The sequence below is a fragment of the uncultured Paraglaciecola sp. genome, assembly GCF_963977085.1.
Classification (GTDB): domain Bacteria; phylum Pseudomonadota; class Gammaproteobacteria; order Enterobacterales; family Alteromonadaceae; genus Paraglaciecola.
Genome location: NZ_CAXBNC010000014.1, coordinates 57,672 through 115,342 on the forward strand (window position 1 = coordinate 57,672; position 57,671 = coordinate 115,342).

Consider the following 57,671-nt stretch of genomic DNA (forward strand, 5'->3'; position numbering starts at 1 on the left):
ATAGCTTGCGTAGGGCTCTGAAAATTCCATTAATTGAGTTTGTTGTGCCTGAACAACAGAAAACGCAAGCCAACTAAATAAAATCAAACATCTTAGCAAAAAAAACGCCCTCAAATTGTAAAAGTCCAAGCCAGTTATAAGTGTTTAAGGCAACTCAATAATACTACCACTAAACGCCGATAATGGGTTGAAAAATCAACCTATTCAGACACCTATAAAAAATCAGTATTAAAACGACTTTGACTATTTGAAGCAATTCCTTTTACAAACTTAAAATCAGTGTAAAAAACAGTCAATTATGACTTTGTTGGTCAAAAGTGGCGAGATAGATTGTAACTGTAATAAATATGTCATTTACGGGCTTCATACTTCGCGCGGTTCGCGCCATAACAGTCTTAGGAGTTAGAGTTTGAAAATAATACGCCATAACATAAGAAACAAGCTGTTGCTGTTGCTTTGTTCATCATTGTTGCTGTTGGTTGTTGCATTTTATATTGGATTTTATTCGTTACGAGCGGTAATCGAAGATTATAGTTATACCATCAATCAAGATGTGCACTATATGACTGAAGTGGGTGAGCTCAATGTGTTGTTTAAGACCCAAGTGCAAGAATGGAAAAACACTCTGATTAGAGGAAAAAAGCCTAAACAATTGACTAAATATTGGGGCAGTTTCAACAAACATGCAGAGTTGATTCAAGAAAAATATCACTATCTACTTACCACTATGCCTAAGCAACAACCCGGCTATCAACAAATTCAACTTTTTGCGGATAGTTATCCTCCTATGTTGGCTGCTTATCGTAAAGGTTATGAAGCCTTTGTTGCTGCAGGAATGGATATTGAACTCGCAGATGCCAGCGTAAAGGGCATAGACCGAGCGCCCACCAATAATTTGAATCAAGCTGTTATGGCCATAAATACTCAGATAGACACAAAAAAGGTGGTTATGAATGAGCGTGGTTCGGCGGCGTTTACAATTACTATTATTGTGGTTTTTTTGGCCATCTTATTCACTATGGCACTGATTACTTGGTTTTTAGATACGCGAGTTTTGACACCTCTGAACCGTGTTAATCGTGTTTCTAAAAAAATAGCGCAAGGGGATTTTACTGGAGCGATACAGAGTACCACTTACGACCAAATTGGACAGGTTTCCAGTAACTTCAGCTCAATACAGGATGGCTTGAGTAATGCGCTAAGTGGTATCAGTGGAGACGTGAAAACGCTGGGAACAACAATAGAAGATTTGATGCTTGCCTTTGGAAAGGTAACACATGGATTAGCTTTACAAATTGACGAAACTAAAAAACTTAGTACCACTATGCATGAAATGACACAATCGAATGATTCGGTGAATGATGCAATTCACCAAGCCAATATCTTTGTTTCTGAGTCAAATGATCTGGCTGACAAAGGTCAGCTTATGTTCGATGATAATGTTAAAACCAGTCAAGGTATGCTTGAGGCGACTCACTATGCTTCAGATATTATTGCTGATTTAAAAAATGACTCAGATAATATTGGCAATGTCGTAAATGTGATCAACGGCATTGCTGAACAGACTAATTTGTTGGCGTTAAATGCTGCGATTGAGGCTGCTAGGGCGGGAGAAACAGGGCGAGGTTTTGCTGTAGTAGCTGATGAAGTTCGTACCTTAGCAACCAAAACACAATTGTCGACTCAGCAAATTTCGCAAAATATTGCCAAGTTGCAAAGTGAAGCAGACAAGGCTGTAACGGCCATGAGTCAAGGTAAAGAACAAGCTGAAATTAGTTTAAATCAAGCAAAAAAATCCCAGGAATTTGTGGATAAATTACATGCTGCGTTTAATCAAATCAGCAACCTTAATTTGATGATAGAAAAAGAAATGCAGGTACAAAAGCAGCAGACTGAGCAGATTAACTTATTTTTGGAAGAGCTTGACATACAAAGCGCTAAATCTCAGCTGGAAACACAAGTCATGCAGCAAGCGTCTAATGTATTAACCAACATCTACGGCAGCATTGCATCATCAATCAAGGGTTTTAAACTGAAACACATTTAGGTCTATTTTGTAGGTGTTATAACTTGAGAATGAACAGTCGTGATAGGGCATTACTGTTTGATTGGGTTAACGTGATCCGCTAACCCAATCAAAATTGCTAGGGAGTACGGCCCTACAAGACAGGCGAAAAATCAGTGGTTTGCATAAACACCACATCAATACTGTCTACCAAGGCGCCGTCTTTTATGGACGCTTGGTAGGCTTTTACCCAGGTTGGATCAGTGATAAAGGTTTGCCACTTCTGTTTTGCGTCCTCTTCACTGTCATGCTCGAGAATATAGATTAGGGTATTACTAGACTCGGGGGAGGTGGTAGGTATCCAATAGGCCACTACTTTCATATTGAGACGTTCAAATATGCTGTGAGTATGCTCACGAAATCGTTTTTGTAATGCAGGCAGTTTGCCTAGGTTAGTATGGTAAGTACGTAGCTCATATACTTTCTGAGGGCTGGCAGCTTGGGTAGTGGTAGCCAACAAAAATGAGCAAAGTAAAATGCACTTCATAGAAACGCTAACCCGATAGTGTTTTGACATAGAAAGTATGACCTTTTTTTTAAGGGAGCTTAAGTTGTTCAGCACTTTGTCGCAAGGCAAAGCAAAATACAAGTGTTAGCGAATTAGTTGTGTCACCAGTATTGTGTTTTATAATAGCGGCGACTATGGCAATTCTTGCCTTTATCTTTTAGCAACTGCCTTTTCAATTTGAAAGTTTGTTGGCTGCAATAAGGGTAAAATTCTCCTTGGCAATTTAGGTAATCTCTAATGCAACTTCTCAAAACAGCTTTTCACCCTGATGTCTCTGCTGTGGATATTTCTCCTACTAGTGAGCTAAAACGAATTGAGCGTCGCGCTTCGCGGGCTATTGTGGTGAAGGGGGAGGATATTTTATTGCTGTATACCCAGCGTTATCACGATTACAGTCTCCCAGGAGGAGGAATTGATGACAATGAGGACGCAATTGCTGGCTTAATTCGAGAGCTCCAAGAAGAAACCGGAGCACAAGGGGTACGTAATATTCAAGCCTTTGCTCGTTATGATGAATATCGTCCTTGGTATAAAGATGATGCAGATATTATTCATATGATTTCTTATTGTTATCTGTGTGAAATTGACGATGAGTTGGGCGACACAGCCTTTGAATCACATGAAGTGAATAATGGTATGAAACCATTGTGGGTAAATATTCATGAGGCTATCGTTCACAATGAAGACGTAATGGTGAATAGCGATAAAAAAGGTCTCTCGATTGAACGAGAAACCTATTTATTAAAATATATTGTTGAAAGGTTGATTGGAGTAGGGGAATTAACAGAATAGTCATTACATTAAGTTCGTTTAATGGCCCTGTAATAAATTAATTTCGCCTAGTTTGTTGTTGAATGAATAATCGAGTGTCTTTAAGTAAATCTACCCTTGCTGTTTCGTTTACATACATCGCATGACCTCCTTGATAGTAGTGGTATTGGATTTGCTCTGCCTTAATGCCATGACGATTTAAGGTATATTCTGCGTCAAAAAAAGGTGTCACTAAATCATAATAACCTGAGGCAACCATCACTTTAAGTGCTGGGTTAATACGTAACGCTTTTGATAAATCATGGGCGGTATTGACATATGTTGGTTCCCAAGCTGAATTGGGTGGGGCAGTCCGCCAACTCCATTGATCAGATAATTCATCATCTGCCGGTGCTAAATAGGTGCGATCCCAAGTGACGCCTAAGTCACTGCGAATATAGCTCATTAGTGCGGCATTAAATGCCGGTGCAATAGCCCCCCCAGCGTCATGGTCGGGAGTGGAATTTAAATCGTCAACTTCATCCACTGTGTATCGTGCATCTAACAATCCAATGGTCAACCCTTTGTCCCGTAAAAGTTCTTTTGCAAAATGAAATCCTTGAATACGTAATTGAGCTCTATCTATGTAACTAGGTGTCAGCCCCGTAAAATAGGCTAATCTATCTCGGATATGGGTTTTTGTTCTTGCATCAAGGGTATTGCCTTTGAATAATGCAGGCATTAATTCATCAGTGGCAAATAGTCGTGCTTGGGAAAGAAAACTTTCTAAATTTTCAGGTTTTGGCTTGATTTTGTCATGATAAACCGCTGCTGCAGCCATGGTCGGTAAATAGGTGATATGGGAAATGATATTATCTTTTACATAGGGGGTTGAACCCTGATAATCCAAGGCCTGAGAAACAAAAATAATGCCATTTAAGCTAATTGATAAGTCTTTTTCCAAAATTTTGGCCACTGCTGCAGCGCGAGTTGTTCCGTAACTTTCGCCGAGTAAGAAGCGTGGTGAATTCCAACGACCATTGGCTGTTATCCAAGTTCTGATAAATTCAGCCATTGACGCCGCATCTTGTTGTAACCCCCAGAATTCTTTACCTTTATGTTCACCCAAGGCCCTAGAAAACCCGGTGCCTACCGGGTCAATGAATACCAGATCAGATACATCGAGTATCGACTCAGGTGTGTCTAATATAGGGTAAGGTGGCGTGCCTGGAAACTGTGCATCGCTTGGTACTTTGACCCTTTTAGGTCCAAAAGCCCCCATATGTAACCATGTTGACGCTGAACCGGGACCACCATTCCAAATAAAAGTAACAGGGCGATTCTGTTGTTTTTTTTCATTTTTGGTGTAAGCGAAGGTAAAAATACTGGCTGTTTCTTTGCCATTTTTATCTTTTAGGTAGGTTTCCCCTGCTGTCGCTGTATAGCTAATATTCTGGTCATTGAAGCGGCCTTTATGCTCGGTAATAAATTGACGGGCTTTGGGTATTGGGGTTACTTCAGGTTTTGTAGCTGCTTTGTCTACAGAATAAGCAACACCACTAAACAAAATATAAATACTAAGAAATACGTTTATGAAAGAACCTTTAAACTTCATGAAAATTAACCCAAGGTAGTTGCTGAAGTTTTATACTACAACACTATTATTTGGAAGAAAATTAGTAATATAGCCACCCCAATGGTCACTGTTGTAAAGAGTGGCTCGTATCAAAAATTCATCGAGAAGGGGGCGCGAAATGTACTTTCAATGAACTTTTAAGAGTACCTTTCGCGGTTTAATAAGTGAATTATTCTTGTTCTTTGTAGCGACGTTCAACCCTATCTAATAAAGCAGGGTTTTCAATTTCTAACACCACAACTTGGCGTAGAATAATTTTGCCTTTTACATCAGATGATGCATCTATTGTTAGGGTAGGTGGATTATGTTCACGGGCTTTTTCACTCCACCAACCTCCGTTATCCTGAGATTCAAACTCTATATCGCCTCCTACCACTGAGCCATCAGTTAGGGTGATACTGCCATTTTTGGTTTTGATGTCATCGCTTACGAAAGTTTGGGTTAGGTAAATGTCACCATTAACAGTGGCTACATCTTTACCCACCATAGAATCAGCGCCAAGGGAAATATTGCCATTAACAGTAGTTACATCACGTTTAACAGATAAATAGGTTTGCGCTTTGATATCGCCATTAACCGTTGATAACTCATGTACCTGCACGTTATTACCTATTTCAATATTGCCATTTACTGCATCAACGTCTCGAGCACTAGCGTTATCTTCAATGGTGATATTGCCATTAACGGATGAAAGGTCACTGACACTTTGGTTTTCGCCAATATCTACGCCGCCAAATACACTGCTGTATTCAACATCATCTCTGTCATTTTTATCGTGTCCGCCTACATGGATGATGCAGCCCGATGTGCTTAGGGTTAACGCGGTAAGTAATGCTGCGGTGGTTAATTTAGAGAGTGTCATAGTTGCCCTTAGTATGTAATGTGTGAATTGTTGTTTTTGAACATGGTTATGTTTGGCTTATTTAGTCGTGTAAGCAGAACATGTGCCATTTATGTAAGTGTCTGATAACTATGCTTATGTTTGTTTTTTGCTAATAGTTAGTCGCAAGTAAACTGCAAAAAGTTAGTTAAATTAGCAAATAATTGGTTAATTACATGGTTTCAACTACAGGCAACCTATTACAAGTTTACCCTAATAGCGGTTTATTGTTCACTGAGTTCTGTGGATTAAGGATATGTGGCTTAAGAACAAAGTTACTTGAATTTATTTGTTACTTAGGACATCTTGCTTAGCTTGTTATATTTTACCTCTTAGTAGTTCGAGACCTTTAATGCTTACAACAGAACAAAAAAAATCTTACCAAAAAAACGGCTATTTGGTTCTAGACCAGTGCTTTTCTGCCGAGCAGATGAGTGTGTTAAAAAACTCAGCGAATAAAATAGTCGCAGACTTTGACCCTAACTCTACCCGCTCTGTTTTTTCTACCGAAGATCATAGCAAAACACGAGATGATTACTTTTTATCCTCTGGCGATAAAGTACGGTGTTTTTTTGAAGAAGATGCCTTTGATGATAAAGGTGAGCTAAAACAAGAAAAGTCTTTGAGTATCAATAAAATCGGTCATGCCCTGCATCGTCTAGTACCGGAATTTATAGCGTTTAGTCATAGCCAAAAAATCAAAGATATTGCATTAGATTTAGGACTTGTTAAACCACAGATTCACCAATCTATGTACATATTTAAACAGCCTAAAATTGGCGGTGTAATACGTTGGCATCAAGATGCGAGCTACTTTTTATCAACACCACTTTCTGTTGTGACGTTTTGGCTTGCAGTGGAAGATGCCACCATAAAAAATGGGTGTTTACAGGTGCAATCGGGTGGGGAGCCTATTCCATTAAAAGAGCAATTTTTACGTTTTCCAGACGACAGTACCGAATTAAAAGTCCTTCATGATATGCCTTGGCCTGATGATGACAGTGCTAAATCTTTAGAGGTGAAAAAGGGCACGTTAGTTGTCTTTAATGGACTGTTACCACACTTTAGTGCGCCTAACCTATCTGATAAATCGCGTCATGCGTTTACCTTGCATATCACATGTGCCAATACTCAATACGCAAAAGAAAATTGGCTGCAAGCAGAGCCAAGCCAACTTTAGTTTTTGTTAAAGCAATACACGTTTACCACTGGCCGCTGATTCAAAGGCGGCCTGCACTACATGAATATCTCGCAGGCCTTCTTCTCCTGGCACCAGTATGGGTCCTTTATTTAAAATGGCCAGTGCATCGTCATCCATTTGGATCGCTTGTTGTAGACCTTTAATGGGGGGGAAATGTCTTCCGTCACTTGTTAAACCAGTTACCCCACTATATTCCGACATCGGGCTTAATTGATACCAACCTTTTTCACAATCTAGTTTAATTTGGTTAAAGCCCTTCACCATACTGGTGGCACACTCAGCCATTAATCCTTCAGGAAACTCAAGGGTAAAATAGGTGGTTTCGTCTACTTCTTTAAATATCTGTGGATGAGATTTATCATGCCTTGCTGAAATTGCTATTGGCTCAAGACCAGTTAAAAATCTAGCGCCATTAAGTGGGTATACACCCATATCATACATGGCGCCTCCACCCATTGCCTTTTTCATTCGCCAATTTTCGGCTGCCATGCCATTACCTGCATAGCCTGCTTGGCTGAGAATACTTTGTATTTTTCCATAGGGGGGTGAATGCTTAAACTCCATCAATGTGCGAGTGTTAGGTTCATGTTGCATGCGATAACCCACAGTAAGCTGCACTTTGTTTTTATTGCATACATCGATAATTTGTTGGCACTGTTGGGTGGTCATTGCCATGGGTTTTTCACACCAAACATGTTTACCCGCATTAGCTGCTATCTCACAATATTTAAGGTGTAATGCTGTAGGTACAACAATATAAATGGCGTCTATATCTGGGTTGTTGGCGATTTCGTGCATGTTGTCGTAGGAGTACACGTTTTTGTCTGGGATTGAATAACGTTGCTGCCATTGGGGAATTTTGCTTGGAGAGCCGGTGACAATGCCGCGCAATTCACAATGTTGAGTGAGCTCTAATGCTGGAGCCAACAATTCTTTGCTGTAATAACCTAAGCCAACAAGTGCAACTCCTAGCTTCTTTTTGGGTTGACTATGGGCATTAAAGGCCAAGCTAGTCGATAAACTCGTGGCTATCCCCGAAGCTGCAATTTGCAGAAAGTGTCTACGTGATAATTTAGACATGGCCCTACCTTTATTTGTTGAGGTTAACTTTAGAGCATATGAAATATCCTTATGCCCTATGTTTTGTTTCAGTTATCAGTGTTATTTAATGTAGTATTTGGGTCAAATTATATAACCCTGCTATTTTATGAACCCGAGTAAAAGACCAGTGTATCAATTAGAAAATTTCAGTTTAAAAGATCAGGTGTCACCGCAAGAGTGGCAAGCTCGAGTGGATTTAGCGGCCTGTTATCGGCTGGTGGCCGCTCATGGTTGGGGAGATTTAATCTATACCCATTTATCGGCAAGAGTGCCGCACACAGACCATTATTTAGTGAATGCCTTTGGTTTAACCTTTGATGAAGTGACCGCTTCTAATTTAGTCAAAGTGGATCTGTCAGGCAAGGTATTAGATGGTTCGCCTTATCAGATTAACCCTGCAGGTTTTACAATCCACAGTGCCATCCACGAAGTACGTCATGACGCCCAATGTGTGATTCATTTACATACTAAAGCCACTATTACTGTGGCGACGGTGCAAGGTGGGTTAAAGCCTTGGAGTCAATATGCAATGTTTTCGTTGTCGTCATTAAGTTATCACGGTTACGAAGGATTGGCGGTGGATGAGGATGAAAAGGCGCGTTTGCAAGCTGATCTTGGCCAAAGCAATCACATGTTGCTGCATAATCACGGTGGTCTCACTTTAGGTCCCACAGTAGGAGATGCGTTTATGCGTTTTTATGATTTACAACGAGCCTGCGAAATTCAAATGGAATTGATGCAAAGTGGTCAAGGTGTAATTGAAATCCCCCAAGAGATTGTTGACGGTATCTATGCTCAAGCAAATATTGTGCATAGCGGTGAAACCGGTGGTCAAAAAGCTTGGCCTGCTATGTTAAGAAAGGCTTACAAATTGGATCCCTCATTTTGTGAATAGGGTGTTCAGTGGAATTGCTAGTTAAAGATTATTAAAAATAGGAAAAAACATGAAAATTAACCGTGTTGAAATTTTCGACATTCATTGCCCCAAACGTCCGCCTTGGAATCCTGTGTTTATTCGTATTCATACTGATGAAGGCGTTTCTGGCGTAGGTGAAGCAGGCCTCGCTTATGATTTAGGTCATAGCGCGGCAGCCCATATGATTAAAGAAATTGCCGAAGCTATGTTAATTGGTTTTAACCCCATGAATACCGAATTGTTATGGTCGCGTATGCTACGTGAAAGCTTCTGGGGATTGGGCGGTGGTCCAGTGTTGTATGCTGCTATGAGTGCCATCGATACTGCGCTGTGGGACATTAAAGGTAAAGTATTTGGTGTGCCCGTTTATCAGCTTTTAGGCGGTAAAACCAACGGAAAATTGCGAACCTACGCTAGCCAATTACAGTTCGATTGGGATAAAGAATGCACTAAGTTGACTCAACCTGAGCAATACGCAGAAGCAGCATTAAAGGCAGTGGCCGAAGGATATGATGCGGTAAAAGTCGATCCCATAGTCTATGACAGCGATGGTAATTCATCTTTTGATCGAACCAAATTGTTCACTAAACCTCAAATGCGATTATTCGGAGACCGTTTACGTGCTATCCGCAGTGCAGTGGGTTCAGATGTAGACATTATCTTTGAGTCACACTCATTAATGGGCGCGGCTTCAGCGATTCAAATGGGAGAATTGGTAGAAGAAGTAGGCTGCATGATGTACGAAGAGCCAGTGAACTACTTGAATTCAGCGGTGCATAAAAAAGTCGCTGAAAACGTACGCGTACCTATTGCTGGTGGCGAACGACTTTATCACCGCTGGGATGTGCGCCCTTACTTTGAAGATCAAAGCATTGATGTATTGCAACCCGATGTAGGCTTATGCGGCGGATTTACCGAAACCAAAAAAGTCTGTGATTACGCCGATGTCTACGACATTCGTATTCAAGCCCATGTGTGCGGCGGGCCTGTCGCCACTGCAGCCAGTTTGCATTTAGAAACCGCTATCCCTAATTTTTTAATTCATGAGCATCATACTTATGCCATTAAAGACTGGAATCGCGAACTATGTATTCAAGATCCACAACCCGTTAACGGTTTTTTTGAAGTATCAGAAGCGCCGGGAATAGGCATTGAATTGAACGACGAAGTGGTTTATCGCTCACCGCATATGGAAGTGAAATAGGGTGAGGTTTGAAGCTTAGGAAGAGTAGGGGGCATTTAGTGATAATGGCGTTCACTATGGGTACTGGTGTCACTCGCGACAGCCGCATTTCCGGCTAGAATTTTTTTAATCGCACTTTTTTATTGCTGGTTTGAAAACCTAATCATTGGGTGTTAGATTGCCAAGCTAACTATCCAATGAAAACAATAAGATAAGTGTTATGAAAAAAGCATGTACGTTGACTAGTGTAATGCTGATAGCTGGCTTACAAACGACAGTGGCAAAAGAGGGCATGTTCACCCCCGAACAACTCCCCCTAATTAAAAATGATTTACAGACAACGGGTCTAAAAATTTCTCCCGAATCACTATCTAGTTTGACCGGTTTTCCTATGGGAGCGGTTGTATCACTAGGTGGTTGCTCAGCGTCCTTTGTTTCACCTAAAGGATTAGCAGTGACAAACCATCATTGTGCCCGAGGTTCGGTGCAATTTAATAGCACTGCGGAAAATAATTATTTAGAAAATGGTTTTTTGGCTAAAAAATTCAGTGATGAACTACCAGCTGCACCTGGATCTCGTATCTATGTAACAGAGGCGTTTAGTGATGTCACTGAAAAAGTCATAGGCAACATAGCAGATACATTGCAGGGTAAAGCGCGATATGACGAAATTACTAAGCGACGTAAAGCTCTGATCGCCGAATGTGAGCAAGATGAAGACTACCGTTGTTCTGTCAGCTCTTTTTATTCAGGCAAAGAATATAAACTTATTAAGCAACTTGAAATTAAAGATGTGCGCATTGCCTATTCACCTGCAGACGCAGTAGGTAAATATGGTGGTGATATTGATAATTGGATGTGGCCACGCCATACCGGTGACTTTGCTTTTTACCGTGCCTATGTTGATAAAAATGGCAAGCCAACAGAGTACAGTGAAGACAACGTCCCTTACGAACCCAAACATTTCTTAAAAGTGTCGGCTAAAGGCCTTGATGATGGCGACTTTGTGATGGTGGCTGGTTATCCTGGTTCCACTAATCGTTATGCTTTGTTGTCAAATGTTCAGCATGTGTTTTCTTGGTTATATCCTACTTACATAGGCATAGTCAGTGAATGGGTTGAGACAATTGAGAAAAGTGCACCAATGGGCAGTGACGCCCGGGTTAAGTATGAATCATCATTAGCCGGCCTAAATAACTTTATGAAAAATACCAAAGGCCAGTTAGAAGGTGCTCAGAGAGTGGGTTTAGTAGATCGAAGAGCAGAACGCGAAGCGCAGCTGGAACAGTGGTTGAATAAAGATAGCAGTCGTCTAGATGTGGCTAAATCAATTGCAAAACTTAACGAAATAGCCAAGCAAAAAGCCGTTACTGACAAACAAGATTTTTGGTATGGCTTTGCAACTCGCCCGGCGCTTTTGGGTGTAGCACAAAACCTATATAGGTTATCTATTGAAAGGCAAAAACCTGATACAGAACGCGAGCAAGGATATCAAGACAGAGACTTAGAGCGTATTGAAGAACGTATGAAGCGGCTTGATCGCCGCTTTGATGCCAGCGTTGATATGGCACTTTGGCAAATGTACTTGGCAAATTATTTAGCAGAGCCTAAAGAGCATCGTGTACTGGCTCTAGACAAAGCTCTTGGTCTAGATGAAGCAGGTGATTTGAGTGCAAAGTTGGGCACCTATTATAAAAATACTCGCCTCAACCAAGTTGAAGAGCGCCTAGCTCTGATGACAGCGACCCAAACTGAGTTAGAAGCGAGCAGTGACCCATTCATGCAGCTGGCCGTTGCTTTGTACGATGAAGAAATGAAACGTGAGAACGAATCTAAAGAACGTGCTGGGAAACTGGCCGCGCTGCAGCCAACTTATATGAAAGCCATTATCGAATGGCAACAAAGCAAAGGCCAGGTTCTGTATCCTGATGCTAATAGCACGTTAAGAGTGACCTATGGTAATGTGATGGGCGGCTCTCCTAAAGATGGCCTGATTTATGAGCCTTTTACTCGCTTAGAAGGCATAGTCGAAAAGGACACGGGGGTTGAACCCTTTAATTCACCCAAGGCTCAGTTAGGCCTAATTGAAAACAAACGATACGGCGATTACACCCTTGATAAGATTGGCAGTGTGCCGGTGAACTTTTTGAGTGACCTAGACACCACAGGCGGTAACTCAGGCTCTGCAACCTTAAATGCTAATGCTGAATTAGTAGGCTTGCTGTTTGATGGTACCTTTGAAAGTGTCAACTCAGATTGGGATTTTGATCCACGTACTACACGTAGTATCCATGTTGATTCACGTTACATGCTATGGGTAATGGAATATTTAGATAATGCTGAAAATCTAATTGAAGAAATGACAATCGTTAAATAGAAAAATAAGCTGTAGTTACAGAAATTGTTTAGTGAGAAGTAAGTCAATCAGCTGAACCTGTAAACATTAAAAAGCCCAGTGTGAAACAGGTCACACTGGGCTTTTCTTTTAGCTTTTATTTTTGATTAAGCGGCGTTAGCTTGTACGCTTTCTTTTTCGTTCACTAACTCTAGATTTTCATCTAACAAATCCATATCAAAAGTAAACTCGTCTACACGGATAGCCAACTTACGTTTGTCGTTGTATTCGATGACTAACGCGACTTCTTGGGCGGTTAATTCACCGGCTTCTTGTAATTTACTTACCGCATTTTCAAAAGAAACATAAGGTATCACTGGCACTTTACGCAGTGCTTTCTGAATTTTCTTCAGCTGTGGCATCACAGCATGTTTGGCTTTGAACGCTTGCTCATTGATATGGTTACCATCTCCAGGGATGACTTTCACCAAATGAGTTAACTGGGCTTTGATACTTGTGTCTTGCATCGAGGCCTCAGACAGTTTGCGTTTTAAGTCGTCGGAAATGCCTTTAACAGCAGTGGTGTAAGTATTGGTTAATACACGCATTAAACCGCGTACCGCTGTGTTAGGGAAATTCACGATAAATTCATTTAGCGCGGTTTCGCCTTTATTTAAACACCACTGAATAGCGTATTCGAAGTAAGGTAAAGCTTCACTGCGGTTTTCAACGCGTTGCTCATAGAAACGCACCACAGCCATGGCGGCATACATGTAACTCATAACGTCACCAAGACGTGCTGATAACATTTCAGCTTTTTTCAAATCACCACCTAATACCAATAATGACAAGTCAGCCATTGGCGCTAATTTAGCAGCGAGGGCATTCATACGTTTTTCATATTGACGCACTTCTGGCAAGGCTGATTCTGCACCACGAGTGAAAGGTAGGTAACTTTTCGATAAGCTTCGGAATGCATTTTTGACGCTAAAAGCAACCGTTTTACCTAAGACTTTATTGAATCGCGCATCTGCACCTTTTTCAGTGCTGTGGATCAAATCCACCATTTCTTTCAAATGTGGATGACAACGCATTGTGCCTTGCCCAAAAATCATCAGACTACGGGTTAGGATATTGGCACCTTCCACAGTAATGGCGATAGGTAGAGAAACATAAGCACTGGCTAAGGTGTTTTGTGGACCACGTTGGATGGCTTTACCAGCTTGGATATCCATAGCTGTATTGACTACATCTCGACCTAGCTCCGTCATATGGTATTTGGCCATAGCCGTGACCACACCTGGTTTAAGACCAAGATTAAGACCTTCTGTGGTTAATACTCGCATGGCTTCAAGAATGAAGGTTTTACCTGCAATGTCAGCCATCTCTTCTTGAATACCTTCAAAGCGGCCAATGGGCACACCAAATTGTTCACGTACAAATGAATATTCAGCCGTTGACTTAAATGCGGTCTGAGCAGAAGCCACGCCCATCGCTGGTAGTGAAATTCCGCGGCCAGCGCCTAAACAGGCGACTAACATCTGCCAACCACGGCCTATGTTATCTTGTCCACCGATAACAAAATCCATTGGGATAAACACATCTTGTCCACGAGTGGTGCCGTTATAAAACTTCACGCCCAAGGGATCATGACGATTACCTAACTCAACACCTGGGTGTGATTTAGGGATAAGGGCACACGTAATACCAAGCTCAACTTGATCACCTAATAAGCCATCGACATCAAATACCTTGAAGGCTAAACCTAATACAGTGGCAATAGGTGCAAGGGTAATGTAGCGCTTGTCCCAAGAAACCTTAAGGCCAATGACTTCTTTACCATCCCACATGCCTTTAGTGACTATGCCTGCGTCTGGGATCGCACCGGCATCAGAACCCGCTTCTGGGCTGGTTAAGGCAAAACAAGGGATATCCTGACCCACTGCTAGGCGTGGTAAGTAGTGATTTTGTTGTTCAGCCGTGCCGTAATGCATCAATAACTCGCCAGGACCTAATGAATTAGGCACCATAACTGTGACTGCTAATGCACCACTTTTGGCGGCCAATGTCGCCACTATGGTGGAGTTGGCGTAAGGGGTAAACTCTAAACCACCAAATTTCTTAGGAATGATTAACGCGAAAAATTTGTTAACAGACAGAAAATCTAAGATATTTTGAGGAAGATGCTTAGCTGTTTGTAAGTCGAAGTCATCTACCATTGCCAGTACTTCTGCTACTGGGCCATCTAAAAACGCCTGTTCGTCGGCACTCAACTTGGCACTAGGTACAGCGCGCAATGCATGCATGTCAGGTTTACCCTGATAAATAGAAGATTCTAACCACACATCACCGGCTTCTAACGCTTCTTGCTCAGTAATTGAAATAGGGGGTAATACTTTTTTAAGACTTGTTCTAATACTCATTTTTAGCTCATCCGCTCATCTGACCAGTTGGTGTTTATAATACTAGTTTTCACAAAAAGATCAAAATTCTTTGGTATGTTAGTGAATCGGTTGTTACCTAAATGTATTCGTTTGACAGACAAAAACGAGATTTATCAATGGTATAGTTAGAAATATCGATGATTAAATTAAATACAATTATTTTTGAAGATAGTGACACTCAGAGTCAAATTAGGTGATTGAAAAGTAGTCGTTATTTATCGAGTATCAGTATTTAGGCATGGAGTTTATGGCTAACATGCTATTCTGGATGTGTTGATTTGTTCAGCAATGCCGATGAATATTGAAGATGGACACATTGAATGAATGGGGTGGGATGATTACGTGAACAACACTTGGCTAGACTTTTCAGTTAACCGTCCTAAAACGGTGCTTATTATTGGATTTTTGCTCATTTTTGCGACGGCTTTTGGTGCCAAAAATTTGTATTTTCGTGGTGATTATAAGGTGTTTTTCGAAGAGACCAATCCGCAAAGAATGGCATTTGAGCAGATGCAAAATACCTTTAGTAAAAATGATGGTGCGAGCATCATCATAGCGCCCAAGTCAGGCAACGTTTTTAATTTACAGACATTGTCTTTGATACACGAAATGACTAAAGAGGCGCAACAAACGCCTTTATCTATTCGTGTAGATTCTTTGACTAACTTCCAGCATACCTGGGCTGAAGATGATGACATGATTGTTGAAGACCTAGTCTACAAATTGGCTGATCTTAACCCTCAAAGATTTGACTATATTCGCAATGTGGCATTAAACGAGCCTAATTTGGTAAACCGACTGGTTTCGCCAAAGGGGGATGTCGCTGTTATTAACATTTCTGTCAATTTACCAGATGGAGACCAAACAGCAGAAGTGATTGAGGTAACGGATTCGGTAAAATCACTATCTGACAAATATAAAGCTAAATACCCAGAACATGATTTTTATCATACAGGTGTCGTTTTAATGAATTACTCATTTGCTTCATTTGCTCAACGAGACTTCAGTACTATCGTACCCCTGATGTTTTTGACCGTTATCGTAATAATGTGGTTATTGTTAAAAACCGCTGTAGGTACCTTTTCCACTGTAGTTATTATTGCTTCTAGTATTGCCGCAACTATGGGGGTGGCAGGTTGGTTTGGTATGTTTATGAGTACAGCAACTGTGAATGTGCCCACTATGGTGATGACGCTCGCCGTTGCTGATTGTATTCATGTTATATCAACTATGTTATACGGTATGCACTTAGGGAAAGACAAAAAGGAAGCCTTGAGATATAGCCTTACTCTGAACAAAATGCCTATCTTTATTACCAGTGCCACTACAGGTGTTGGTTTCTTAACCCTTAACTTTTCAGCCGTGCCTATTTTAGCCGATTTAGGTAATTTAACGGCACTAGGTGTCATCTTTGCCTGTGTGTTTTCCCTGACCCTTTTGCCGGCGCTGATTATGGTTTTGCCTATTAAACAGTTGCCTAAACACTCATCTAACACTCACTTGAGTTATACGGAAAAGTTTGGAGAATGGGTTATCAACCACCATAAGAGGATTTTACCTTTTACTTTGTTGGCCACTGTTATTGCAATTAGTTTCTCCTTCAAAAATCATTTAAATGACGTTCCAACTGCTTATTTTGATAAAAGTACTGAATTTCGGCAGTCTACGGATTTTCAACAACAACATCTAAGTGGCATGACAAACTTAGATTTCACGGTTTTCAGCAACGAAGATTCAGGTATTAATCAACCACAAACGCTGCAACAGATTGAAGCGTTCAGTCAATGGCTTAGAGGGCAGCCAGAAATTGACCATGTGTCGACTATCACAGATACCTTCAAACGCTTAAACAAAAATATGCACGGTGATGATCCTAATTATTACCAGATTCCAGACGATAGAGAGTTAGCCGCTCAGTATTTACTGTTATATGAAATGTCACTGCCTTATGGGTTGGACTTAACAAATCAACTCGATATGAACAAGTCGGCCACGCGCGTTATGACTATGGTCAAGAATGTTGGTAGTAAAGAGCTCACAGCCCTTGAGAGTAAAGCACAGCAATGGTTTGCAGCAAATGCTCCAAATTTAATATTGACTGTGGCGAGTCCCGGCTTGATGTTTGCTCACATAGGCGAGGCAAATATGGCGAGTATGTTAGAAGGGACTTTAGTTGCGCTGGTACTTATTTCAGGTCTTCTGATCTTTGCACTTAAATCCTTCAAAATGGGGCTGATAAGCCTGTTGCCGAATTTGTTACCTGCTGGCATAGGCTTTGGTGTTTGGGGTATTTATTCCGGCGAAGTGAACTTGGGTCTTTCCGTAGTGCTTAGTATGACTTTAGGCATAATTGTTGATGATACTGTGCATTTTTTAAGTAAGTACCGCCATGCTAGGGTGAGCGGTAATGACGCTGAACAAAGTGTGCGATATGCATTTGCCAGTGTAGGCAGAGCGTTATGGATTACTACTTTAGTCTTAGCAACTGGATTTTCGATACTGATGCTGTCACCATTCGCTTTGAATTCAGAAATGGGCATGTTAACCAGCATTATCATTGTGGTTGCTTTGGCGGTTGATTTCTTGTTTTTACCGCCATTTTTAATGGCCTTTGACAGAAAAAATATTAAGCAGGAGTTTACCCATGAATAGATATCTACTTTCTTACGCGACAATAATTGCGTTGGTGTTAACTATTATGACCTATTCTTTTAGTAGTCATGCAGAATCGGCCCAAGAGAAGGGGCTCGCTATTGCAAAAGAGCGCAAGCTAAGAGACAAGGGGTGGGGAGATAGCAGCGGCAACATGAGTATGATTTTACGCAATGCCCAAGGCGAGGAAGTGGAGCGTAAAATGCGTTTGAAGTCATTGGAACTGTTTGATGACGGAGATAAAGGGTTAACTATTTTTGATCAGCCACTAGATGTAAAAGGTACCGTATTCTTAAACTTCACTCATGCCAAAGAGCCCGACGACCAATGGATGTATTTGCCTAAATTGAGTAAAGTAAAACGTATTCGTTCGCGAAATAAATCAGGCCCATTTATGGGTAGTGAGTTTGCATTTGAAGATATGAGTTCATTTGAAATCGAAAAATATGAATTCAAATATCTACGGGACGAAACTTATGAGGGACAAGCTAGTTTTGTAATCGAACAGGTTCCCACAGACGAAAATTCAGGTTATTCAAAACAAATAGTTTGGGTCGATAAAAAGCATTATAGAGTATTAAAAATTGAGTTTTATGATCGTAAAGGTAGCTTACTTAAAGAACTGGTTAACTACGACTTTGCCTTGTATCTAGACAAGTATTGGCGCCCTTTGCGAGTTGAGATGTTTAATGAACAAAATGGTAAAAGCACTGAACTCATTACCCATGAATTAAATTTTAATACAGGGTTAACGGAAAATGATTTCAACAAGGGAACTTTGAAGAATGTTCGATAATTTTCACTATATTTTTAAAAATGTTTAAAGGATCCACATTGAAGAAACTGCTCCCAATTATTGCATTTTTGCCGACTTTTGTATTCGCTGACTTTGAATACACCGGTAGCGCAGCTGTTGAACAGCGTTATTTTTTCCAAGATGCACTTTATCCTCAGCAGGAAAGAGCAAATTTATCAGTCTATTTTGCTCCGCAAGCCTATACCTCATTTAACGGTGGTAATGACAGCATAGTGTTCAAAGGTTTTTATCGTTTTGATCAGCAAGATGAAGAAAGGACTCATGGCGATATTCGTGAATTTAAATGGACACACAGTGGTGATGAGTGGGAAGTACAAACAGGGATTGGTAAAGTATTTTGGGGGCAAACTGAATCATTGCATCTAGTTGATATTATTAATCAAACTGACGCAATTGAAGCCATTGACGGAGAAGATAAATTAGGGCAACCCATGGTCACGTTTTCTCTGTTTAAAGATTGGGGAAATACCACGGCTTTTGTTTTGCCTTATTTCAGAGAGCGAACATTTTCAGGTAGCGATGGGCGATTCAGGGCTGCTATACCAGTAGACACCGACAATCCGATTTTTGAATCAGAAGACGAAGAAAAAAATCTTGATTGGGCTCTTAGATGGCAACATACCTTAGGCGATTGGGAAGTTGGCTTATCGTATTTTGATGGCACCTCTAGAGAGCCTGATTTTGTGGTTGGCGAAAATGAATTATTAGAGCCAAGTTTGCGCCCGTTTTATCCACAATTACAGCAAGCAGGTATAGACGTGTTGGCGCTGTTGGGTGGCTGGATAGTTAAGTTCGAAGGTGTGCAACGTAAGGTCATGGAACAAAGTTACACTGCCTTTGTAGGTGGTTTTGAATATTCCTTTATAGGCTTGTTTGATAGTGTCTATGATATTAATTGGTTAATGGAATACCAGTATGACGGTCGTGAAGATCTGACCACTGTGATTTCTCAAAATGACTTAATGTTAGGTACAAGGCTTGTATTTAACGATATTGATGGCACGCAAATTTTAGCGGGTGTGGTGCAAGATCTCGATTATTCAAACGTAAGATCCGGCTTTATCGAAGCGTCTAGTCGCATCAATGATCACTGGAAGTGGCGAGTTGATGCCTGGCTGTTTTCCAGTGACGAGTCTGTTGAACCTAGTTATATGTTACGTCGTGATGATTATGTACAACTTAGCTTAGAATATTACTTCTGAGTCGATTAACGCTAAAAACTTATTAACCACAAAGAACACAGAGGAAAAGAATAAGAAGAGTAATCATTCATATATTCTTCTCTGTGCAGCGGAGCGTTCTGTGGTTCAAATGTTTTTATATTTAGCTATAAAAAAAACGGTCTCAAATGAGGCCGTTTTTTTAGGCTAGATTAATTGATTAAAATAATAGCATGTTGAATTTTTAGTTTGTTCAAGAACCATGCTTAGCAAATATCGATAACTATAAATATTTGGCGTGAAATCTCAGATGTTCTTCAATAAAACTCGCAATAAAAAAGTAACTATGGTCATACCCTGGGTGATAGCGAAACTCGGCTTTATAACCTATTTCTAACGCCACATTTTCTAAGGGTTTAGTGAGTTTTTGGGTGTGATAAAAATTATCATCTAAGCCTTGATCAACTAACATAGGAATATGCAGGAACTTCCCCTGTTGGCGCATTAACATGCAGCTATCGTAGGCCTCCCAGTCTTTTGGGTCGTCACCTAAATAATGGTTAAATGCTTTTTGGCCCCATTGGCAATCAGAAGGATTAACAATAGGCGCGAAGGCTGATACCGAGCAAAATTGCTTCATGTTCGATAATGCGATTGTCAACGCGCCATGACCACCCATGGAATGTCCTGCGATTGCCGCTTTGTCTTTTACTCTAAACTCTTTTTTAATGAGAGCGGGCAACTCTTCAACAATGTAGTCATACATTTGATAATGCTCTTGCCACGGCTCTTGGGTGGCATTGAGATAAAATCCGGCACCTAAGCCTAAATCGTATGCCGCGTCAGCTGCGTCTGGAATATGCTCACCCCTAGGGCTGGTATCAGGCATTATTAGCATAATACCTAATTCCGCAGCTATTCTTTGTGCCCCAGATTTTGTAGCAAAGTTTTCATCTGTACAAGTAAGCCCGCTAAGCCAATACATCGCGGGAAGCTTTTCGTTTGGATCACTCATTGGGGGAATAAATACACTAAACTGCATTTCACATTTTAGTACGTTTGATTTATGGCTATAACGCTTTTGCCAACCACCAAAACATTTATTCGCGCTGAGTTCTGCTAGTCCAGTTGTTTCTGCGGCAGCCCTCGTCATCAGAAATGCACCACTGTACGAATAGATTTGCCCTCATGCATTAAATCAAAAGCAGAATTAATGTCTTCTAATGGCATAGTGTGCGTTATAAAGGTGTCTAATTCGAACTCGCCATCCATATAACGTTGCACGTAATCGGGTAGTTGGCTACGGCCTTTTACACCACCAAAAGCGGTACCGCGCCAGACTCTGCCTGTAACTAGTTGGAATGGACGGGTGGAAATCTCTTGTCCAGAGCCTGCCACACCAATAATAATGGATTCACCCCAACCTTTATGACAACACTCTAATGCCGAGCGCATCACGTTGACATTGCCGATGCATTCAAAGGAATAATCCACGCCACCCTCTGTCATATCAACTATGACTTCTTGAATAGGTTTGTCGAAGTTTTTAGGATTAACAACATCAGTTGCTCCTAATTGTTTGGCGATATCGAATTTGTCTTCATTGATATCGATGGCAATAATCCTTCCGGCTTTTGCCATTTTTGCGCCAATCAACACAGAAAGGCCAATTCCGCCCAAACCAAATACTGCGACAGTGTCACCGGGTTGTACTTTTGCGGCATTAGTTACTGCGCCCATGCCAGTTGTCACGCCACAACCTAATAAGCATACCTTTTCTAGTGGTGCATCTTTAGGGATTTTGGCTAAGGCAATTTCAGGTACCACGGTATGTTCGGCGAAAGTAGAAGTGCCCATATAATGATAAATGGGTTGGCCGTTTATAGAAAAACGACTGGTACCATCTGGCATCACACCTTTACCTTGAGTGTTACGTATTGCTTGGCATAAATTGGTTTTACCAGATAGGCAAAAATTACATTTGCCACATTCCGGGGTGTAGAGTGGAATGACATGGTCACCTACTTCAACCAGTGTGACACCTTCGCCCACCGCCTCAACAATACCTGCTCCTTCGTGGCCCAAAATGGCTGGAAATAAACCTTCTGGATCTTCACCAGACAAGGTAAAGGCATCCGTATGACAAACGCCTGTGGCCACTATTCTCACCAATACTTCGCCTTTTTGTGGCGGCGCTAAATCCACTTCTTCAATTTTTAGTGGCTCACCTGCAGCCCATGCAACGGCTGCGCGAGTTTTGATACTTTTCATTGGTTGTCCTTTTAATATTCTGTCTATTGTACAAGTTTGCTTAAAAACAATGTCCGAGTAAACGGATACTGTCGGCCTTCCAGATCACATTGCTGATCTCATAACCTTTTGCGCAAAGCTGCTCTTTGGATAATCTTTTCTTTAACGCCTCTGCAGCCTGATCTTCCAAATCTAGTTTGGTTTGATTGTTGGCCTGCATGGCTATTCTAGTTGGCGATTCTTGTGAAAAACTTTGGCCCTTTCGTGGACGTTCAATTTCGGTGCGGCCATCACGAAATAAAGACGCTTCAGAGGTGTTTTGCCAGGAAATGCCGTAGACAAATTCAGTGACACCTTCTGTGGTGACTCGTGAGTCAAACTTTTCATCTGTCATGATGGCTGGTGTACCACTAGCACAACCGCCAAGCAGTAGGCCTATGAATAAGGTTTTTAAAAAACAATGGTTGAACAAATCACACTCCAGTTTTGTGTTCACTGATGGTAGGGATTGATGGGTTTTTGTTAATTATCAATATCTGAAAGTTTACTCACCTCATATACTAAACAGGGTCTAAGCGGATCGCAATTTGTGATCGGCGATTATAGATGAATTCTGTTAATTTTTTTCACAGTTGTTTATTCGAACTTAGGCTTATTTATACAAGCGTATCAATATATAAGTTCACTCGCTCTTGCAGCGAGGCATGAATGTAGTATTGTATCCTGCATAGTATGTAATGTGGAAGTTTAGCGTGTTAAAAAAGCAGTTCTGTTTACTGGTATTAAGTTGCTTGGTTAGCTTACAAACTATGGCTGCAGATAATCTTTATTCTGTATTTTCAATCGGTTATTCAGATGTGGAGTTCATCCAAGACTCTAATAAAGGTGTCGGTTATAAGATGGCATTTGGTTATCAGTTTGACCCTCAGTGGTATGTTGAAGCGGGTTATCAACAATTAATTCACGACAGTTTGTATATCACAGATCTACCTACTTCAAGTGCTGTAACTGAGGCTAAACATCTGCAACAAGGCGACGCGTTATTTTTAGCTTTTTTAGGCAAGGCCTCCGGCCCAACTGGCGAATTATTTTACCGTTTGGGTGTGCTTAAAACTGACCTGCGTGGTCAATACCTGTTAGCTGGCAATAGCGAATGTGAGTTTGGGCAAGCTAATGTCTTGGCTATTGAGAATTTTGGGACCGCCACTTTGTGTGATTATGATGAAAGTGGTGTCGCGGGAGTCATTGGGTTAGGTTTCGATTATTTTATAGGCGCGAGAACCATGATCCGCACAGAACTTGAATATATCAAGGGGCAAGATAACTTAACAGTGGCAACCGCTACTGTCGGTCTACGCTACAATTTTTGAGTCAGGCTACGAATGTGCTAGCTATCAATTAAAACTTAAAACGGATTTCCTCAAACTAGTGAGTGTTTGCTAACTAGCAGTCATCACTAAATGTCCAAAAACGCAGCCAAATGAGTCGTGACTTTTCATAAATCAACTTGCGGCTGTTATCCCATTTCATCATTAATGGACATCTACTCAAAGCTTAATGAGCCTCAAAGTTGTGTCATTGCTCCCATACTAAAATGTATCTCCTTTACTCCTACCTAATCCTTTATCCATTTTTAAACATCCGTGAGACTACTATTTGAAGTATAGAAAAATCAATATTTGCGCACTTGAGCTAGTGGCCCTAGAAAAAGTAAAATCGGTCGTTTTAGGTTATTTGAAATTAATGATTGTTAAATAAATATTAACATTTTATTGAATTATGATGGTATCTGCGTAATTTACAGGGCAAACAATACAAATAAACAAACACCCAAAGTTAAAATAACGATGAATTGGAATGATTGAAATGAATGACAAAAATATCCCTGGATTAAATTTCGCTGATTTACAAATGAAAAGTACTTTCGACCGCAGGCACTTTATGAAACTTAGCAGTGCCTTTGTTGGGGCGAGTTTGCTGCCTGGTTCACTCGCTTTTGCCGATCAAAAGCCAAGTTCGATTGGTGTACAGTTATACACCTTACGGGACATGATGGCAGTCAGTGTAGAGGCTACTTTAAAGTTAGTCTCGGCTGTGGGTTTTAAAGAAGTGGAGACTGCTGGGTATTTTCGGCATTCACCTAAAGAGTTTCGCAAAATGTTGGACGGTGAAGGGCTCAGCGCGCCTTCTGCACATATTGGATTAGATTTATTTGAAAACAGCCTGAATGAGGTTATCGACACAGCCAAAGAAATTGGTCATCACTATGTGGTGGTGCCCTATTTAACAGTAGAGCAGCGTGGTACTGGCATTGATGTTTATAAAAAACTCGCTGAAAAATGCAATATTTGGGGTGAAGCCTGTCAAAAATCGGGTTTGAAGTTGGCTTACCATAATCACGATTTTGAATTTGAAATCCGTGATGGCTTGTTACCCTATGATGTATTACTGCAAAACGTTGACGCAGATTTAATGGCTATGGAAATGGATTTGTATTGGATGGCTAAGGCAAAACAAGATCCCTTAGCGTATTTTAAACGTCATCCTGGGCGCTTTAAATTGTGGCATGTTAAAGATATGGATAAAGAAGGGGCATTTGCAGATGTGGGTACGGGCGTAATTGACTTTGCGACTATTTTTGCCCATGCCAAACAAGCAGGTCTTGAACACAAAGTGGTTGAACGAGACAGAACAGACAATGTAGTAAGAACGTTGCAGCAAGGGTATAAAGCGGTTTCGGCGCTAGCGAATTCTTAATCGTTGTTGATCACCCATAGTCGTTAATGTTTGTGAATTATGTTCAAGGTTTACGACGACACCTATTAGGATTATCGTGATTTAAGATAGGTATGTTTGAACTAGAATAGTGGCCGTCCTCAAGGGGTATGTCCCATACCCACTAAGCCCCTTGGGCAGAGCTTACATAGTTAGCCCTGTTCAGATCAGAAAGCCATGTATTATCAAAAAATACAGTAATAACATAATTGCTGAGCCAGAGTAGCGAATGACTCAGTTTGCTGTATTTAAAGTGAGTTTGTCACAAGCAGGCTACTTTTTTTGCTGCATTCTCTCTTTTAAATCTGCAAAGGGGTTGTAGGTACTGGTTTTGATTTCAGTATCTTCAGTACTGCCGTAGCGCACAAAATTCTCAAATTTAGTATGCTCTTCATCATGACAATATAAACATAATAATTCCCAATTACTGCCATCGCTGGGATTATTGCCATGGTTATGATCCACATGATGTACGGTTAATTCAGAAAGGTTTCTGTGGGTAAACTCACGGCGGCATCGACCACAAATCCAAGGATATATCTTAAGTGCTTGTTCTCGATAACCCGATGCTCGTTTGGCTATGTATTCTTGCTGCTGGGCAAATACTTGTTCGTAACTGCCAGACCCAGTTTTTTGATTTGACATGAATTTTTCACTTAAGCTAACTGAAGCTCTATTAGAACATTTTTAGTCACAGCAAAGTAGAGAATCCATCCACTGTCCCTGGGGTTTACTTCGTCATTTTGTCATGCAGTTCTTAGCTATCATCCTGCTCTTAAATTTTATTTAAAATGAGAGGTTTCGAGATTAATAAGATTTTTTCAGAATTTTTAATGGTTTCAGTGCAGTTAACTCGTGGATCTTCATTATCTAGCGTATCCTAGCGATGATTTAATTTAGGATTGTTCGCTATTATCAATGTAAACATTAATGTAAAAAATATTCCCTCTACAGAAGTGACATGTGCAAATTGTCAGGCATGTTGTTGTAGCTTAGAAGTGATGCTGATTTCCGATACGGGAGTGCCTAGAAAGCATATTTCTGTTGATAGCAGTGGCAGCGAAACTATGTTGCGCTTAGATGATGGTTGGTGTTCCGCTTTAGACCGCGACACATTAATGTGCTCAATATATGAAAATCGCCCTTGGATTTGTCAAGAATTTGAGATGGGATCTTATGAATGTGTCAACGAACGTTTAGAGAAAATGTAGGCTTTAGGTCAAGGTAAGTGGTACCACTCTTTTGCATTATTGCAGGTGATTTTTTTTAGAGTGTTGGGAGTTATTTCAGGTAACGTCATGTAAGTGTTCCACAATTCAGAATAAGACATTGAAAATTCACAGAGTGGAAAGTTACTGGCTAACATGACGCGTTTATCCCCCAAAGTTGTAAGGCAGTGGTGAAGCACATATTCAAGTTGTTTGACTTGCCAAGCCCTGTTCAACATTTCCCAGCCCGATAATTTAATTGCGATATTTTCACATTCGGCGAGTTTTTGTAGACTAACTAACCAATTTTTTTGCCCATTATTGTCTTTGTTGGCAGGTGGCCACCCAGCGTGGTTGATGATGATCGGCACGGTTTGATGGTTATTTGCTAAGGCAATCAATAGTTCTACGGCCCTTGTGTCTGCCAGTGAAAGCTGAGCATCAAAACTAAACGCCATGTCTGCCAAGAGTGAAAAATGTGGCTGTATTAATGTGGCACTCAGTATTTCTGTCGCTTGTTCATCTAGGATATGGCGAATACCCACTACTGATTTTCGTTGTTTTAACTGTTTAATATGTTCCCTGAATGTCATAGCAGTTATGTCAGCAAAGGCCACACTCTTAAAGGGTAGGGTACAATGTTGTTGTAACCAGTCTATTTCTCGCCAAGGCTGCTGATTATCGAACCCCGCTTCAACATGTACAAAACCTGCCAGTTGCTGACGGGGTGATAACACCAGATCTCCCTCGACAAAATTTTTGTTTATTAAATGTTTGTCTGGCCAATAAGGTGGGTTTTGTTGCTTTAGCCACCCATAATCGCCGTGTTGCAAATTGAATAAGTGCAAATGTGGGTCGATGATTTTATGTAAGTCATGGGACATACTGTTGAGCCTTTACTGAGTTGTATAACCGCCGTCTATGACTTGTAAACTGCCAGTGATAAATTTAGCTTCTTCTGAGGCTAAAAAGTAGCTAAAAGCAGCGACTTCACTTGCTTGGCCAAGACGTCCAAGAGGTTGCAACGCGGCTTCTTCTGCATGAACTTGGTTGCAATCGGCACCTGATTTGGCGACATAATTATTGATGGCCTTGTGATATAACGGCGTTTCTATGGTGCCAGGACAGATTGCGTTGGCTCTAATTTGGTATTTGGCATAATCCAAGGCGGTGGTTTTTGCCATAGATGCCAATGCGGCCTTGCTCATGTTGTAGGCAAAGGAGTTATGTTTTGCAATCAGAGCTTGATCAGAGGCCATATATAAAATCACCCCGTTGTTTTGGGATTTCATTTGTGGCAATACGGCTTTAGTGGCCGCAATAGCGCCTTTTACATTGAGGTCAAATACTCGATCAAAATCCTCTTCACTGGTATCTTCTATAGTTGCAGAAAAATGTATACCAGCGTTTGAAACTAAGCAGTCAACTCTGGCATATTGTTCGATAATAGTTTGGATGCAAATTTTCACTTCAGTAGAGATAGACATATCACATTTACGCCATTCTATTGCTTTTGATTGCGCCGGATTGGCTTGTATATCTAGGTTTATCACTCTGTAATTTTGTGAGCTAAATTTCTCACACACGGCATCACCTATGCCATAGCTGCCGCCTGTGACGATACAAACTGGTTTATCAAATTTAAGTGGTGTTAATGAGTTGGGCATGTGAACTTATTTTTATTTAAATCATCCTACAAGAGTAATGCAACAGGACTGAGCAACCAAGTGTAAATACATATTTTGTGCAATACACTTGTACTCGCCTATTGTAGAATAGCGCCTAATTATTTTGAGGTGTTGGGCTGTTGTTTTTTCACATATCGGCTCAGGTTAAAAGCGAGATGTTTTGTCACTTAATATTTCTTTGTCAAAGTCACTGTTTCTGCCCGTCTTTTTATTCTTTGTTCTGTTCAAAGTGCATGCAGCAGAGATCAATATTAAAGGGATAGAAGATGCGCGCGTCTTAAAAAACGTCAGAGCCCATGTCGAGAGTTTAGATATTCCAAGTGCCAGTTATCAATATTCACAATATCAAGAAAGTGTGCAGTTAAAAGTAACAGCTGCGACACAAGTCTTTGGTTATTACCATGCCACCGCAGTGGTGACTCCCCCTAGTGCAGTGACGAATAATTTAGTAACCAAAAATAAAAATTGGAGCATTTGGGTTGAGTTAGGGCCTGTAACACTAGTAAGAACAGTCTCTATTAATATTGAAGGGCAGGGGGCAGAAGATAAAGAACTCCAAGCTCTACTTAGCTCAATTAATCTTAAAAAGGGTAAACCTCTAGAACACTCCATTTACGAAAAAGCCAAAAACGACTTACAAAGTTTAGCGCTTTCTCGGGGGTACTTTGATTTTGAGTTTGAACAAAGCAATATTAAAGTCTTTGAGTCGTTAAATTCTGCCGATATTATTTTGCAAATTAACAGTGGCGAGCGCTACAAATTTGCAGACTTGCGTTTTGGTCAAGACGCTCGCTCACAACAATTAATTAAGAGTTTAACTCCCTTTAAAACCGGAGACTTTTATCAAGCCAGTCAATTAGGGTTACTTAATCAAAGGCTTAAACAAACCCAATATTTTCGACATGTTGTGGTTAGGCCATTGGTGGCAGAAGCGAACGATGGGGCAGTGCCGATCCAAGTCATCTTGACCCATAAGCCCAGAGACAATTTTGATCTGGGTGTAGGTGTGTCATCTGATGTGGGTCCTCGTTTTACCGGTAAATGGACACGTCCTTGGGTAAACGAAAGTGGTCATTCAATCGGGGCTGAAGTGTTTGTTTCATCTCCCGAGCAATATGTGTCTATGAATTATAAAGTGCCCTTGGAAGACGCCATCCAAAACTATTTGAGTTATCAGGCGGGTTATCAAGCACAAAATGAAAATGATACCAGTAGTCATAAGTGGTCTATATCAGCCACTCGTCATTGGACAGTCGAGCATTCAGACTGGCAACGCTCAGCTTTTATTCGGCTCGAGCAAGAAACTTATACCCAAGGATTAGAGGCGGAACAAACTACGCGTTTGTTAACACCGGGATTAACCCTAAGCAGACTTCGCAGTAAGGGTGGCTTAGACATTAATTGGGGAGATAAACAAACACTCACAACTGAGTTTGCTTCAGAATCACTGTTATCAGATATTAATATGGTTAGAATTACTGCTGCATCTAAATGGGTCAGAAGTGTCGAACAACACCGGTTTTCTTGGCGGGCTGAAATTGGAGGGATAGTCACTAACGATTTTGATCAAGTCCCCTCAAGTTTGCGTTTTTTTACTGGGGGAGACCAAAGTGTACGTGGCTTTGATTATAAGACGTTATCACCTTTCGAATTAGACTCAGATGAAGAGCGTGAACTAACAGGTGGGCAATACCTGGCTGTTGCGAGTATTGAATACTCTTATCCTGTTGCTGAAAATTGGCGCGCAGCGACCTTTATAGATGCAGGTAATGCAACTGAAGAATTATTTAAGGACCCCGCTATTGGTTTTGGATTTGGGGCCATTTGGAATTCTCCGATTGGCCCAGTGCGTTTGTACTTGGCAAAAGGTAAGAGTGATTTTGGTAGCTCTCGGTATTTCCATATATCCATGGGACCGTCTTTATGACCCTTGGCACTGATGAGCAACCTGCTGTCAAAAAGCATAATATCCCTTCTAGCCTTATTCGCACGTTGACCCGAGGTTTAGTCAAGTTAGCCATAGTCTGCATCATTGTATCAAGTCTGTTGATTGGATTTTTAATGACGCCTTGGGGCACTAAGGCGGCTATTGATACGGCAAATAATGTAGTTGCAGAATTGACTATCGATTACAGTAGCGGCGGTATCGGGTCAGAGCTGAAACTGTCTTCAGTGAAGTGGAAGCAAGCGGCGAGTCAAGTTGAGATTGAAAATCTGCAATTATCCATACAGCTATCTTGTGTATGGAGGTTGGCACTGTGTATAGATTCTGTCAGTAGTGACAAAATGGATGTGCAAATTCAAGCCGCTGAGTCATCGCCTGATGCAGAATCTACTGCTGCAGCCTTTACTCTGCCATTTCCTGTTTCCGCCGACAGTATTGAACTCAATAAATTCTCCCTCAAGGTACAAGGTTCTGCCGACATTTCATGGCAAAAGTTAACGGGGAAATTGGATTTTTATCGGCGTCTTCGAATAGACATGATGCAGTTAGATGGATTTAGTTTGGTAACTTATGCATTAGACGCGCCTCCAGTAACCACTCAGACAAAACCTTTTGATTGGACTGCATGGCAGTATCAAGCCATTACGCCACTGCCTTTTGTGTTACCTATACATTTTGATATCTTGGCGTTTAGGATGACAAACGCTAGTGTGAAACTGGCAGGACAAGAAAACTTTACAGTCAAAAAGGCAAGTCTAAAAGCGAAAGGAAGTTCGAAAAAAATTCAATTGTATGAGTTGCTGATACAGCATGAGCAAGGGCAATTATTAGCTAAAGGGCATGTGCAATTAGACGGTAATTTTGAGCACGTGTTGTCTGTAGACGCCAATGCTGAGTTAGTTGAGCTCAATCCCTTAACGTTAGCCTTACGTTCTTCAGGCAATATTAATGGGCTCACTACACAAATTGAATTAATAGAGTCAACTCAGTCAGCTAAAGCGCCCAAAGACAATTCTCAAAACGCCCCTTTAAAGTTAGAAATGGATTTTACTGCGCAACCTTCTAAAGCAAACCTACCGGTTAAGTTACGGCTTAATTGGAAGCATTTGGTTTGGCCCATAACAGCAGTACCTCAGTTCAAATCCGCTGCGGGTGTTATGGATGTAAAAGGTGATTTAAATGCCCTTAAACTGGATTTAGTGACCAGTTTATCTGGACAAAACATACCGGATACCAAAATTAAATTCAACGGGATTGCCGCATCCACTCTTGGGGACAAACGGTTTGAGATAAATGAACTTTTGTTAGAAACCTTAGGTGGTCAGATACTCAGTCAGGGTAATTTAAGCTTTTCGGACTATATCAAGTGGCAAGGACATTCTAACATTAGTCATATTGACCCTAGTGTTTTCTGGCCTGAATTGGTGGCGGATATCAATGGCGAACTGTCTACACAAGCCAGTAATAACCAAGGTATTTGGAAAGCTAAGTTAAATAAGTTTGATATTCAAGGACAGTGGCAAGGTTATCCCCTAACTATGTCAGGAAATGTGGATTTTCATGAAAATGATGGTTTGCAGTTAAGTGCACTGTCATTAAAAAATGCTGACAACACCTTACTATTAGATGGCAAGGTATCTAAGCAACAGGCTGTTGATATTCAATTTTCATTGGATGCCGCAGAGCTAGCGAATTCAATTCCACAACTGAGTGGTAGCCTCAATTTATCTGGCAATTTAAGCGGGGATATTGCCCAGCCAGAAGTCAGTTATGAGCTTTCTGGTAGCCAATTATTGTTTTCTGAGGTGCTTGTCGAACAAGCAGAGGGTAAGGGAACAATTAAGTGGAACCAGCAAAAACCGGTAGACTTAAAGTTAGATCTAAGGGGCATTCAAGGCATTAATAACCAGATAGATAGCGCTCAGTTTGTTCTTAATGGTGATGCCAGTCATCACCAATTGGATTTAACCACTAGTGGACAAAGCAGCGTAAACTTGAGTATTCAAGGTCAGCTTAATCAGTCTTCTTGGGAAGGTAATTGGTTAACCGGTGACATAGAATCTTCCTATGCCAATTTAACTTTGCCGAAACCTTTTAAAATGGCTGCAGATTGGAGTAATCAGCAGTACTTTATTGCGCCCCATTGCTGGGTACACACAAATAATGAGTTATGTATTAAGCTGGCGCAGTTTAAGGAGAATATTTTATCTTGGGATGTGTCACTTAAAGAGTTCGATGTGCTCTCAGTGGTGCGTCGCTTGATGCCAGAAATCCCTCAGATTCAAACAAAGAGCCGTTTAAATTTAGAGATGTCAGGGGACTGGGATATTGAAAGCTTACCTAATGTCACTTTAAGTGCCAGTTTGAGTTCAGGTGAGTGGCTGTTTGGTGAGCAGAATAATCTTAGCCTGACGTTAGACGAAACCTTAGTGAAGGCACAGATCAATCAAAAAAACATATTAGCCAATATTAATTTATCGGGTAGTAAACTAGGTGCTTTGAGTGTCAGTCTTGAGGGGAAATCTGGTGTGTATGCTGAGCCCTTGACCCGACCTATTCAAGGTGAGTTACTTATCGAACGTTTTGATCTCGCCGCTTTTAAAGCGCTTGTTCCACAATTAGATGTGTTGCAAGGTGAAATTAATGGCCAAGCTAAAATTGACGGCACGCTTGGTAGCCCATTACTGACGGGCGAATTAAGCTTAGCTAATGGCGCGTTAAAGGATGAATCTTTGCCTGTGGCGCTTAGTGCCATTGAGCAAAGTATTAAACTAAGAGGCCAAAGTGCTGATTTTGCGGGCACCTATAAGCTTGGTAAAGGACTGGGGAAAATGGATGGAGACATTACTTGGACACCAAGCCTTAAAGGTAATTTAAATATATCTGGGGAAGAATTGGAATTTGATTACCAGAGTATGATCAAAGCAAGAGTCAGCCCTGCTATTAGTCTTATGTTTGAGCCTAATAATTTAGAAATAAAGGGTGAAGTGACAATCCCCTATGCGCGAGTAAAAGTACGAGACTTACCCAAAGACACTATTTCTCCTTCAAAAGATGTCATTTTAGTGGAGAAACAAGCTGAGTTAAATGCGTCCCAACAACGACTGGCACTTAACGTATTGTTAAAAGTTGATCCTCAGAATACTAACAACGTTAAACTGGATGCATTTGGCTTAACCACAGATTTACGCGGCGAGCTCCGCTTACAAAACAACAAAACTGACATATTTGGCAGTGGTGAAGTGCAATTGGTTAATGGTCGGTATCGAGCTTATGGTCAAAATTTGGTTATAAGAGAGGGGGATATTTTATTCACTAGCTCCTTAGATAGGCCATTTTTGAATATAGAAGCGGTACGAGATCCTGACTTAACGTCCGACAGTGTTATTGCAGGCCTACGGGTCGAAGGTGTGGCGCAAAATCCGAGCATTAGTGTGTTCTCTGAGCCAGTCATGGAGCAGCAACAGATCCTGTCGTATATGTTAACGGGACGAGGAATGGGGGAGTCTAGTGGCGACAGCCAAGATACTATTTTGGCCAATGCTTTATTGTCTTTGGGATTAGGGCAAAGTGAAAACCTTATTAGTAAAGTAGGTAATAAATTGGGTTTTGAGGACGTGATTTTGGATACCTCTGGGCAAGGTGAAGCGACTCAGTTATCGCTAACCGGTACCATAGCTCCAGGCGTTCAATTACGTTACGGCGTAGGGGTATTTGACTCTATTTCTGAAGTGGCGATTCGATATGAGTTAATCCCCCAATTATATATAGAGGCAGTAAGTGGGGTCAGTAACGCGATTGATATTTATTATCAATTTAGTATTGAGGGGAGCCAAAATAAACAAGTGAAAGATGATTAAGTCAATTTTATATCATAACCAAAGGAATAAATTCGATGTTTGAGTCATTGGCGTATGCCTTAGACGTTACATTGCCCATTAGTTTAATAATAGCTTTGGGTATACTGTTAAAACGCATTGGCTGGATCACCGATGAGTTTGCTAAATCAGGCTCCGAGTTAGTGTTTAACCTGACTTTACCCTGCTTATTGTTTGTCAACATTGCAACTACCAACTTGACTGATCATTTTCCAACCTTTTTGATGGTTTTTGCAGGCATAGTCATGACAGGGGCCTTTTTCTTTTTCCATTTAATGGCTTACAGAATCACTAATAAATTAGCTAGAGGAGCCTTTGTTCAGGGAGCATGCAGAGGCAATATGGCGATAATTGGTTTAGCCTTGTCAGTGAATGCCTTTGGTGAGTCAGCTTTGTCTATTGCTTCAATGTACTTGGCAGTGCTGGTAGTACCCTTAAATATCTTTTCGATTTTAACTTTGTATTATCACCAAGAAAAAACACCCAGTGCCAAAGAAGTGGCCCGCAGTGTGTTTACTAATCCTTTAGCTATTGCTATTTCCTTGGCGATAGTGGTGGCATTGTTGCCCATCCAAGTGCCAAAATTAATCTTAGATACGGGCAACTATCTAGCAAAAATGACACTTCCTTTGGCTTTATTGTGTGTGGGAGCGACCATACGTTGGCAAGAATTTCGATCCTCCAACTTATTGTATTGGGCAATAAGCAGTAAAATTGTGTTTATTCCCCTTATAGCCACGGTATTGGGTTTTTATTTTGGACTTAAAGGCGAAGAACTTGGCGTACTCTTTATGATGACTGCTGCACCTACAGCGGCTGCTGCTTATCCAATGGTCCGAAGTATTGGTGGCGATTACCATCTTACTGCGGCCATTATTGCTGGAAGTACCCTAATGTCGATTGTTAGCTCAACGCTAGGTTTGTTTGTCATGCGTGAAATGCAATGGGTTTAAGGTTTTCGAGATAAGGTTAATCGTCGAATATTTTTTCTTTACCCATTTGCAAGGTTCTTGTGGCAAGTTGTACTTCTTTTAAAAAAGTCAGTAAGGCAAAAATCAGTAAAAATAACGCAATAACAAAAAGAGAGACGATCACTTGACTCAAATCAAACATCAATAGATCTCCCAAAAATAGAAGTACTACTACAGCACATACAAACAAAGCCGACGCAGTACACAAGCCAATGGAGCTGTTTATCAATTTGATCCGGCGCCATAAGTTTTTTAATTCATTTTCTGAATGTTCTAAAAACTCAGGGTTTTTAATGGTAAAAACCCGTCGCTCCATAATACGTGCTCTGTCCACGATCCGCCCTAAGCGACCTGACATCACATTTAAAAAACCTGCAATACCGGTCAACATAAAGACAGGCGCCACCACGATTTGGATCACTTGGGCTAGATCGGTAACAGATGAAGACATGGCTATTTCCCCCTACAATTATTCTGCAGTTTCGATTTCAGCGTCGTCATCTACTTTTACAGCCCATAAATCGTATTCGTTACTATGAATAATTTGTGCCCATATAATATCCCCCGGCTCTACATCAAACTCATCGGTTAAATGCACATTACCGTCTATTTCAGGAGCATCGGCATAACAACGGCCAACCGCGCCTTCTGGGGTGACTTCATCAATTATTACTTGGTATTCTAAGCCAATTTTTTCTTTTAACTTAGCAGTACTAATTTGTGATTGTTTTTGCATAAAACGGTCGTAACGCTCTTGCTTGATGTCTTCACTCACCGGATCGGGCAAGTCATTGGCTTTTGCACCTTCTACATCTGAATATTTAAAGCAGCCTACGCGATCAAGCTGAGCTTCATCTAAAAAGTCCAACAACATCTGAAAGTCTTCTTCGGTTTCACCAGGGAAACCCACAATAAAGGTTGATCGGATCACAATATTTGGGCATACCTCACGCCAAGCATTGATACGCGCCATAGTGCGTTCAGCTGCTGCAGGGCGTTTCATTAGTTTAAGAATACGCGGGCTGGCATGTTGAAAAGGAATATCCAAATAAGGCAACACTTTACCTTCAGCCATTAATGGCATGATTTTGTCTACTGAAGGGTAGGGATATACATAATGTAATCTTACCCAAATCCCCATTTCTCCGAGCTTTTCACACAAGGTTTTCATGTCGGTTTTCACCGGCATGCCATCCCAAAAATCAGTTTTGTTTTTGACGTCTACGCCATATGCACTGGTGTCTTGAGAAATCACCAATAACTCTTTTACCCCCGCATTTTTTAGACGTTTTGCTTCGTCTAAAATGCTACCAATAGGGCGACTCACTAAGTCACCACGCATTGATGGGATGATACAAAAAGTACACCTGTGATTACAGCCTTCGGATATTTTTAAATAAGCATAATGGCGAGGAGTAAGCTTAACCCCAATATCGGGCACTAAGTTCAAATAGGGATTATGTTCAGGCTGAGGTAAATGTTCGTGTACTTGATTAACCACTTCTTCATAGGCATGAGGGCCAGTAATTGCAAGGACATTGGGATGAACCTCACGTATTTCATCTTCTTTAATACCCAAACAACCCGTGACAATCACTTTGCCGTTTTCGGCCAGTGCTTCACCAATGGTATCTAATGATTCTTGAACAGCAGAATCGATAAATCCACAAGTGTTTACAATCACTAAATCTGAATCATTATAGGTAGGTACTACGTCGTACCCCTCAGTGCGCAGCTGCGTTAAAATACGTTCTGAGTCCACTAAATTCTTAGGGCAGCCAAGGCTTACAAATCCAATGCGAGTGCCATTGGCTTTGTGTACAGGCGAGTCTTCCAGTATTTTGACTGGCGTTTCTAGTGTGGTGGTTTTATTGGGAGTATAGGTTTCAACTGTCATAGTATGCCTTGCTGCTTCAGTTGATTTTTCATTCAAGTGAAAGCCATTTAATAAAATTTTGCTGCTTGCTTTACAAATTCTTAATCATAAAAGGGCAAATCAGCGTTTAATGGCGCGATTATACAATAGAAAATACACAGGGGTAGTGTGTTTCTGATGTGGGCGATTAATCCCTAAATGTTGAACATTACAGAGTTGCTTATTGCAGTCATTAGGTTGATTTATTGTCAGGATATTTTACATGATTACTATTTTTATTTCTTAAATAATCATAAGTTGTTGATATTGTTGTATAATAAATTTTTGGAACGATTAGTGCATTCATAAAATTAAGGTAGATAAACAACAGATACTTTTCTTTCAAGAAATAAATATAGGGAATGTGATGAATACTAAAATTTTGAAAATGGCTTTCGCTGGTTTGGTTTTAGGTGTTAGTGGTCTTGCTAATGCGGGACTGATTGGCTCTACAGTTACCGTTACTAACACTTATGAGTCTTCTATATTTGACGGGCCGACAGATGTATTGGTTCAAAGTGGCATAGTCAGTGAGCTAACTGAGTTTGGCGATTTATGGGATATAAACATCGATGATGACTCTATAGATATGGTTTGTAACTATAGTCAGTGTAATGATCTCATTGGCTTCGATGAATACTTATTTGAAGGATTAACTTGGGGTGGAGCAAACTTTTTTACTGGGTTCTCTATGACAACTAATACAACAGGATTAATTGTTAACGCTTTAATGCCAACAAGTACATCTTTGTATTTATCGATGGAGCTTACTGCAATGCCTATCGGCTCAGTTATTCACATTGATTTTCAAGAAAGCGTTTCCGTTCCAGAACCCTCAATACTTGCCATATTCGCTTTAGGTATTATGGGTTTAGCTTCAAGCAGATTCAAAAAATAAATCTCAATAAATAGTTACTACTACAAAAGCACCATTCTTTATGTCTGGTGCTTTTTTGTTTCTGTCCTTTTTAAATACCCTTCTCTTAAATTGCAATTCAGTTATCATCTAAGTTCAACTAGCCTGTTGAACAACATATGAACTTAGACAAGTCGCAAAAACGTATCAGTAAGCGGGTTAAACGTGGATTTCATGGTTATCCGCTGATCAGCATTGAGTAGTTGGGGCGGCGCTAAGTTAAAATTATAAAAGTGGATGTGGGTTTTATTGAAAAAGAAAACACTGAAATCAATGCTATTACTTTTCATCATAATGAATCATAAACTCGTAACAAAGACATTGTGCAAACAACTATCCTCAACCCAAGTACAAATATAATCAAAAATCAGAGGATGGAGTCTAGCTCTGAACTGCCTGCATGTCCTTTCAAATTACAGCAAAACTAACTCCGCAAAGTAACGTTAACCATGAGGTTTTTTGTCGCGGCTGATAGTCGTGCATTTGCTATTTTTAGGTTTTAGAGTTTCGATTAAATTTATCTCTTTTATTCTTTTCGCTGATTACTTGGCTGCGACCAACAGTGGCTTCGCAAAGTCTATACAACAGCGTTAAAAACACGTATCTTTTATGTAAAAGAATAAAAGGGCTTGAATGCTGTGATGAATTTACTGGGTAGGAATGGCCATTGTTAAATTACACTAAAAAGTATAACAAGTTAGTTCTGTATTTGTTTTGTCATTGTCTTTTTGTCACAGCATCCTTTGCAAATCCACTTAATTTTGACTCACGCGCACCTCAAATTGACTTTACCCATTTAATTGATACTAAACGCCAGTTATCAAACCCTAATGTAAACGCAATAGAACAAGACAGCCAAGGCTTTATTTGGATTGGTACTCAAGACGGTTTAAACCGTTTTGATGGGCTGACTACCCGCCAATACACTAGTATTAGGGGTGATGAAACTAGCTTGGTTGCTAACTATATCAATGCAATTTATGAAGACAGTGAAGGGCGGCTATGGGTCGCTTCAAAACAAGGCATTAACTTATATTTAGCCGAAAATGATAGTTTTACCGTCATCACTGATACAGATGAAGTGAGTGGGCGTGATTATATCAGTATTGCTGAGTCGGCCAAAGGAATCATGTGGTTTGGCTCACAGGATAAAGGCCTACTGCGTTACGATACCAATTTGGCAACCTTTCAGACTTTTATCGCTGATGAAGACGTTCCCGCTAGCTTGAGTGATAACCGTACCCGCGCCGTGTTTGTGGACAGTCAACAACGTTTATGGATCGCCACAGATGGTGGCGGCTTAAATCTTAAATTAGCAAACCAAGATGGTTTTCTACACTTCTCTACAACGAGCGATATAGCGATACCCAGTAACAAAATTCAAAGCATATACGAAGACAAAAGTGGCAATATTTGGGTGGGTAGCTACGATGCGGGGGTGTTTGTATTTAACCCCACTTCTGGTGTCAAAGTGCATTACCAGCATAATAGCCAGAAACCCGATAGTCTCTGTGCAAATAAAGTTAATAATATTCTTGAGGATAATCAAGGGCGTATTTGGTTAGCCACAGAGCAAGGTTTATGTGAGTTGCAAGCCAAAAGTCAGACATTTATCCGTCATAGTCACGATAACGGGCGTACAAGTAGCCTAGTAAGCGATGGTGTCAATTCGCTGCTCCAAGATGCTGGGGGGGTAATGTGGGTTGGCACTTATGGCGGTGTGAGCCGCTGGAATGCTGACCTGAATAGGTTTTCTCTAGTTTCACAGTCCTTTGGTATAGGCAAAAATTTAGCTAGCAACGTGATAGTGTCTTTTGCTCAAGACAGTGATGAAAATCTGTATATAGGAACCTGGGGTGGGGGACTAAGTCAAATCCATAGCGAAACAGCAATTATGAGCACTGAAGTCCCAAGTGCTGATAAACCACGCGGCCTGCAGGGCGATGCAGTAATGAGTCTTCTGGTGGATAGCCAAGATACTTTGTGGGTAGGAACAGCTAGCCAAGGGTTGCACAGGCGGGAAAAAGGGCAAAAAGACTATGAGGTGTTTCAGCATGATCCTGAAAACCCCACTAGCATTAGTGCTAACGCAATCAGTAAAATTATTGAATTAAATAATAGTGATATTCTTGTGGCAACCTATGGTGGTGGGCTAAATATCTATCATGGGGACGGCCGTTTTAAGCGGTTGCAGAATGTGCCAAGTGATCCCACTAGTTTATCAAGTGACAATGTGCTGGATATTATACTTGGCGATGATGGTGCGTTTTGGGTGGCAACTGATGGAGGCGGAGTAAATTACTACTCTAGTGAAACAGAGCGCTTTCGACAATTTAAAAAAAATGAGGCTGACACTAGCAGTTTAGCGAGTAATAATATTTCTTCTATGCTTGTCACTGAGCAGTATATTTGGTTTGCTACGCAAGGAAATGGCGTCGACAGACTCGATAAAAACCGCTTTTTAAATGGCGAAGTTGTATTTGAGCACATCACTAAACAGCAGGGGCTACCAAGTAACTCAATTTATGGCTTGGTAGAGGATGATTTTGGGTACGTTTGGCTAAGCCACTCTAAAGGCCTGAGTAGACTCACGCCCTCAGAACTGACGGTATTAAATTTCACCACCACTCACGGCTTACAAAACACTGACTTTAACAGTGGCGCCTATTTTAAGGATAGGAATGGTCGGTTGTATTTTGGCGGGGCCAAAGGATTTAATACTTTTACTCCAGAACAAGTCCCTATCAATGAATTCCGCGCACCAGTCAGGCTGACCCAATTCAGTAAGTTTAATCAACCAATACCACTTTATAGGGCATTTAACGAAACCGGTAGCTTAAAGCTGAATTACACCGACTCTGTAATTGGCTTTGAATTTGCCTTGCTAGATTATACTCGGCCACAAGACAACCAGTATGAATATCTGATGCAAGGCCTGCAAGATACATGGGTTGCCATCAACAGTAACAGCATTACCTTTTCCAATTTAACGGCCGGTGATTACGTGTTTAAGGTCAGAGCCGCCAATAATGATGGCGTGTGGAGCTCATCAGAGTTAACTGTGCCTATAGTGGTTGCACCGCCTCCATGGAAAACGCTTTACGCTTATATATTGTACTTGCTGTTGTTTCTTAGTTTGCTGTTTTATTTATTTCAAAAGCAGCGGGCTAAGTCGGCGCAGTTATTGCGTTATCAACAACAATTGGAGACTGATGTAAAACAGCGCACTATAGAGTTGCAATCTGCCAATGAAAACTTGGCGGAAGCTATAGTGGAAACTGAGGCCGCGCGGGAAAAAGCCGAACAGGCGGGCCGGGCCAAGTCTGATTTCCTAGCGACTATGAGTCATGAAATTAGAACCCCCATGAACAGTATTCTGGGGATGAGTGAATTATTACTCAATACTGAACTTAATCTGGTACAACAGCGTTATATCAAAACGGCCTACCGCTCAGGAGAAATGTTGTTAGAGCTGATTAATGACATTTTGGATTTTTCGAAAATGGAAGTCACTAAAATCGAGCTCGAACATGTTGCTTTTGACTTGCCCGCAGTCATTGAAGAAAGTGTTTTAGTGACAGCGGGCAGGGCACATGAAAAAGACTTAGAGGTTACCAGTTATATTTCACCTGCCTGTCCAAAATTTGCATTAGGTGATGCCTTACGCTTGCGTCAAATAGTGATCAACTTAGTGGGTAATGCCATTAAGTTTACTGAATATGGTTACGTTGAAGTTACCCTTGATTGTGATGACGACAGTTTTTATCTGAATGTCAAAGACACAGGTATAGGCATGTCAAAAGAGCAACAACAAAGGATTTTCCAAGCTTTTGAACAGGCAGACAGTTCCACCACAAGACGCTTTGGAGGCACTGGCCTGGGGCTAAGTATTAGTAAAACTTTAGTTGAATTAATGCAAGGCAGTATCACTGTGAGCTCACAAGAAAACCGAGGGTCGGTTTTTTCTGTTTGTTGGCCCAAAGAAGCGGCACTTGTCAAAGATGATGAGTTAGATGAAGCCGTTTTACCTGATGTGAAAGTGTTAGTTTTGGTTGAAAATGATGTCGTCAGAAAGATGGCAGTAAGTTGTCTGAAGCGTCTAGAACTTAGTTTTGAGTTAATTGAGAATGCACACAGTATCACCACCCAAAATACCACATCACAAAGGCAAGTGTATTTAGTCGATGAACCTTTGCTCCAGCGCAATACTTGGTTGGATGTGTTAACGCCCTTGGCTAGCCAAGTGATGGTGATGACCATGTTAAATAGCGATAATAGTCTTTGTCTTCTTAAAGCTGCTGATTTTATCAGTAAGCCTTTGTTGAGCTCTAACCTCTACCAAGCTATTCAGCAGCAGTTGGGGATCATTAAAACCCCTGTGCACGACATCAGCCCTTCCGTTTTTGCTAGTTCCTATGCATTTAAGGCTAAAATACTATTAGTGGAGGACTCTAAAACCAATCAGGACGTTGCCACTACTATGCTGGAATTGTTTGGTTGTAAGGTTGAGATTGCGCAACATGGCCTAGAGGCTATCGACAGAATTAAAAAACACTCCTACGATCTCATTTTAATGGATTGTCAAATGCCTGTTATGGATGGTTATACCGCCACTCGTGAAATCCGTCAGTGGGAGCAACAAAGCCCTAAGAATGCTTTGATAATTGTCGCTTTAACTGCGGGTATGGGCGTGAATTATCATCAAGAGTGTATTGCAGCAGGCATGGACGAATGTATGCTGAAACCTTTTACCACCAAACAACTGTTTGAGGTATTAAATAAATATTTAAGTCATTTATTGATCGAAAAAGACCCCGCTAAATTTGAAAAACCTGAGCTGGAGTTACACTCTGTTGCTCCAACTATGCCTTTGGGGGATTCTCAGGAGTGGTTGGATATGGATGCGATTGACGCTATTCGGCAAATTGAACAGCATACTGGGCGTAAAATTTTCAGTCGTGTATTGAACACTTTTGAACAAGAGATGAAGCTGAAATTACCGGAAATAACGACAGCTTTTTCTCAGCAGGATGCGCAGTTAGTCGCGCAAACTGCTCATGGAATGAAGTCCTTGGCTGCCAATGTGGGTGCGAAAAAACTACGTAGCCTTTGTCAAAACATTGAGCAATTTGGAATGAAGAATGATTTGTTAGCTTGTGAAGAAGATATTCATGCATTGGAGACTTGTTACTTAGAAAGTATGCGGTTTCTATCTGTATTAGCGGAGCAATAAAAAGTGACAAATGTAGATGCGACTAAGCAAGTTAAGGTTTTGGTCTGTGATGATGACCCAACCTACTTAATGTTAATGCGAGATACGCTAGAAGCAGAAGGCTTCATAGTGATTGACGCAGCGGACGGTGAAGCGGCGCTAAGCAAATATTTTTTATACCAGCCTGCTATAGTGTTGCTAGATGTGCAAATGCCACACCTAAATGGTTTTGAAGTCTGCCAACAATTGCGGGCTCATCCTTCGGGGAAAGACTTACCCATACTTATGGTCACCGGCGCAGATGATTTTAGTTCCATCGAGAAAGCTTATGCCGTAGGGGCAACAGACTTTTTACCTAAACCGATTAAATGGCCGATGATCGGTCATCGAATCAAATACATGTTACGCAGCAGAGACGCTGTGCAGGATCTAAAAGAAAGTGAAGAACGGCTAAGGTTTCTTGCCTATTATGATCCTTTAACAGGTTTACCCAATCGACAACATTTCACCGAGCAGTTAGAAAAGTTTATGCAACTGGCCCAACGAGGTGCATATCACGTTGCGATTATGTTTATTGATTTGGACCGATTCAAACGTATCAATGACACTTTAGGTCATGCTTTTGGTGACAAATTGTTAAAAGTTGTGGCGAACAAGTTAACGGAAAACCTGCGTCAAAGCGACGTCTTAACGCGACCTCAAGAACATAATTTGGTGCCCGAAATATCAAGACTTGGTGGTGATGAATTTACCATTTTTCTGAGTCACGTAAGCAGCGTTAATGGCGCGGCACTGGTGGCACAGCGGCTGGTGGATTCGCTATCAGCACCCATTAAAATTGAACAATATGAAGTTGTAGTGACGCCTAGTATCGGCATATCGTTTTATCCAAATGATGGTGATACCGTGGACACTTTACTCAAAAATGCCGATGCGGCTATGTATCATGCTAAGGATTCCGGTCGCAGTTGTTTTAAATTTTATTCAGACTCCCTTAATGCCAAAGCAATGGAAAAGTTGCAGCTCGAAGGCGCATTGCGAAGTGCGTTAGAAAATGACGAATTCGAATTGTACTATCAACCTCAGATAGACCTAAAAGCGAATCAAATAAATAGTGTAGAGGCACTGATTAGGTGGCATCACCCAGACTTAGGCTTAGTGCCGCCAGGTGAGTTTATTCCGATTGCAGAAGAATCAGGCTTGATCATCGATATTGGTAACTGGGTGTTAAAGACTGCGTGTACACAAGCTAAGTTGTGGCTAGACAGTGGTCTTGGCCCGATTCGGATGGCAGTGAATATATCCGGTCTACAATTTAAACTGCCTACATTTTTAGAAACGGTAAAAACTGTGTTGGACATAAGCCAATTGCCCGCCAAATTACTTGAGTTGGAGCTAACAGAAACTGTTGTAATGAGTGATGTTAAGGAAAATATTGGACGTTTGTCGGCATTAAAAGAATTGGGTATATCCTTAGCCGTGGACGATTTTGGGACGGGGTATTCGTCTTTAAACTACTTAAAACGTTTTCCCATTGACATCTTAAAGATTGATCGTTCCTTTATTACCGATATTGCCGATGACGAAAATGATGAGGCCATAGTTGCGGCTATCATGGCACTGGCAGAAACCATGAACTTGCAAGTGGTGGCCGAAGGAGTTGAAAATTACAACCAGTTGCTAAAAATCAAACAAAGTGAATGTGCTTATGTACAGGGGTATTATTTCAGCCTACCACTTGACGCGCAAGATTGTACCCAGTTACTAAAAGTTGGCCTGTCTGATATCAGCTAATGATTATCAACGTCGCCCGATACTGCAAATAAAAAATAATAAAAAAAACAGTGATATAGGGGTAAATTAGTGAGTATTGGAAATATTCAATTGCAGCCTGTTGATAAGTTAAATCGTGTATTGATTGTGACTCAGCAATCCTTGCCTGAAGCACTATTGCTAATGCTTGATAACTTATTTATTCAGGTCGAGATTGTTGATTCCCTTGTTGCTGATGTAATGACTCAGTCTCAAGTTGATGAACATCAGTTTGTATTTGTTGACGTGTCAATGCTTGACGAGAAACAGGATAAAGCACAAGTGGTTGCCACAACAATTAACCCTGTGGTGTTTATTCACTTCGAACAGCAAATAATTGGGTTACAGCTGGCGTTGGAGTTTTGTTGTATTCACTGGCCTTGTTCGGCTCAAGAAATAAAGAACCAACTGGCATTAAGCCAGTACAAAAACACCTTACGAAAACAGTATCAGCAACAAAACGAGTTGCTACATCGTACCTTTACTTGTGTGGGTGATATTTTAATTTACTTAGATGCCAATGGCGATACCCTTGATTTAAATCAAAAGGCTGAGCAATTATTTGCTCTTGACCGTGATGAGTACAAAGCTAAACCTTGGTACCACTTGTTGCGTATTCAAAGACAAATAGCCGCCAAACAAACGCAACATTTTATTGCAGCGGCGATCAAATCCAAAGCGGTGACTAAAATACAGCCTTTGGCTGTCCAGTTGTCTGCGATCAGTAACTTATTATTGGATGGGATCATTGGGCCTATTGACTATCCAGATGGCACCACTGGAGCCGTTTTAGTGCTGCGCAAACTAGCCGATATGGAAAAGATACCCACTATACTGAGTAAATATGATGCGCGGCACCCATCTCATCACAATACCAGCAATATATTGCTCATCTCCCCCGATAACTTCCGGCAAATTAATCAACAATATGATTGGCAAGTGGGAAATACGGTATTAGATGAAATTGAGGCACGTATTGCTAAAGTGTTGCGCGCATCTGACTTAAGTGTCAGGTATAGCGGGGTGTCATTTTTGGTGTTGCTTTATGACACTGAGTCGGCACAAACCCATAATTTATTAAACAAGATAATGAATACCTTAGTGAGAGAGGTTTATTTATCCCAAAAAATAAGTCTGACCTTTAGTTTTGGTTTGGCGCTTAACAATGAGTCTCTAGAATATTCACCCATCGAGTTATTTTATTCCGCCAACTTTGCTCTGTCGCAGGCTAAAGAGTTAGGTGGTAATCAGTGTCGTGAGTGGCAACAGCAAAATACACTGCAGCAAATCGGTAATTTTGATCGCGTAAATGGCAGCTTTCTTGGTAAAGGCACCTCTGATTATCAAAATATGTTGAAGTTTTGGATCACTTTGAATAAGGCTGAGCATATCCAAAATAAAGCGCTGTTTATTGATAATTTTTTATCTGCCTTGATCAAAGAATTTGGATTAGACAGTGGGGCGTTTTTTGATTACCAAGACGGGAAAGTCGCATTGTTTCAGGGCTTGGATAGTTTTCTTAAACCTTTAAATCATGAGCAGCTTAGTTTCTCTTCTCATCAACACAATGCAGTACAACAAATGGCCCGGAGTGAAGAGGCAGTAGATGTCTTCACAACTATGAAGGCGTTACAGGGTATGGCGGTGCTGGTGCCGGTTAAAATAAAAAGTCAATTGCGAGGCGTGATTCTTATTAGCAGTAACGATGAGCATTCGGCGTTACTTAGGGATCATCATTTATTAACCAAGATAGCCAATTTTGTTGCGGTTAACCTAAAACATGAGGTGAAGAGTGTTTCGCCAATAACGCCAATAACGGTGGGCAACAGCACCGCAGAGTTTTGGTATACATCTGAGCAAATGCAAAAAGTCATGCAAGAGGTTAGTTTAGTTGCACCCACAGATGCCACTGTATTGATAACAGGCGAATCAGGCACTGGTAAAGAGATGATCGCCAAGGGCATTCATCAACACAGTAATAGAAAAACAAAACCTTTTGTGATTTTCGATTGTGGCACTGCAGTAGAAAGTCTACTTGAAAGCGAGCTCTTTGGGCATGTCAGGGGAGCGTTTACCGGCGCCGACAAAACGTCAATAGGCTGTATTCAAAAAGCACAGGGAGGTACCTTATTTTTAGATGAGATAGGCGAGTTACCTATCAATGTTCAAGTTAAATTGTTGCGCTTTGTACAAGAGAAACAGTTTTCAGCCGTTGGCAGTAGTAGCTACAAAAGTGCAGATGTGCGCGTTGTAGCTGCCACCAACGTAGACTTAGAGCAACAGATCAAAAAAGGGTTATTCCGAGAGGATCTGTATTACCGGCTAAACGTATTTCAAATTCATTCACCGCCCTTACGTGAGCGCGATGCTGACATATTGTTATTGGCCGAACGTTATCTACACAAGTACAGCGCAGAATATGGAAAAGATATCAATTCATTAACCGTTTTGGCCAAACAGGCCATCACTGAGTACCACTGGCCGGGCAATGTGCGAGAATTAAAAAACCTGATGCACAGGGCCGCTATCATATGCACTGAATCCCAGTTGGACTGTATTCACCTTGGCCTGTACCCAGAAACGACTATTGAAGATATCGCTAAGCCTCTAGATGTCCCCTCGGCGACTTTAGCTAGTTCTCTTAAGGAAGAGCAACAGATTAAATCACTGCAGCAAGGGAAACTGGCGTCGCCAAAGGAAAGTCATTCAGCTAAAACAATCCAACCACATAGCTTGTGTATGGATATCATTACCCAGACTCGCGCATTAGACACAGGGGAGGCAAAAGACGTTGGTAAGTTAATACTGACACTTGAAAAACAGCTCTATCAAATTTGTTTGGAAAACAGTCAAAATATTAGCTTGCAGGCTGCGGGTAAACTTAATATAGCGGAAAGTACTTTTAGGCGGCGCTGGAAAAAACTCCAAGTATACCAATACAACTTACCCGATGCTCTGTTTGATAAGATTAACCAACTAGCCAATGACATATTAGCCTTACAGGGGGAAGAGTCTAAAGTCACACTAATGCAAAAATGTATGCTGCATTCTATCCTGATGTTAGGCTTGACCAGTCAAGAAGGGGCGAGGTTAATGGATATGAGCGCGCCAACCTTTCGTAATATGGCTAAAAAATCACCGCCAGTTCAGTAGTGCGTTTACCTTATATTTGTGACCTAAATACAGCACTATGACGAGTCAAACACGGTTTTAGTAGTACAGCAGTACAAAAAACAACCTGAAAAGATAGGCGCATGGAGAACAAAGATCGCCTATTCGCCAAAAACACCCTTCAATCAAAAATTCGCCAATTATCACTTTCAATATTTTCACTCTCTTATTTTTTACTGTTTAATTCGCCATATTTTTCAATCTGTGACGCGTATGTTTTTTAATTGGATTTGAATGAATTGTAGTTAAATTTATATTAAACAATAGGTTATGTGTTTTTGTCTCTTTTTTTTAATTGTGGTGCGAAATATGCTTTATTGTACTAGCTATGAAACTATGCTGTTTTATGGCGAATGCCTTGGGAGCGAAACAATGAAATTAATTATGTCGAATTTAAAACTCTACTTTGGGATGACTGGGGTTGTTGCACTAAGTGCACTTGCTTATTCACTGACAACTGCTGAGCAAGCAACAAGCACTCAAAAGTACATTATGCAAGGTGCTAGTCAGTCGACTATGAAGGCCCAAGTTGAGGCCGTAGGTGGTGAAATCACCCACAGCTTTAAAGTGATTGATGCATTATCTGTTGCGCTTACTGATTCGCAGGCATCGGAGATAAGCTCAACTAACCCTATGTTACGCTTGTTTGCAGATTCTCAAGTAGAATTAAACGGTAAAAAAGACAAGGTAAAGAATAACGGCAATAACGGCAATAACGGCAACGGATCAGTCAACAAAGGCTGGGACGTGGATGCCAATTTGACTTTTAACTTTGCAGCAAACAATGTCAAATGGAAAGCAAAAAATAAAACTGGCAGCAATGCAACTATTCAAAGCGTGGAAGTAAGTTGGCCTGCTACAAATGGTGAGCTGAAAGGATTATTATTTGAAGGCCAGTACTTTGAAGGAAACGATGACGGGTTATTAACTGTGATTCCTGATGGCAAAAAGCCACTTGAAGTACGCAGTAATGGTGCCTTTGATCTACAGATGGATTTTGAGGAAATTTCCAGCTTAATGGAAAGTGATTATTCTATTAAGGTAGTATTAGAGGACGGTGAGGAACTTGCCATGATCCCGTATCCTTTAGATCAAGACTCCCCAAGTCCTATCCGTTACACAGTGGACACAAGTCATTTAGAGTGGAATACCCTTAGTCGAGCCACAGTTGAACGCACACTTACTCAAGCGATGATTGAATGGCCTGCTGAAAACGGTAAATTGCTTAAATTTAAGGTGGATGGTGATGATATTCTTAGTCAACCTGTAGAGGGCGGCAGCGCAGCTTTTGATGTGCCTAAAGACATTATCATTGATCCTGACTCAATGATTAACGTGGAATTAGAGTTTGAGCAACTTATGTCTGTAGCTGACAATGAGTACAAGGTATTGCTAGCCTTTGCTAATGGCAGCCGTAAAACGTTAACCAGTACAAACAGCACGCCCCAGCAGGGCGAAGATAGAGATACCTTCTATCCGACAATTGTTAGAGCCAACGAAGCCCATGCTATGGGGATAACCGGTGATGGGGTCGCAGTGGCCATCATAGATAGCGGCATGCAAGACTTTAAAAGGTTAACACGCAATAACCGTGACGATGACCGGATTACCCATGTGTACAACGTGCGTGCCGATGAAAAGTACGACGAAGTTGAAGATGAAAATGGCCATGGAACACATATAGCTAGCGTTATCGCTAACAACACCCGTACTTTTGATCAAAATGGTACAGAAACCTCTAGTTATAACAGCATAGCGCCTGGCGCAAATTTGGTTATAGTTAAAGCATTTGATGAAAACGGCATGGCATCTTATGCAGACATATTGGCTGCCATCGAATACGTAGTTGAGAATCGTGAAGCGTTAAATATTAAAGTGTTAAACTTGTCTTTTAGCGCTACTCCTAGTTCTAATTATTGGGAAGACCCTATCAATCAGGCCGTTATGGTGGCATGGCAGGCAGGCATAACTGTGGTAGCAGCAGCGGGTAATCAAGGACCTGATGCCATGACTATTGGCGTACCCGGTAATACACCTTATGTGATCACTGTGGGCGCGATTTCTGATAATTATACCCCTGGCGACATTAACGATGATTTTGTGACGCGCTTTTCAAGTGCCGGTCCTACTTTTGAAGGTTTCGTTAAACCCGAAATAGTGGCACCTGGCGGGCATATTATGGGGTTAATGGATGGAAACTCTTCGATCAGCAAAAATTATGCTATGTACGATGATCAGAATGATTATTTCTTACTATCTGGCTCGTCACAGTCAACGGCTATTACTTCGGGCATAGTGGCCTTAATGTTACAAAACAGCCCGACTCTTTCCCCAGACGACATAAAATGTCGCTTAACTTACACTGCCAGAACGGCCGTTAATGATGAGGGTATGGCTTTTAGTATCTTTCAGCAAGGTGCTGGTCTAGTGGATGCCATGAGTGCCCTGAATGAAACCATAGTGGGTTGTGGCAATGCAGGTATGGATATAGCAGTAGATCTTGCAGGCGACGACCATTATATCGGTCCGGCGAGACGTTACGAAAATGATGGCGATTTTTATATTCCCGATCAAGAAGGATTTGAGTGGAATGGGTTGTATAGTGACGCTCATATGTGGGGACGTGTAAGGTTTACTAGTGATGCTCACATGTGGGGCAGAGTAAGATTTAATAGTGACGCCCATATGTGGGGGCGGGTCAGATTTATTAGCGATACCTATCAGTGGGCCGATGTGGAATTTAACAACGATGCACACATGTGGGGAAGGGTAAGATTTAACAGTGATGCCCATATGTGGGGTCGAGTGAGATTTACCAATGATAGCGATCTCTCAGCAAGTTCAGTAAAAACTGAATGGGTAAATCAGGAGTAAATACAATAACCTAGTTTCAATAGTATGTTGAAAATAGGTCTAGTAAAACGGGCACTATTAAGTGCCCGTTTTTGTATGTGTGCAAACTAATTGACTAGGGTTTACATTAAAACCACTGGCTTGTTGATAGCGTTATTCCCATCCCATCAAAGCTATAAATACAGAACCTTATTTGCCCACCCCTAAACGTTAAAACACTTAAGCATGGCACTTTTACTGTTTTCTGGTGTGTTTTTACATCCCTTTGCGCAAATATTCTACTATTACATTGCCTTTTCTTTTAGAGTCCCATTTGTAGAAATATTCAGTTACCATCTAATACAAATTACCCTTTGAGCACATCAATGAACTTAGACAAGTCGCAAAAACGTATCAGTAAGCGGGTTAAACGTGGATTTTGTGGTTATCCGCTGATCAGCATTGAATATTTTGGCCTGAGCGAAACGCTTGCTACAAAAGTGGAAGTGGGGTTTATTCAAGAAGAGAATGCCGAACCTATGTTAGAAACCTTCAACAGCGAATCGGACATTCGTCAAGATGAGACAGTACAAACCACTATCATTAAAATTATTGATCGAGTGGATGCAAAAACGGTGACACTTCAAGATAAGGTACAACTATTAAAATAAAACTGTAATTTTCTGAGTGGGTCAACGGTCAAGTTCCGTGAATACGCAGAGTTGCTCTGTTAACCCACACCTTTATAGGAAAATTTATGCAAAACACTGATTCGTTATCCCTACAACAAAAACTTCAATGGTCTTTATTTTCGTTACGTCTTGGCGTTTTTATTGTTATGTTCGTTTGGACCCTAGATAAATTTATCAATCCCGGTCACGGCAGCAAGATTCTGCAACATTTTTATGGTGTTGAGGGAGTGGGTGAATCTATGGTTTATCTGTTCGGGGCACTACAATTAGTATTAGTTTTAGCTTTTTTAGCGGGCATTAAAAAGCGCATCAGTTATGGTTTAGTGTTATTGATGCATGCGGGATCGACCTTTTCATCTTATGCCAAATACTTTGACGCATTTAACAACTTACTGTTTTTTGCTGCTTGGCCTATGTTGGCGGCTTGTTTAGCCTTGTATTTATTAAGAGATGAAGACACTAAATTTACTCTTTAGTCGAAAAGGTTAGTGTCGCCCTAAGATAAACGAAACCCGTAAAGCTGCTTCTTTGCGGGTTTCGAGTTTTAGATTGCCGCCATGGGTTATCAGTCTCTTATTACAAAGTGCCAGGCCCACATCTGTGCTTTTAGACATTGTGGTGTAAATAGGGAGTAGGCCTTGCAGTAGTTCTTGTTCTGCATGTCTTTACCTTACAATGAGAAAGGTGTTTTAAGTGGAAAGTTAATGGTGATTGAACACTACTATAGTTGTTTGGAGACTACAGTTTATGACTGTTTTTGAAGGCAGCAATTGTTTAGTAAATCAAGGCAATCATCTATAACTGCAGAGCCTTTTCAATATCCTTTATTAATGCCTTATCCGTGGGTTTAACAGCTGAGGCATACGCATTAACAATATTGCCATTTTTATCCATTAAGTATTTAAAAAAGTTCCATTTGGGTGTTTGCCCCGATTTGTTGGCTAACATCCTATATAAAGGATCTACATGTTCACCTTTCACAGACATGGCTTCAAACATGGGAAATTTAACGCCGTAGGTTAGTCTGCAGATTTGTCCTGTTTTGACTTCGCTTTTGTCTTCTTGATTAAAATCATGTGAGGGGAAACCTAAAACTACAAAACCTTGGTTACTATATTGACTATATAAGGCCTCAAGTCCCTCAAATTGAGGGGTAAAACCACAATAACTGGCAGTATTCACAAATAAAACGGTTTTCCCTTGGTAGGCTTCGCACATATTCACAGTTTCTTGGGAGTTAAGTTTACGTTTTACAAATTTAAGTAAGTCAGGGCAATCATTTCCAAGTGCATTGGATGACGTGAGTGACAGCAGTACTAGAGTAATTAGGCTTGTGATCTTAATGAATAACTTCATAATTTATACCTTGTTGCAGCAATGTCGAGAGTGTAATTGTAGCGGTTAGCATTAGTGAAAAACTGCTTTTCATCAACCCTTTTTCGTAAATGCGCTGATTTGGATCACTTTTGGTTGTTGCTAGAAAACAAAAAGCCGGCACTATGCCGGCTTCAATTTTGTTGTTGACGTTTTATTCAAACATATAAGAGATGCTTGCGCCAAAAGTTCTTGGTTGATTTGGGTAAACTTGGATGCTGCCAGATTGAATTGGACGTGGGAATGCTGAAAGGAAATATTCATCATTGGTCACGTTTCGCACATAAAATTGCAAAGTTACGCCGTTTTCAAAGTTTAGGCCAGTACTTAGGTTAAGGGTGTTAACTTCACGGGTAACATCAGGATTAATGTTGCCTACTACGCGAGTCTCGCTTTCATAGATATAATCGGCACGCACGTAACCGTACATTCCGTTATCAAACTCTAGGTCATATTTAGCGCCGGCAACAATGCTTTGCTCGTGTATGCCCGGCACTTGTGTACCAGATAAGTCAGCTTGGCCATTTTCATCTTGTCCACCTACGAATGAAACATATTCAGGGTCAAGAAATGTACCTGCTAAGGTGAGAGTCAAATCATCAGTAACACGGAAAGTCGAGTCAAATTCGATACCTTTGGTATTTTGTTCACCGGCATTTGAAAGTACGTAACCTGTTCCTAAGAAAGTACTGGATTGGAATCCTTCTATGGTTTGGTCAAAAATCGTGGCATTAAAAGACATATTTGAGAAATTTGATTTAATCCCTAACTCATAAACTGTGGCTTCTTCAGGGCTAGCATATCGCGTACCGTAAGATTGGTTTGGTAATGCTAAGCTTGGAATGGCTTCAATCGCAGCTTGGTCCGAAGGAAACGGACGAGAGTCACGAGATAAGTTCCAAGAAGAGGCTTTAAAGCCCGTCGCTGCAGTGGCAAAGACGTTAACATTTTTATTTATTGTGTAAGCACCACGAAGTGACCAAGTGATTTTGTCATCACTTGTTTTATTGGCTTCAGCATCATTAGGTAATTCCAACATTTGTGGTTGAAATTGATAGGCTTTTAACGCTTCAACAGTACCTAGTGCCACTGCCTCAGACATGCCTTGACCCATAAATACTTGGTAAAGTGGCACACCATAAACAGTTAAATCATTATTAAAATCCACTTGAGACAGTGCGTCGGTGTTTTCTGACTCAAGGGTGATTTCTTTTTCATCTTTGGTGTAACTGACCCCTAAAGTCGCAGTGAAGTCATCAGTTATGTGATAATCAAAGTTAACAAATAATGAATAGGCTTCGTTTTTTTGTATAAAGTCATTACCTATAGTACTGCCTGCTCCCAAAATATCCCCAGGATTAAGTACAGGGTATAAAGCTTCTAGGGTATCAAACAGACCATTTGTTGATGGGGTAAATGAATTTAATACATCAAAATAAGGTCTAGCCATGGTGCCATAAGATAATACGTCACCTGTAGTATCTACGTTTTCGTCGAAGTAAAAGGCACCTACCATCCAGTCGAGTTTGTTATCGCCAGTTGAGGTCAAACGAAATTCTTGGGTAAAGGTATCAATTTCAACGTTGGCTTCTTCTGTAAGAATGTCCAAAGAAGTAAAATCAACATCATTGAAGAAACCTGAGTCGTTAATTCTGTAGGCAGAAATAGACGTAAATGCAAAGCCATCAAAATCGATATCTGCTTGCAAAGAGATACCACTGTCTTCTACAAAGTTTGTTGGATCATAATTCAGTGCTGATTCGTAAGAAAAGGGATCTTCATCAGATGTAACCAATCCACCAAGAGCTTGAACGGCAGCAGCAGTTGGCCCATTTTCATAGCCTGCTGTGGTACAGCAAGCTTCGTCAATTTCGCTGTAATCAGCTATAAAACGGAATGTGGCATCTTCAGTTGGTTCATACAACAATTGACCACGAAGATTCCAACGATCACGATCATTAATTTTTCCAAGTCCAGAAATGCTATCTGTATAACCATCTCGGGTATTCATGCCGCCTGATACACTAAAAGCTAAATTATCTGTTATACCATTTGAAAAATATCCTCGAAGCAGTTGTTGGTTGTAGTTGCCTACGCTTGCTTCAACTTTCCCCTCCATGTCATAAGAAGGGCCACCGGTACGCACACTGATGACACCAGCAGACGCATTTTTACCAAATAAGGTACTTTGAGGACCACTTAATACTTCAATTTGTTGCAGTTTAGGTAAGTCGCCAATTAAAGCGGCGGCACGAGAGCGATAGACTCCATCAATGAAAACCCCTACTGAAGGCTCAATACCTGTGTTGTTGGTACCATTACCAAATCCACGAATAGAAAAACCTGTGTTTATGGAGCGCTGTAATGGTGTCACCCTTAGCGTAGGCACTAACACTTGTAAGTCACCGATATCCAACACTTTGGCTTGTTCTACCGTTTCACCACTGGTTACTGAGACTGCAATTGGAGTTTGTTGCAAACCTGTTTGGCGTTTTGAGGCCGTTACAAAAATCCGTTCAATGCCTCCCTCTTCTGCCTCTGCGGCATCACTTTCTTGGGCTTGAATGCTAGTTGTGCCTAAAGCACCTAATATCGCAGACACTAAAAGCGTTTTTTTAAACCCTCTAGTTGCGCGCGGGAGGTTATTGATCGCATTTTTATTCATTGACGTTTCTCTATTTTGACTTTCTTGTTAAAAAAAATGACAAACAGTGAATCCCCAAACAGCTTTGAAGCCAAAGGTCCACTCATCAGACCTGTAACTTTAGCAAGAATATAAGAGGGAAGTAAATGGTTGGTTACGTAAATGTTAATGAAAAAGCGTGATTGAACAATATAGCTCACAGTTATGCAGTGGTGTTAATATGTTGTTGCCTAGATTTAAGGCAGAAAAAAGCCGGCAATAGCCGGCTTAAAATTACATCACTCATATAGTGGGTCGTTAAAAACGTTTTTTAACGGTAACACCAAATGTTGCAGGCTCAGCCATATAGGCATTTAACTTACCCGTTTGTAATGGTGCGTTGAAGTTAGTGCGATTGATATATTCTTCGTCAAGCAGGTTGCGGGCCCAAACCACAACATCCAAATCAGCGTCTTCAAAGTTCATAAAGAATCGTAAATTCACCACATTATAAGCATCTTGAATCGCATAAGGGTCGTTACTGCCGTCTAAGATGACTTCACTTGTGTGGCTGAAATCCCCCTGAACATAACTATACACACCATCTGCTATTTCGAAGTCTTTTTTCACACTAATAACAGCATAGTGTTTGGGTTCGCCACCAGGCCTGTCACCTGAACGATCACAGAATTGGTCTGTTGGATTTTGGCGACCAGGGTCGTCAATTCCGGTATGAAAGGTATACGCCACCCAACAATTGCCACCTTTAAAGGTTTTGTATTCGGCGTCTACAAATGCCCAAGCAAAATTCACTTCAAGACTGTCTATTGGTAACCAAGTCGCTTCCACTTCGAAACCAGAAATTTCATAATCTCCAGCGTTCTGAAGGTTAAAACCATTTCCAGTAAAGGTATTCGCCTGGAAATCTTCAACAGTAGTGTAATGTGCTGCTGCATTAATGCGTAAATCGTAATCACGAAAGTCTTTCTTTATACCTAGTTCGAAAGATTCTGAGGTTTCAGCATCAAATAGAGGTTCAAAATCTTTTGCAATACGGTCCGTATTGGTACCACCAGATTTATAACCTGTACCAAGTGATCCATAAATCAATGTACTTCTATCTGGTTGCCAGCTGAGTTTAATACTACCAGTTACCTGATCATCTGTTAGCGTTGGGGGAGCAATATCATCACGGGGTTTTGTTACATCTGTGAGAAGTAAGAATCCCCAACCTGTTTGGGCAAAAGGTGCAAAACTATTTTGCACAAATGCCAACTGGTTAGGATCACTAAAGTCAATTGCACCAGCAGCAATACCGCCGGCAGCAGTTAATGCTGATACAACATCTGGTGTGTTTTCCAAGTCCAAACCATCGATGTCTGGTCCAACTTCAGAAAACACAGTGGTGAGATCTTTTTCTTCGCTAGTAAAACGTAGTCCCGCCGTTAAAGTAAATTCATTGCTTAACTTGAAGTCAAACTGACCGAAAAGCGCATAACTTTCATGTTCTTGACTAGCGATATGATTAAATCCTGTTCCAGCTGGCGCTGCGGCAGCTACTGGACTCACTCCCAACGCACCAAGTTGATCGATTAAACCTAGCAGGCCCACAAAGGTGCCTGGTGTACCAACAAGGGCATCAACTTCAGAACTTATATTTTCTAAGGCAAAACTATTAAAACTATTGTCTGTGTATAAGCTGTAATTAAGATCTAAGTCTTGAGTGAAGTAGTAAGCCCCTAAAATGTAGTTCACTTTATCGCCGGTGTAATCTAGACGTATTTCTTGCGAAAATGATTCTTGTGTAGAATCGTTTATTGTTCCGAACAAATCTGCATCTGTAAAATCCGCATCAATATTGTCGAAAGAGTCAAAATTACGATAGGCCGAGATAGAAACCAAGGTATAGTTGTCATCCAATTCCCAGTTAATCTCAGCGGACAAACCTTTATCTGTCATGCTTGACTCAGGTAAAAATGATACTGCCACTTCTCTGTCGTAAAATGCATCCCCACCTGGAAATACTGTGCCCCCTAAGCTAGGTAAAACCGCATCTGAACCGTATTTTCCTGGTATTTCCAAGGCTTCAAAGTTACTTAACTGAACCGGTGCACCACAGCATATTTCGTCTATTTCTGAATAATCGGCAATGACTCTGACAGACACATCATCAGATGGTGTATATAGCGCTTGTACCCTAGCACCCCAGCGGTTTCTGTCATTCATGACATCTTCGCCTAGATTAACATCGCTGATGGTACCGTCTCTTTGGCTTCCAAAAGCTGTGACACGAAACGCTAATACGTCTTCAATTGCAGAAATTGATGCAGCGCCAGACAAATTCACTAATCCATAATTACCAACAGTGGCTTCTACAAATCCATCACCCCCGTCATGGCTAGGTTTTACTGTGCTAACAAGTATGGCGCCAGAAGGGGTATTTTTACCAAAAAGTGTACCTTGGGGGCCACGTAAAACTTCTACCGCTGCTACATCGACTAAGTTATTAATCATGGAGTTTTGACGCGCCCGGTATACGCCATCTACGTACAAACCAACGGATGACTCAAGTCCAAAGTTTTGAGATGAGGTGCCTACGCCACGTATAGAGAAACTTGAATTAGTTGCACTTTGGCTTTGAAACGCACCTAAACCAGGGACATTAGTTTGTAAGTCGTACATGTCTTTAATGACCGCTTCCGCCATTTCATCACCAGTAAAAGCGGTGACTGACACTGGTACTTCTTGTAGGTTTTGGGCT

Annotated in this window: 39 protein-coding genes (2 of these 39 cut by a window edge); 22 read left to right on the forward strand and 17 right to left on the reverse strand. The window is 41.0% G+C overall.

The window, feature by feature from the left end:
* Positions 1 to 99: the 5' end (the start) of a diguanylate cyclase gene (locus AAC000_RS15645; RefSeq protein ID WP_339723880.1), read on the reverse strand. 1,779 nt of this gene lie to the left of the window's left edge; only the first 99 of its 1,878 coding nucleotides appear in the window; its start codon is at positions 97 to 99; its stop codon lies off the left edge, out of view.
* Positions 100 to 409: 310 nt separating this feature from the next.
* On the opposite strand from AAC000_RS15645, the gene AAC000_RS15650 reads away from it, so the two are divergent.
* Positions 410 to 2,047 (forward strand): methyl-accepting chemotaxis protein, encoded by a 1,638-nt coding sequence (locus AAC000_RS15650; protein WP_339723881.1) that lies wholly within the window; start codon positions 410 to 412, stop codon positions 2,045 to 2,047.
* Between the two features lie 112 nt (positions 2,048 to 2,159).
* Here AAC000_RS15650 and AAC000_RS15655 read toward each other — a convergent pair whose 3' ends face one another.
* A complete protein-coding gene (locus AAC000_RS15655; protein ID WP_339723882.1) occupies positions 2,160 to 2,552 on the reverse strand; it encodes an NIPSNAP family protein in 393 nt (130 codons plus the stop codon).
* Between the two features lie 258 nt (positions 2,553 to 2,810).
* Between AAC000_RS15655 and AAC000_RS15660 the strand changes: the two genes are divergently transcribed.
* Positions 2,811 to 3,365 (forward strand): NUDIX hydrolase, encoded by a 555-nt coding sequence (locus tag AAC000_RS15660; RefSeq protein WP_339723883.1) that lies wholly within the window; start codon positions 2,811 to 2,813, stop codon positions 3,363 to 3,365.
* 37 nt (positions 3,366 to 3,402) lie between these two features.
* Here the strand turns inward: AAC000_RS15660 and AAC000_RS15665 are convergent, their stop codons facing one another.
* Together AAC000_RS15665 and AAC000_RS15670 are read right to left on the reverse strand one after the other, a co-directional pair.
* The gene (locus tag AAC000_RS15665) at positions 3,403 to 4,938 is read right to left on the reverse strand and encodes a serine carboxypeptidase (RefSeq protein ID WP_339723885.1); all 1,536 of its coding nucleotides are present in this window, start codon (positions 4,936 to 4,938) and stop codon (positions 3,403 to 3,405) included.
* Between the two features lie 190 nt (positions 4,939 to 5,128).
* Positions 5,129 to 5,821, reverse strand: a complete 693-nt coding sequence (locus AAC000_RS15670) for a hypothetical protein (protein ID WP_339723886.1) — start codon at positions 5,819 to 5,821, stop codon at positions 5,129 to 5,131.
* Positions 5,822 to 6,191: 370 nt separating this feature from the next.
* Between AAC000_RS15670 and AAC000_RS15675 the strand changes: the two genes are divergently transcribed.
* Entirely contained in the window at positions 6,192 to 7,019 is an 828-nt protein-coding gene (locus tag AAC000_RS15675) for a phytanoyl-CoA dioxygenase family protein (RefSeq protein WP_339723888.1), read from the forward strand.
* A 6-nt stretch (positions 7,020 to 7,025) separates the two neighbouring features.
* Here the strand turns inward: AAC000_RS15675 and AAC000_RS15680 are convergent, their stop codons facing one another.
* Complete coding sequence (locus AAC000_RS15680; RefSeq protein WP_339723890.1) at positions 7,026 to 8,120, reverse strand: Gfo/Idh/MocA family oxidoreductase; 1,095 nt, start codon at positions 8,118 to 8,120, stop codon at positions 7,026 to 7,028.
* 148 nt (positions 8,121 to 8,268) lie between these two features.
* Here AAC000_RS15680 and AAC000_RS15685 point away from each other — a divergent pair, with 148 nt between their 5' ends.
* The 3 genes from AAC000_RS15685 (at position 8,269) to AAC000_RS15695 (ending at position 12,617) form a co-directional block, all read left to right on the forward strand.
* Positions 8,269 to 9,036, forward strand: coding sequence for a class II aldolase/adducin family protein (locus AAC000_RS15685; protein WP_339723892.1), 768 nt, complete (start codon positions 8,269 to 8,271; stop codon positions 9,034 to 9,036).
* Positions 9,037 to 9,085: 49 nt separating this feature from the next.
* Positions 9,086 to 10,261, forward strand: coding sequence for a mandelate racemase/muconate lactonizing enzyme family protein (locus AAC000_RS15690; RefSeq protein WP_339723894.1), 1,176 nt, complete (start codon positions 9,086 to 9,088; stop codon positions 10,259 to 10,261).
* Positions 10,262 to 10,460: 199 nt separating this feature from the next.
* On the forward strand, positions 10,461 to 12,617 hold the full coding sequence (locus tag AAC000_RS15695; RefSeq protein WP_339723896.1) for a S46 family peptidase: 2,157 nt from the start codon (positions 10,461 to 10,463) through the stop codon (positions 12,615 to 12,617).
* Positions 12,618 to 12,742: 125 nt separating this feature from the next.
* Here AAC000_RS15695 and AAC000_RS15700 read toward each other — a convergent pair whose 3' ends face one another.
* Positions 12,743 to 14,998 carry an acyl-CoA dehydrogenase gene (locus AAC000_RS15700; RefSeq protein ID WP_339723898.1) on the reverse strand — a complete coding sequence of 752 codons (2,256 nt, stop codon included), beginning with the start codon at positions 14,996 to 14,998 and terminating at the stop codon, positions 12,743 to 12,745.
* Between the two features lie 363 nt (positions 14,999 to 15,361).
* Here AAC000_RS15700 and AAC000_RS15705 point away from each other — a divergent pair, with 363 nt between their 5' ends.
* From AAC000_RS15705 to AAC000_RS15715, 3 genes are read left to right on the forward strand one after another with little or no spacing between them, the layout of a single operon-like run.
* On the forward strand, positions 15,362 to 17,671 hold the full coding sequence (locus tag AAC000_RS15705) for an MMPL family transporter (RefSeq protein WP_339723899.1): 2,310 nt from the start codon (positions 15,362 to 15,364) through the stop codon (positions 17,669 to 17,671).
* Between the two features lie 46 nt (positions 17,672 to 17,717).
* A complete protein-coding gene (locus AAC000_RS15710) occupies positions 17,718 to 18,467 on the forward strand; it encodes an outer membrane lipoprotein-sorting protein (RefSeq protein ID WP_339723974.1) in 750 nt (249 codons plus the stop codon).
* A gap of 38 nt (positions 18,468 to 18,505) precedes the next feature.
* Positions 18,506 to 19,690, forward strand: a complete 1,185-nt coding sequence (locus AAC000_RS15715; protein ID WP_339723901.1) for a hypothetical protein — start codon at positions 18,506 to 18,508, stop codon at positions 19,688 to 19,690.
* A 241-nt stretch (positions 19,691 to 19,931) separates the two neighbouring features.
* On the opposite strand, the gene fghA is transcribed toward AAC000_RS15715, so the two are convergent.
* From fghA to AAC000_RS15730, 3 genes are read right to left on the reverse strand one after another with little or no spacing between them, the layout of a single operon-like run.
* Positions 19,932 to 20,801, reverse strand: coding sequence for an S-formylglutathione hydrolase (fghA, locus tag AAC000_RS15720; RefSeq protein ID WP_339723903.1), 870 nt, complete (start codon positions 20,799 to 20,801; stop codon positions 19,932 to 19,934).
* Positions 20,801 to 21,919 (reverse strand): S-(hydroxymethyl)glutathione dehydrogenase/class III alcohol dehydrogenase, encoded by a 1,119-nt coding sequence (locus AAC000_RS15725; protein ID WP_339723905.1) that lies wholly within the window; start codon positions 21,917 to 21,919, stop codon positions 20,801 to 20,803. Before AAC000_RS15725 ends, fghA begins: the two co-directional genes overlap by 1 nt.
* 40 nt (positions 21,920 to 21,959) lie before the next feature.
* Entirely contained in the window at positions 21,960 to 22,370 is a 411-nt protein-coding gene (locus tag AAC000_RS15730) for a hypothetical protein (protein ID WP_339723906.1), read from the reverse strand.
* Between the two features lie 280 nt (positions 22,371 to 22,650).
* On the opposite strand from AAC000_RS15730, the gene AAC000_RS15735 reads away from it, so the two are divergent.
* Both AAC000_RS15735 and AAC000_RS15740 read left to right on the forward strand, forming a co-directional pair.
* Positions 22,651 to 23,268 (forward strand): outer membrane beta-barrel protein, encoded by a 618-nt coding sequence (locus tag AAC000_RS15735; protein ID WP_339723908.1) that lies wholly within the window; start codon positions 22,651 to 22,653, stop codon positions 23,266 to 23,268.
* A 496-nt stretch (positions 23,269 to 23,764) separates the two neighbouring features.
* Positions 23,765 to 24,655, forward strand: coding sequence for a sugar phosphate isomerase/epimerase (locus AAC000_RS15740; protein ID WP_339723910.1), 891 nt, complete (start codon positions 23,765 to 23,767; stop codon positions 24,653 to 24,655).
* A gap of 291 nt (positions 24,656 to 24,946) precedes the next feature.
* Here AAC000_RS15740 and AAC000_RS15745 read toward each other — a convergent pair whose 3' ends face one another.
* Entirely contained in the window at positions 24,947 to 25,318 is a 372-nt protein-coding gene (locus AAC000_RS15745) for a YajD family HNH nuclease (protein ID WP_339723912.1), read from the reverse strand.
* 257 nt (positions 25,319 to 25,575) lie between these two features.
* On the opposite strand from AAC000_RS15745, the gene AAC000_RS15750 reads away from it, so the two are divergent.
* The gene (locus AAC000_RS15750) at positions 25,576 to 25,884 is read left to right on the forward strand and encodes a YkgJ family cysteine cluster protein (protein WP_339723913.1); all 309 of its coding nucleotides are present in this window, start codon (positions 25,576 to 25,578) and stop codon (positions 25,882 to 25,884) included.
* Between the two features lie 8 nt (positions 25,885 to 25,892).
* On the opposite strand, the gene AAC000_RS15755 is transcribed toward AAC000_RS15750, so the two are convergent.
* Together AAC000_RS15755 and AAC000_RS15760 are read right to left on the reverse strand one after the other, a co-directional pair.
* Complete coding sequence (locus tag AAC000_RS15755) at positions 25,893 to 26,765, reverse strand: amidohydrolase family protein (RefSeq protein ID WP_339723914.1); 873 nt, start codon at positions 26,763 to 26,765, stop codon at positions 25,893 to 25,895.
* A gap of 12 nt (positions 26,766 to 26,777) precedes the next feature.
* On the reverse strand, positions 26,778 to 27,548 hold the full coding sequence (locus tag AAC000_RS15760; RefSeq protein WP_339723916.1) for an SDR family oxidoreductase: 771 nt from the start codon (positions 27,546 to 27,548) through the stop codon (positions 26,778 to 26,780).
* Positions 27,549 to 27,729: 181 nt separating this feature from the next.
* Between AAC000_RS15760 and AAC000_RS15765 the strand changes: the two genes are divergently transcribed.
* The 3 genes from AAC000_RS15765 to AAC000_RS15775 are packed head-to-tail and all read left to right on the forward strand — an operon-like array spanning position 27,730 to position 34,345.
* Complete coding sequence (locus AAC000_RS15765; RefSeq protein WP_339723918.1) at positions 27,730 to 29,496, forward strand: autotransporter assembly complex family protein; 1,767 nt, start codon at positions 27,730 to 27,732, stop codon at positions 29,494 to 29,496.
* The gene (locus AAC000_RS15770) at positions 29,493 to 33,374 is read left to right on the forward strand and encodes a translocation/assembly module TamB domain-containing protein (protein WP_339723920.1); all 3,882 of its coding nucleotides are present in this window, start codon (positions 29,493 to 29,495) and stop codon (positions 33,372 to 33,374) included. The genes AAC000_RS15765 and AAC000_RS15770 overlap by 4 nt, the downstream gene beginning before the upstream one ends.
* Before the next feature lie 35 nt (positions 33,375 to 33,409).
* Complete coding sequence (locus AAC000_RS15775) at positions 33,410 to 34,345, forward strand: AEC family transporter (protein WP_339723922.1); 936 nt, start codon at positions 33,410 to 33,412, stop codon at positions 34,343 to 34,345.
* 16 nt (positions 34,346 to 34,361) lie between these two features.
* Here AAC000_RS15775 and AAC000_RS15780 read toward each other — a convergent pair whose 3' ends face one another.
* Positions 34,362 to 34,814 carry a DUF2721 domain-containing protein gene (locus tag AAC000_RS15780; protein ID WP_339723924.1) on the reverse strand — a complete coding sequence of 151 codons (453 nt, stop codon included), beginning with the start codon at positions 34,812 to 34,814 and terminating at the stop codon, positions 34,362 to 34,364.
* A gap of 18 nt (positions 34,815 to 34,832) precedes the next feature.
* Positions 34,833 to 36,260 (reverse strand): 30S ribosomal protein S12 methylthiotransferase RimO, encoded by a 1,428-nt coding sequence (gene rimO / locus AAC000_RS15785; RefSeq protein ID WP_339723975.1) that lies wholly within the window; start codon positions 36,258 to 36,260, stop codon positions 34,833 to 34,835.
* A gap of 385 nt (positions 36,261 to 36,645) precedes the next feature.
* Here rimO and AAC000_RS15790 point away from each other — a divergent pair, with 385 nt between their 5' ends.
* The 7 genes from AAC000_RS15790 (at position 36,646) to AAC000_RS15820 (ending at position 51,389) form a co-directional block, all read left to right on the forward strand.
* Positions 36,646 to 37,176: a PEP-CTERM sorting domain-containing protein gene (locus tag AAC000_RS15790; RefSeq protein ID WP_339723926.1), complete on the forward strand. Its 531-nt coding sequence runs from the start codon at positions 36,646 to 36,648 to the stop codon at positions 37,174 to 37,176.
* Between the two features lie 685 nt (positions 37,177 to 37,861).
* The gene (locus tag AAC000_RS15795; RefSeq protein ID WP_339723927.1) at positions 37,862 to 42,427 is read left to right on the forward strand and encodes a two-component regulator propeller domain-containing protein; all 4,566 of its coding nucleotides are present in this window, start codon (positions 37,862 to 37,864) and stop codon (positions 42,425 to 42,427) included.
* 3 nt (positions 42,428 to 42,430) lie between these two features.
* Positions 42,431 to 44,200: an EAL domain-containing protein gene (locus tag AAC000_RS15800; protein WP_339723928.1), complete on the forward strand. Its 1,770-nt coding sequence runs from the start codon at positions 42,431 to 42,433 to the stop codon at positions 44,198 to 44,200.
* 69 nt (positions 44,201 to 44,269) lie between these two features.
* The gene (locus AAC000_RS15805; protein ID WP_339723930.1) at positions 44,270 to 47,371 is read left to right on the forward strand and encodes a sigma 54-interacting transcriptional regulator; all 3,102 of its coding nucleotides are present in this window, start codon (positions 44,270 to 44,272) and stop codon (positions 47,369 to 47,371) included.
* Positions 47,372 to 47,761: 390 nt separating this feature from the next.
* Positions 47,762 to 50,263 carry a S8 family peptidase gene (locus AAC000_RS15810; protein ID WP_339723932.1) on the forward strand — a complete coding sequence of 834 codons (2,502 nt, stop codon included), beginning with the start codon at positions 47,762 to 47,764 and terminating at the stop codon, positions 50,261 to 50,263.
* Between the two features lie 344 nt (positions 50,264 to 50,607).
* On the forward strand, positions 50,608 to 50,892 hold the full coding sequence (locus tag AAC000_RS15815) for a hypothetical protein (protein WP_339723934.1): 285 nt from the start codon (positions 50,608 to 50,610) through the stop codon (positions 50,890 to 50,892).
* Positions 50,893 to 50,978: 86 nt separating this feature from the next.
* A complete protein-coding gene (locus AAC000_RS15820) occupies positions 50,979 to 51,389 on the forward strand; it encodes a hypothetical protein (RefSeq protein WP_339723937.1) in 411 nt (136 codons plus the stop codon).
* A 319-nt stretch (positions 51,390 to 51,708) separates the two neighbouring features.
* Here the strand turns inward: AAC000_RS15820 and AAC000_RS15825 are convergent, their stop codons facing one another.
* The 3 genes from AAC000_RS15825 to AAC000_RS15835 all read right to left on the reverse strand — a co-directional run.
* Positions 51,709 to 52,269 carry a glutathione peroxidase gene (locus tag AAC000_RS15825; protein WP_339723938.1) on the reverse strand — a complete coding sequence of 187 codons (561 nt, stop codon included), beginning with the start codon at positions 52,267 to 52,269 and terminating at the stop codon, positions 51,709 to 51,711.
* A 172-nt stretch (positions 52,270 to 52,441) separates the two neighbouring features.
* The gene (locus AAC000_RS15830) at positions 52,442 to 54,952 is read right to left on the reverse strand and encodes a TonB-dependent receptor (protein ID WP_339723939.1); all 2,511 of its coding nucleotides are present in this window, start codon (positions 54,950 to 54,952) and stop codon (positions 52,442 to 52,444) included.
* 276 nt (positions 54,953 to 55,228) lie between these two features.
* Positions 55,229 to 57,671 carry the 3' portion of a TonB-dependent receptor gene (locus AAC000_RS15835; RefSeq protein ID WP_339723940.1) on the reverse strand. It continues 149 nt past the right edge of the window, so 2,443 of the gene's 2,592 nt are visible here — the last part of the coding sequence; its start codon lies beyond the right edge, outside the window; the stop codon is at positions 55,229 to 55,231.

Excerpts from the sequence above, each read along its gene's own strand:
- AAC000_RS15655 (WP_339723882.1), bottom strand. The coding sequence starts at position 2,552 with ATGAAGTGCATTTTACTTTGCTCATTTTTGTTGGCTACCACTACCCAA.
- AAC000_RS15660 (WP_339723883.1), top strand. The coding sequence starts at position 2,811 with ATGCAACTTCTCAAAACAGCTTTTCACCCTGATGTCTCTGCTGTGGAT.
- AAC000_RS15665 (WP_339723885.1), bottom strand. The coding sequence starts at position 4,938 with ATGAAGTTTAAAGGTTCTTTCATAAACGTATTTCTTAGTATTTATATT.
- AAC000_RS15670 (WP_339723886.1), bottom strand. The coding sequence starts at position 5,821 with ATGACACTCTCTAAATTAACCACCGCAGCATTACTTACCGCGTTAACC.
- AAC000_RS15675 (WP_339723888.1), top strand. The coding sequence starts at position 6,192 with ATGCTTACAACAGAACAAAAAAAATCTTACCAAAAAAACGGCTATTTG.
- AAC000_RS15680 (WP_339723890.1), bottom strand. The coding sequence starts at position 8,120 with ATGTCTAAATTATCACGTAGACACTTTCTGCAAATTGCAGCTTCGGGG.
- AAC000_RS15690 (WP_339723894.1), top strand. The coding sequence starts at position 9,086 with ATGAAAATTAACCGTGTTGAAATTTTCGACATTCATTGCCCCAAACGT.
- AAC000_RS15695 (WP_339723896.1), top strand. The coding sequence starts at position 10,461 with ATGAAAAAAGCATGTACGTTGACTAGTGTAATGCTGATAGCTGGCTTA.
- AAC000_RS15700 (WP_339723898.1), bottom strand. The coding sequence starts at position 14,998 with ATGAGTATTAGAACAAGTCTTAAAAAAGTATTACCCCCTATTTCAATT.
- AAC000_RS15710 (WP_339723974.1), top strand. The coding sequence starts at position 17,718 with ATGACCTATTCTTTTAGTAGTCATGCAGAATCGGCCCAAGAGAAGGGG.
- fghA (WP_339723903.1), bottom strand. The coding sequence starts at position 20,801 with ATGACGAGGGCTGCCGCAGAAACAACTGGACTAGCAGAACTCAGCGCG.
- AAC000_RS15725 (WP_339723905.1), bottom strand. The coding sequence starts at position 21,919 with ATGAAAAGTATCAAAACTCGCGCAGCCGTTGCATGGGCTGCAGGTGAG.
- AAC000_RS15740 (WP_339723910.1), top strand. The coding sequence starts at position 23,765 with ATGAATGACAAAAATATCCCTGGATTAAATTTCGCTGATTTACAAATG.
- AAC000_RS15745 (WP_339723912.1), bottom strand. The coding sequence starts at position 25,318 with ATGTCAAATCAAAAAACTGGGTCTGGCAGTTACGAACAAGTATTTGCC.
- AAC000_RS15755 (WP_339723914.1), bottom strand. The coding sequence starts at position 26,765 with ATGTCCCATGACTTACATAAAATCATCGACCCACATTTGCACTTATTC.
- AAC000_RS15760 (WP_339723916.1), bottom strand. The coding sequence starts at position 27,548 with ATGCCCAACTCATTAACACCACTTAAATTTGATAAACCAGTTTGTATC.
- AAC000_RS15770 (WP_339723920.1), top strand. The coding sequence starts at position 29,493 with ATGACCCTTGGCACTGATGAGCAACCTGCTGTCAAAAAGCATAATATC.
- AAC000_RS15775 (WP_339723922.1), top strand. The coding sequence starts at position 33,410 with ATGTTTGAGTCATTGGCGTATGCCTTAGACGTTACATTGCCCATTAGT.
- AAC000_RS15780 (WP_339723924.1), bottom strand. The coding sequence starts at position 34,814 with ATGTCTTCATCTGTTACCGATCTAGCCCAAGTGATCCAAATCGTGGTG.
- rimO (WP_339723975.1), bottom strand. The coding sequence starts at position 36,260 with ATGACAGTTGAAACCTATACTCCCAATAAAACCACCACACTAGAAACG.
- AAC000_RS15790 (WP_339723926.1), top strand. The coding sequence starts at position 36,646 with ATGAATACTAAAATTTTGAAAATGGCTTTCGCTGGTTTGGTTTTAGGT.
- AAC000_RS15810 (WP_339723932.1), top strand. The coding sequence starts at position 47,762 with ATGAAATTAATTATGTCGAATTTAAAACTCTACTTTGGGATGACTGGG.
- AAC000_RS15815 (WP_339723934.1), top strand. The coding sequence starts at position 50,608 with ATGAACTTAGACAAGTCGCAAAAACGTATCAGTAAGCGGGTTAAACGT.
- AAC000_RS15820 (WP_339723937.1), top strand. The coding sequence starts at position 50,979 with ATGCAAAACACTGATTCGTTATCCCTACAACAAAAACTTCAATGGTCT.
- AAC000_RS15825 (WP_339723938.1), bottom strand. The coding sequence starts at position 52,269 with ATGAAGTTATTCATTAAGATCACAAGCCTAATTACTCTAGTACTGCTG.
- AAC000_RS15830 (WP_339723939.1), bottom strand. The coding sequence starts at position 54,952 with ATGAATAAAAATGCGATCAATAACCTCCCGCGCGCAACTAGAGGGTTT.